Raw genomic sequence first — 57,671 nt, 5'->3', positions numbered from 1 at the left:
GGGCTGCTGCTGTGGTCCCTGCTGTGGAACGGCTACCTCGGCGGCTTCTGGCTCTGGCCGCTGTACGCCTTCACCCCCGATGCCTGGAACCACGACTCCTTCTCCGTCGTGGCGGCCTACGTCTGGTACGGCCTGGTCATCCTCGCCCTCACCATCGGCTTCGGCCGCCTGGGCCGCTGGCCCGAGCTGCTGCGCCGGATCGTGCGCAGCCCCGCCGCGCGCGCCGTGCACCCCGTCGCCCCGGCCCGGATCGAACCGGGCAGCGCCGAGGACCCCGTCGGCTGGCAGCAGCTGCGCGCCGCCGGGCTCGGCGAGAGCGCCGAACGGCTCGCCGCCGACATCGACGCCGGCCGGATGAACGACGTCGACTACGCCCGGATCCGGCGGGCCTGGGAATCGGTACGGGCCGACCCCTCCCGGCTGCGCGCCTTCACCGAAGCCGTCCAGGCCAAGGGCGCCGGGGCCTGCGTCCACCCCTCCGGCGCCCGCGACCTGCCCGCCCGGGCCGCCCGGCACGACCTGCTGGCCCGCCAGGTCCTGCTCGGCACCGTCGAGGACGGTGCCCGCAACCCCTACCCCCGGCGCGGCACCTCCCTCGCGCTCGACCCCGCCGTCCTCGGCACCTCGCTGCTCGCGGTCGGCCCCTCCGGCACCGGCAAGACCCGCCGCCTGGTGCGACCCGTGGTCGAATCCCTCGCCCTGCAGGCCCTGGCCGGGCAGGCCGCCGTGATCGTGGTGGCCGCCGTCGGAGCGCAGCTCGGCCCCGACGCCGCCTACGACGTGGTCGTGCGCATCGGCGACCCCACCTCCGCCTACGACCTCGACCTCTACGGCGGCACCACCGACCCCGACGAGGCCGCCACCCTGCTGGCCGACGCCTTCGTCGGTGACGTCGCGGGGCTCGACGTGCGCCGCGCCGCCACCGCCCTCGCCCAGCTGCTTGGCCCCTTCCGGGCCGCCCACGGCCGCTTCCCCGCCGTGCCCGAACTGCGCGAACTCCTCGACCGGATGCCCGCCCCCCTCGCGGCGCTGCGGGCCCGGCTGGAGAGCGCCGGGCAGCACGCGATGCTCCGCGAACTCGACGCGCGCGAGCGCCAGCACGGGGTGCACGCCGACCCCGGCCCGGCGCTCGCCGACCGGGTGGCCCTCCTCGACCGGCCCGCCTTCGCCCCCTTCTTCGACGTCGGCGCCGGCGACGCCCCCGGACGGCCCTTCTCGCTGCGCTCCCTGGAACACCCCGTCCGGGTCCGGATCGACCTGCCCGAACGCGGGCACGCCGACGCCTCCCGGATGCTGGCCCGACTGCTGCTCGCCCAGTTCACCGCCGCCGCGACGCTGCGTTCCGACCGCTCCCTCTTCGCCTTCCTCGCCTTCGACGACGCCTCCCACACGCTCACCCAGGAGACCGTGCGCGGGGTCCAGCGACTGCGCTCGGCCAACGCCGGGGTGCTGCTCACCCTGCGCACCCTGGACGACGTACCGGAACCGCTGCGCACCCCGCTGCTCGGGGCCGTCGGCTGCCGGATGGCCTTCTCCGGGGTCACCACCTGGGACGGCAAGCGCTTCGCCGAGGCCTGGGGCACCGAATGGGTGGAGACCCGGGACGTCACCAGCCGGACCGTCTTCGCCGACCAGCCGCTCACCCGCGCCATCCACGCCTTCCGCAAGCTGGTCACCGGCAAGGCGGTGACCACGGACGCGGTCACCGTCCGCCAGGTGGAACGGGAACGCTGGTCCGCCTCGGACCTGGCACACTCCGTGCCCCCCGGCCACGCCGTGCTCTCGCTGACCTCGGTGGACGGTGAGAGGGCGGCTCCGCTGTTGGTCTCGCTCCTCGGCTGAGCGGGGTTCGGCGACCCGTACGAGGTGGCAGAATCGAGGGGAGCCGTTCATACGACACGGCGAAATCCCCCCTCCGCCCTAAGGCCGCTGGTACCCGATGCCGCTCACCCTCGCCTCGCTCGTCCAGCACTCGGCGCTCAAGCTCAGCGTCCGGGCGGGGGAGAGCCGCCTGGACACCCCCGTCCGCTGGGCCCACGTCAGCGAGCTGGCCGATCCCGTCCCCTACATGGAGGGCGGCGAGCTCCTGCTGATCACCGCGATGAAGCTGGACGCGGAGGATCCCGAGGAGATGCTCCGCTACGTCCGCAGGCTCGCCGCCGCCGGCGTCGTCGGCCTCGGCTTCGCGGTCGGCGTCAACTACGAGGCGGTCCCCGAGGCGCTCGTCGAGGCGGCCCGCGCCGAGGACCTCCCCCTGCTGGAGGTGCCGCGGCGCACCCCCTTCCTCGCCATCAGCAAAGCCGTCTCCGCGGCCCTGGCCGCCGACCAGTACCGGGCCGTCACCGCCGGCTTCGAGGCCCAGCGCGAACTGACCCGGGCCGCCCTCTCCGCCGACGGCCCCGCCGAACTCCTGGCCAAGCTCGCCGCGCACGTGCACGGCTGGGCGGCCCTCTACGACACCTCCGGCGCGGTGGTCGCCGCCGCCCCCGACTGGGCCGCCCGGCGGGCCGCCCGGCTCACCCCCGACGTCGAACGGCTGCGCGAGCGGCCCGCCCCGGCCAGCGCCGTCGTCGGCGGCTCCGAGGACCGGGTCGAGCTCCAGTCCCTGGGCACGGGCCGGCGCGCCCGCGGCGCCCTCGCCGTCGGGACGGGAGCCCCGCTGGGCACCGCCGAGCGGTACGCCGTGCACTCCGCGGTCGCCCTCCTCACCCTCACCACCGAACGCTCCCGCTCCCTGCACGACGCCGAATCCCGGCTCGGCTCGGCCGTGCTGCGGCTGCTGCTGGACGGGGAGACCGCGCACGCCCGGGCCGTCGCCGGCGACCTGTACGGCGTACTCCTCGACGCGCCCTTCCGCCTCGTCATCGCCGAACCCGCCCTGGCGGGCACGGCGCAGCCCGAGGGGCTCGCGCTGCTCGCCGACGCCGTGGAGTCCGCGGCGGCCCGCAGCGGCGAGGCCCTGCTGGTGGTCAACGAGCCCGGCCGGCTGGTCGTGCTCGCCGCGGACGGGGGAGCGGCCGCCGCGGCCGTGGCGGACCACGCCGAAGCCCTCGAATCAAGGCGCGGGCGCGAGACGACGGGACCGGAGCCCGACGAACTCGTCGTCGGCCTGTCCGCGCCCGCGGGCTCCGCGAGCGCCGCGGCCGCCTACAAACAGGCCGACCAGGCCCTCGTCGTCGCCCGGCGGCGCGGCCGCCCGCTGGTCGAGCACGACGACCTGGCGGCGGGGTCCGTGCTGCCGCTGCTCGCCGACGACGCGGTACGGGCCTTCGCGGACGGGACGCTGCGCGCCCTGATCGACCACGACGCCATCGGCCGCGGAGACCTGGTCGCCTCCCTGCGGGCCTGGCTCTCCCGGCACGGCCAGTGGGACGCGGCCGCCGCCGACCTCGGGGTGCACCGGCACACGCTGCGCTACCGGATGCGCCGGGTCGAGGAGATCCTGGGCCGCTCCCTGGACGATCCGGACGTCCGGATGGAGCTGTGGCTCGCCCTGAAGGTCGCGGGCGCCGACGCCCCGTCCTGACCCCGCGCCCGGACGTCCGCCGGCCGGCGGGTGCGGGCGCGGGCCGGTTCGTCCCCTGACAAATGGGCGCACCGCGCGCGGGCGCCACTCCACGCCGGACAAGCGCCGAATCCCCGGCGGAGTCCTACGGTGGGAGGGACAAGGACTCCGCACACACTCCGAAGGGCCGGGATTCGCCATGACTTCCACCCACGCCTTCTGGCTCGCCGGTCGCCAGGCCACCGGCGAGGACAGCTTCGACGTCACGTCCCCCTGGGACGGCCGCGTCGTGGGCACCGTCAGCGTGCCCACCGACGCGCAGGTCGAGGAGGCCGTGGCGGCCGCCCACGCCGTGACCGCGGAGTTCTCGGCGACCCCCGCCCACGTACGGGCCGCCGCCCTGGACCACGTGTCCAAGCGGCTCACCGAGCGCACCGAGGAGATCGCCCAGCTGATCTCCGCCGAGAACGGCAAGCCCATCAAGTGGGCCCGCGGCGAGGTCGGCCGCGCCGTCTCCGTGTTCCGCTTCGCCGCCGAGGAGGCCCGCCGCTTCAACGGCGGTGACGCCCAGCGCCTGGACACCGACGCCGGTGGCGTCGGCCGCCTCGCCCTGACCCGCCGCTTCGTCAAGGGCCCGGTCCTCGGCATCGCGCCCTTCAACTTCCCGCTGAACCTGTGCGCCCACAAGGTGGCCCCGGCCATCGCCGTCGGCGCGCCGATCATCCTGAAGCCCGCCCCGGCCACCCCGCTCTCCGGCCTGATCCTGGGCGAGCTGCTCGCCGAGACCGACCTTCCGGCCGGTTCCTGGTCCGTGCTCCCCGTGGCCAACGACAAGATGCCGGCCCTGGTCAAGGACGAGCGGCTGCCCGTCATCTCCTTCACCGGTTCCGACACCGTCGGCTACGCCATCCAGCAGTCGGTGCCCCACAAGCACTGCACCCTGGAGCTGGGCGGCAACGCCGCGGCCGTCGTCCTGGACGACTGGTCCTCCGAGGCGGACCTCGACTGGGCCGCGACCCGCATCGCGACCTTCTCGAACTACCAGGCCGGCCAGTCCTGCATCTCGGTGCAGCGCGTGATCGCCGACGCCACCGTCTACGACCGCCTGGTCGAGAAGGTCGTCGCCAAGGTCCAGGCCCAGGTCACCGGCGACCCGTCCGACGCGGGCACCGACGTCGGCCCGCTGGTCTCCGAGGACGCCGCCAAGCGCGTCGAGTCCTGGGTGGACGAGGCCGTCGCCGCGGGCGCCAAGCTGCTGACCGGTGGCAAGCGCGAGGGTGCCTCGTACGAGCCCACCGTGATCGCCGAGCTGCCCGCGGGCGTCAAGCTGGCCTGCGAGGAGGTCTTCGGACCGGTCCTGACCCTGCAGAAGGTCGAGGGCACCGACGAGGCTTTCGCCGCCGTCAACGACTCGAAGTTCGGCCTGCAGACCGGCGTCTTCACGCGGAACATCCAGACCGCCTTCCGCGCCCACCGCGAGCTGGAGGTCGGCGGCGTGATCGTGGGCGACGCCCCCTCCTACCGCGCCGACCAGATGCCGTACGGCGGGGTCAAGCAGTCCGGCGTGGGCCGCGAGGGCGTCCGCTACGCGATGGACGACTACACCTACGAGCGCGTCCTGGTCCTCACCGGCCTCGATATCTGAGCCGACCCACAGGGCGATGAGCCGACGGTCCGAACCCACTGTGCGGGGGTTCGGACCGTCCCCCTTTTTCGGACTGCCCCATTTGGCCGTCCCCCTTTTCCCCGGCGCCCGGAGCGGGTACGACTCACTGGTAGCACCGACCGGTAATCACCTGATCATCCGATTCGGCGGCGAGGTGAGCTGCGCATGTCCGCAACACAGCCCAAGGTGACCGAGCGCGAGGCACGACAGGTCGCGGAGGCGGCCCGGGAACAGGACTGGCGCAAGCCCAGCTTCGCCAAGGAACTCTTCCTGGGACGGTTCCGGCTCGACCTGATCCACCCCCACCCGCTCCCCGCCGACGAGGACGTCCGGCGCGGCGAGGCCTTCCTGGAACGGCTGCGCGCCTTCTGCGAGACCGAACTCGCCGAGGGGCTCGCGGCCCGCATCGAGCGCGAGGCGAAGATCCCCGACGAGACCGTGCGCGGGCTCAAGGAGCTCGGCGCCCTCGGGATGAAGATCGACACCAAGTACGGGGGCCTCGGCCTCACCCAGGTGTACTACAACAAGGCGCTGGCCCTCGTCGGCTCCGTCAGCCCGGCCATCGGCGCCCTGCTCTCCGCACACCAGTCGATCGGCGTGCCCCAGCCGCTCAAGCTCTTCGGCACCCAGGAACAGCGCGACCTCTTCCTGCCGCGCTGCGCCCGCACCGACATCAGCGCCTTCCTGCTCACCGAACCGGACGTCGGATCCGACCCGGCCCGGCTCGCCACCACGGCCGTGCCCGACGGCGACGACGCCTACGTCCTGGACGGCGTGAAGCTCTGGACCACCAACGGCGTGGTCGCCGACCTGCTCGTCGTCATGGCCCGGGTGCCGAAGTCCGACGGGCACAAGGGCGGCATCACCGCCTTCGTCGTCGAAGCGGACTCGCCGGGCGTCACCGTCGAGCACCGCAACGCCTTCATGGGCCTGCGCGGGCTGGAGAACGGCGTCACCCGGCTGCACCGGGTGCGGGTCCCGGCCGCCCACCGGATCGGCCCCGAGGGCGCCGGTCTCAAGATCGCCCTGACCACCCTCAACACCGGCCGGCTGTCGCTGCCCGCGATGTGCGTCGGCGCGGGCAAGTGGTGCCTGAAGATCGCCCGCGAATGGTCCGGGGTGCGCGAGCAGTGGGGCCGCCCGGTCGCCCGGCACGAAGCCGTCGGCGCCAAGATCTCCTTCATCGCCGCCACCACCTTCGCGCTGGAGGCGATGGTCGACCTCGCCTCCCAGATGGCCGACGAGGACCGCAACGACATCCGCATCGAAGCCGCGCTGGCCAAGCTGTACGGCAGCGAGATGGCCTGTCTGATGGCCGACGAGCTGGTCCAGATCCGCGGCGGCCGCGGCTTCGAGACCGCGCAGTCCCTCGCCGCCCGCGGCGAACGCGCCGTCCCCGCCGAACAGATGCTCCGCGACCTGCGCATCAACCGGATCTTCGAGGGATCCACCGAGATCATGCACCTCCTGATCGCCCGCGAGGCCGTCGACGCCCACCTCTCCGTCGCGGGCGACCTGATCGACCCCGACAAGGCGCTCGGCGACAAGGCCAGGGCGGGCGCCCGGGCCGCCGGCTTCTACGCCCGCTGGCTGCCCAAACTGGCGACCGGCGCCGGCCAGGTCCCCGGCACCTACCGCGCCTTCCACCCGAGCGGCCACCCCGACCTCGCCACCCACCTGCGGTACGTCGAGCGCGGCGCCCGCAAACTCGCCCGCTCGACCTTCTACGCGATGTCCCGCTGGCAGGGCCGGATGGAGACCAAACAGGGCTTCCTCGGCCGGATCGTGGACATCGGGGCCGAGCTCTTCGCGATGAGCGCGGCCTGCGTGCGCGCCGAGCACCTGCGCGCCACCGGCGACCACGGCCGCGAGGCCTACCAACTGGCCGACGCCTTCTGCCGGCAGTCCCGGCTGCGGGTCGAGGAGCTCTTCGGCCGGCTCTGGGACAACACCGACGACCTCGACCGCACCGTGGTCGAAGGCGTCCTCGGCGGCGTCTACACCTGGTTGGAGGAGGGCGTCCTGGACCCCTCCGGCGACGGCCCGTGGATCGCCGACGCGACCCCGGGGCCCTCCGCGCACAAGAACGTGCACCGACCCATCCGCTGACCTGTCGGACAATCGTCTCCGCGACATGATCCGAAGGGGACGGGGACACGATGTACAGGGTGCGGAACACGACGGTCCGGCGCGGGGCGGGGGCCGCCTTCGGGGCGCTGCTGCTGGTCGGAGCCACCGCCTGCGGCGGCTCCGACCGGGCGGACAAGGAGACGGGCGTGCCCGCGCCCCGCACGGCGGCCCCGAGCGCGCCGACCCCGGTGCCTCCCGCGACCCCGGGCCCCGGCGCGGACCGGCTGAAGGCCCTCGCCCTCGCCCCGGGCGAGAGCGCCGGCCCCTACCAGGCGGGCGAACCGGTCCTGGACGAGCCGATCAACGAGTCGTACGAGGTCACCCCCGCGGTGTGCGCGCCGCTGACCAGCCTCGGCAAGGCGGGCCACACCGCCCAGGCGTACGCGCACACGAGCGTGCCCGGTGAGCTGACGGGCGTCGGCACCGACATCCTGCTGCGCTCGTACCAGGACGGGACCGCCGCCGACGCCGCCCTGAAGTCCCTGGCCGCCGCGGGCAAGAGCTGCGCGGGCGGCTACACCGAGGACCGGATGCTGGCCGAGGGCAAGGTCCTCAAGGTGGAGCCGGTCCAGGCGCCGAAGCTCGGGGACGCGGCGCAGGCGTACCGGATCGTGGTCCAGGACGTGAAGGAGAAGAACCTCTCGCTGTACAAGTACCTCACGGTGATCCGCTCCGGCGCGGTCACGCTCTCGTTCCGCTCCGACATTCTCGACATCAAGGACTTCGGCGCCGTGCCGCCGGAGATCGTCACGGCGCAGTGGGAGAAGTTCGCCAAGGGATCGGGCGCCTCCTCCTAGGGAGACGGTGTCCGAGCGGGCCGGCGATGGGGCAACAATAGGGGGATGAGCGACAGCCCATCCCCCCTCGCCGACCCGCACCTCCTCTTCGACGCCGCGGCCGGCCGCCGGGACATCGTCGTCCTCGGGTCGACCGGATCCATCGGCACCCAGGCCATCGACCTCGTCCTGCGCAACCCGGACCGGTTCCGGGTGACCGCGCTGTCCGCCGCGGGCGGCCGCGTCGGGCTGCTCGCGGAGCAGGCGCGGTTGCTGCGGGTGAAGACGGTGGCGGTCTCCCGCGAGGACGTCGTGCCGGCCCTGAAGGAGGCGCTGGGCGCCCAGTACGGCGCCGAGCCGATGCCCGAGATCCTGGCCGGGCCGGACGCCGCGGCCGAACTCGCCGCGTCCGACTGCCACACCGTCCTCAACGGCATCACCGGTTCCATCGGCCTCGCGCCCACCCTCGCCGCGCTCCGCGCCGGCCGCACCCTCGCGCTCGCCAACAAGGAGTCGCTGATCGTCGGCGGCCCGCTGGTCAAGGAGCTGGCGAAGCCCGGCCAGATCATCCCGGTGGACTCCGAGCACGCGGCGCTCTTCCAGGCCCTCGCGGCCGGCACCCGCGCCGACGTGCGCAAGCTGGTCGTCACCGCCTCCGGCGGCCCCTTCCGCGGCCGCACCCGCGCCGAGCTGGCCGAGGTACGGGTCGAGGACGCCCTCGCGCACCCCACCTGGGCCATGGGCCCCGTCATCACGGTGAACTCCGCGACCCTGGTCAACAAGGGGCTGGAGGTCATCGAGGCGCACCTGCTCTACGACATCCCCTTCGACCGCATCGAGGTCGTGGTCCACCCGCAGTCCTACGTGCACTCGATGGTCGAGTTCACCGACGGCTCCACCCTCGCCCAGGCCACCCCGCCCGACATGCGCGGACCCATCGCCATCGGCCTCGGCTGGCCCCAGCGGGTCCCCGACGCGGCCCCCGCCTTCGACTGGACCAAGGCGTCCACCTGGGAGTTCTTCCCGCTCGACACCGAGGCCTTCCCGTCCGTGGGCCTGGCCCGGCACGTCGGCACCCTCGGCGGCACCGCCCCCGCCGTCTTCAATGCGGCGAACGAGGAATGCGTGGAGGCCTTCCTGGCCGGGCGGCTGCCGTTCACAGCAATCATGGATACCGTCGCAGCGGTGGTCGACGAGCACGGAACCCCGAGCTCGGGAACCTCGCTGACCGTCCAGGACGTCCTGGAAGCGGAAGCCTGGGCACGGGCCCGGGCCCGGGAGACCGCGGCACAGGCCGCAGTGGAGGCGCGCGCATGACGATTGTGATGACCGTGATCGGCATGCTCATCTTCGTGATCGGGCTGCTGATCTCGATCGCCTGGCACGAGCTGGGCCACCTGTCGACGGCCAAGATGTTCGGCATCCGCGTGCCCCAGTACATGGTCGGCTTCGGCCGGACCATCTGGTCGCGGAAGAAGGGCGACACGGAGTACGGCCTCAAGGCCATCCCGATGGGCGGCTACATCCGCATGATCGGGATGTTCCCGCCCGGCGAGGACGGCAAGGTCACCGCCCGCTCGACCTCGCCCTTCCGGTCGATGATCGAGGACGCGCGCTCGGCGGCGTACGAGGAACTCGAACCCGGCGACGAGAAGCGGCTCTTCTACACGCGCAAGCCCTGGAAGCGCGTCATCGTGATGTTCGCGGGCCCCTTCATGAACCTGGTGCTCGCCCTCGCGGTCTTCTTCGGCGTCTGGATGACCTTCGGCGTCACCCAGCAGACGACCAAGGTCGCCTCCGTCTCGGACTGCGTCCTGAAGCAGAGCGACAAGCGCACCACCTGCCAGCCGGGTGACCCGGTGGCACCGGCCAAGGCCGCCGGGCTCCGGGCCGGCGACCGGATCGTCGGCTTCGACGGGCGGAAGGTCAGCGACTGGTCCGTGCTCCAGGACCGGATCCGCGCCACCGTCGGGCCGGCCACCATCACCGTGCTGCGCGACGGCAAGGAACTGACCCTCAACGCCAAGCTGATCGAGAACACCGTCGGCAAGACCGACGGCCAGGGCGGCTACGTCAAGGGACAGTTCGTCACGGCCGGCTTCCTCGGCTTCGGCCCCGCGCGCGAGACCGAGGCGCTCAGCTTCGGCCAGTCGGTGACCCACATGGGCGACGTCGTGGACCAGAGCGTCACCGGCCTGCTCAAGCTCCCGTCCAAGATCCCCCCGCTGTGGAACGCGGCCTTCGGCGACGGCGAGCGCGAGCCGGACTCCCCGATCGGCATCGTCGGCGCGGCCCGCATCGGCGGCGAGATCGCCAACCTCGACATCCCGGTCACCGATCAGCTCGTGATGTACCTGAACCTCGTCGGGATGTTCAACCTGGCGCTGTTCCTCTTCAACATGCTGCCGCTGCTCCCGCTCGACGGCGGGCACATCGCCGGCGCCCTGTGGGAGTCGCTGCGGCGGGGCGTGGCCCGGGTCTTCCGGCGCCCCGACCCGGGTCCCTTCGACGTCGCCAAGCTGATGCCCGCCGCCTACCTGGTGGCCGGGGTCTTCGTCTGCTTCACGCTGCTGGTGATGGTGGCGGACGTGGTGAACCCGATCAAGATCAGCTGATCCCGGTTCGGGATCGGCCGATTGTCGTACCGCACTCCAGGGGGAGTCGGCCACAAATCGTGTCCGACTCCCTACGTTCGGGTGGTACGGCCCCTCGGATGCGCGGGGGGCGCGCTGATTGGCGTAATCTCGAACGCTGGAGCCCGCCGATCTCGGGACCTCGATCCACCTCGATCCACACCTTGATCCACACCTTGGGGTTGCTCAGCAGATGACTGCCATCTCTCTCGGAATGCCGTCCGTGCCGACCAAGCTTGCCGACCGCCGGGTCAGCCGCAAGATCCAGGTCGGCTCGGTCGCCGTCGGCGGCGACGCACCCGTCTCGGTGCAGTCCATGACCACGACCCGGACCTCCGACATCGGCGCCACGCTGCAGCAGATCGCCGAGCTGACGGCGTCGGGCTGCCAGATCGTGCGGGTGGCCTGCCCGACCCAGGACGACGCCGACGCCCTCGCGACCATCGCGAAGAAGTCGCAGATCCCGGTGATCGCCGACATCCACTTCCAGCCCAAGTACGTCTTCGCGGCGATCGACGCGGGCTGCGCCGCGGTCCGCGTGAACCCGGGCAACATCAAGCAGTTCGACGACAAGGTCAAGGAGATCGCGCGCGCCGCCAGCGACGCCGGCACCCCGATCCGGATCGGCGTCAACGCGGGCTCCCTCGACGCGCGGCTGCTGAAGAAGTACGGCAAGGCCACCCCCGAGGCGCTGGTCGAGTCCGCGCTGTGGGAGGCCTCCCTCTTCGAGGAGCACGGCTTCGGCGACATCAAGATCTCGGTCAAGCACAACGACCCGGTCGTCATGGTCAACGCCTACCGCCAGCTCGCCGCCGCCTGCGACTACCCGCTGCACCTCGGCGTCACCGAGGCCGGCCCCGCCTTCCAGGGCACCATCAAGTCCGCGGTCGCCTTCGGCGCCCTGCTCTCCGAGGGCATCGGCGACACCATCCGCGTCTCCCTCTCGGCCCCGCCCGTCGAGGAGATCAAGGTCGGCCTCCAGATCCTGGAGTCGCTGAACCTCAAGCAGCGCCGCCTGGAGATCGTCTCCTGCCCCTCCTGCGGCCGCGCCCAGGTCGACGTCTACAAGCTCGCCGAAGAGGTCAGCGCGGGCCTGGACGGCATGGAGGTGCCGCTGCGCGTCGCCGTCATGGGCTGCGTCGTCAACGGCCCCGGCGAGGCCCGCGAGGCCGACCTCGGCGTCGCCTCCGGCAACGGCAAGGGTCAGATCTTCGTCAAGGGCGAGATCATCAAGACCGTGCCCGAATCGAAGATCGTCGAGACCCTCATCGAAGAGGCGCTGAAGATCGCCGAGCAGATGGAGAAGGACGGCGTCACCTCCGGCGAGCCGCAGATCTCCGTCGCGGGCTGAGACCGCTCCGGGCCGGCCGCCGCCGCGCCCCGCGCGGCCGCCCGCCGCACCCTCCGCTCGTCCCGGCCCAGGCCCCGTTCCCGCAGCTCGCGGGCGGGGCCCGGGCCTTTTCGCGCCGCTGCGGGCGGCATCCCACAAGTCCTGCGGGTACAGTGCGGAGATCAGCGGACGTGCACGGTGAGGCCCCCTACAGTGTTGACGCAGACCACCACCCGGGTCCTGGAACCCAGTGATCTCGACGCCGCGCTCGCGGTGCTCGGCCGCGAGCCCGTCGCGAACGCCTTCGTCACGTCCCGGGTCCAGGTCGCGGGTCTCGACCCCTGGCGCCTCGGCGGCGAGATGTGGGGCTGGTACACCGACGGCGAACTGCGCTCCCTGTGCTACGCGGGCGCGAACCTGGTCCCGGCCTGCGCCACCCCCGACGCCGTACGGGCCTTCGCCGACCGCGCCCGGCGCACCGGCCGCCGCTGCTCCTCCATCGTGGGCCCCGTCGAGGCCGCCGGACTGCTCTGGCGGCTGCTGGAGCCGCACTGGGGCCCCGCCCGGGACGTCCGCTCCCACCAGCCCCTCATGACCATCGAGCAGCCCTCCACCGAGATCGCCGCGGACCCGCTGGTCCGCCGGGTCCGCAAGGAGGAGATGGACGTGATCATGCCCGCCTGCGTGGCCATGTTCACCGAGGAGGTCGGCGTCTCCCCGCTCGCCGGCGACGGCGGCCTGCTCTACCAGGCCCGGGTGGCCGAGTTGGTCGCGGCGGGCCGCTCCTTCGCCCGGATCGAGAACGGCAAGGTCGTCTTCAAGGCGGAGATCGGCGCGGCCACCGCGCGCGCCTGCCAGATCCAGGGCGTCTGGGTCGACCCCGAGCACCGCGGCCTCGGCCACTCCGAGACGGGGATGGCCGCCGTGGTCGAGTACGCCCTGCGGGACGTGGCCCCCGTCGTCAGCCTCTACGTGAACGACTTCAACACCGCCGCCCGGGCCTCGTACCGGCGCGTGGGCTTCCGCGAGGTCGGCGCGTTCATGAGCGTCCTGTTCTGATCCGGGCCGGCGCCGGTCCGCTCCCGCGGGCGCGGCGTCGTATGCCGGCGGTCGCTGCCGCCGGCAGGTGTCGCCGGCCGGTGTCGCCGTTCCGTGCCGTCGACCTGTGCCGAAGGCGTATCCGGGCGCGGGCGGCGCGAAGTAAGGTCGGCCGCATGCTGCCTACCTCCGGGGGCGACCCCCGCCACCCCGCCGGCGTCACCCTCGGTCCGCTCGACCTCGCCGCCCGCGTGGACGAGGCCCTGCGGGTCCAGGCCGTCGCCTTCGGCCTGAGCGAGGAGGAGGTCGCCATCCGGCGCTACATCGTGCAGCGCCACATGACCTCCCCCGGAGCCCGCGCGCTCGGTGCCTTCGAGGACGGCGGCGCCCTGGTCGGCTTCGTCTACGGGATGCCCAACGACCGTGCGCACTGGTGGTCCACGGTCGTCGAGCCGCACCTGCGCGCGGGCGGCCACGACGGGTGGCTCGACGGCTCCTTCGTCATCACCGAACTCCACGTCCACCCCGCCTTCCAGGGCCGGGGCGCCGGCCGCGCCCTGATCACCCGGATCACCGACACCGCCGCCGAGCCGCGCTCGATCCTCTCCGCGATCGACGCCGACAGCCCGGCCCGCGCGCTCTACCGGAAGCTCGGCTACACCGACCTCGCCCGCCGGGTGCGCTTCCCGAGCGCCCGGCTGCCGTACGCGGTGATGGGCGCCCCCCTGCCCCTGCGCCGCCCCTGACCGGATCCGTAATGGATTCACGGGGGTGCCGCAGGCCCCGGTAGCCTCGCGGCATGTCAACGCAACACGTGCAGCGCATGTCCCGACTGATGGCCAAGACCCTCCGCGAGGACCCCGCCGACGCGGAGACCCTCAGCCACAAGCTCCTCGTCCGCGCGGGCTACGTGCGCCGCAGCTCGGCCGGAGTGTGGAGCTGGCTGCCCCTGGGCAAGCGGGTCCTGGAGAACGTCTCGCGCATCGTCCGCGAGGAGATGGACGCCATCGGCGCCCAGGAGGTGCTGCTGCCCGCGCTGTTGCCGCGCGAGCCGTACGAGGTCAGCGGGCGCTGGTCGGAGTACGGCGACCTGCTCTTCCGCCTCAAGGACCGCAAGGGCGCCGACTACCTGCTCGGCCCCACCCACGAGGAGATCTTCACCCTCCTGGTGAAGGACCAGTGCACGTCCTACAAGGACCTGCCGGTGATGCTTTATCAGATCCAGACCAAGTACCGCGACGAGGCCCGGCCCCGCTCGGGCGTGCTGCGCGGCCGCGAGTTCCAGATGAAGGACTCCTACTCCTTCGACGTCAGCGACGAGGGCCTCGCCGAGTCCTACGCGCTCCACCGCGCCGCCTACCAGCGGATCTTCACCCGGCTCGGGCTGGACCACCGCATCGTCTCGGCCGTCTCGGGCGCGATGGGCGGCTCCGCCTCCGAGGAGTTCCTGGCCCCCGCCGGCGCCGGCGAGGACACCTTCGTCGACTGCCCCTCCTGCGACTACGCGGCGAACACCGAGGCCGTCACCTTCGCCCTGAAGCCGGTCGCCGGGGAACACGGGCCGGTCGAGGACATCGCGACCCCCGACACCCCCACCATCGAATCGCTGGCCGCGCACCTGGGCGTACCGGCCTCGGCCACGCTGAAGAACCTGCTGGTCAAGGTGGACGGCGAGATCGTGGCCGTCGGCGTGCCGGGGGACCGCGAGGTGGACCTGGGCAAGCTCGGCGAGCATCTGGCCCCGGCCGTGGTCGAGTTGGTGACGGCCGAGGACTTCACCGGTCGCCCCGACCTGGTCCGCGGCTACGTCGGCCCGCAGGGCCTGGAGAAGGTCCGCTACCTGGCCGACCCCCGCGTGGCGCCCGGCACTTCGTGGGTCACCGGCGCCAACCGCGTCGACACCCACGCGCGCAACGTGGTCTGCGGGCGGGACTTCGAGGTCGACCAGTACCTCGACGTGGTCGTCGTCGAGCCCGGCGATCCCTGTCCCTCCTGCGGTGCGGGGCTCCGGCTGGACCGGGCCATCGAGATCGGGCACATCTTCCAGCTCGGCCGCAAGTACGCGGACGCCTTCGGGCTCGACGTCCTCGGCAAGGAGGGCAAGCCGGTCCGGGTCACCATGGGTTCCTACGGCATCGGGGTCTCGCGCGCGGTCGCGGCCCTGGCGGAACAGAGCGCCGACGACCGCGGGCTGTGCTGGCCCGCGGCGGTCGCCCCCGCCGATGTCCACGTGGTGGCGGCGGGCAAGGCGGTGCCGCTCGCGCTGGCCGAGCGGGCGGCCGAGGCGCTCGCCGGGGCCGGGCGGCGGGTCCTGCTGGACGACCGGCCGGGGCTCTCGCCCGGGGTGAAGCTGACGGATGCCGAGCTGATGGGCGTGCCGTGGATCCTGGTCGCCGGTCGCCGGTCCGCCGACGAGGTGGTCGAGCTCCAGAACCGAGCCACCGGCGCCCGCGAGGAACTCCCCCTGACCGAGGCCCTGTCCCGCCTCCTCTGACACCCCGGCCCGCCCCTGCCGGCGCCGCCCCGCCTCCGGCGGCGCCTCAATCGCCGGCGGGGCTGATTCGGCCCAGCCCCGCCGTCTGATGTGGGGCCGGCCCGGTCGGAGCCATTCCAGCCTCGCGGTCTGATCTGGGGCCGGCCTGGGCGGGGCCATTCCAGCCTCGCGGTCTGATGTGGGGCCGGCCTGGTCGGAGCCATTCCAGCCTCGCCGGCGTTTGAGGCGCCGCCGGAGGCTCCGCTGCCGGCGGGTGCCCGGCGTCCTGTGCCGCCCCTGGCGCCGTTTCGCCTCCGGCGGCGCCTCAAACGCCGGCGGGGCTGATGTGGGCCGGGCCCGGTCGGAGTCCGTTCAGCCCTGGGGGCTGATGTGGGCTCGGCCCCGTCGGAGCCCGTCCAGCCTCGCCGCCTGATGTGGGCCCGGCCCGGTCGGAGTGCGTTCAGCCCTGGGGGCTGGATTCGGGGGTCGGCCCGGTTAGAGGCCCTCCGGCCGTGCCGGCTGAGCGGGGGCCGGCTTGGGGGGAGCCGGTTCAGCCTCGCCGGCGGTTGAGGCGATGCCGGGGGCAGGGGGTGGGGGCGCAGTGGCGCGTTCCAGGAAGCGGAGGAGTTCCACCGGGAACGGGAGGACCAGGGTGGAGTTCTTCTCCGCGGCCACGGCCACCACCGTCTGCAGCAACCGCAACTGCAGCGCGGCCGGCTGCTCCGACATCACCTCGGCCGCCTCGGCCAGCTTCTTCGAAGCCTGCAGCTCCGCGTCCGCGTTGATCACCCGGGCCCGCCGCTCGCGGTCCGCCTCCGCCTGCCGGGCCATCGACCGCTTCATCGTCTCCGGCAGCGACACGTCCTTGATCTCGACCCGGTCGATCTGCACGCCCCACCCGATCGCCGGACTGTCGATCATCAGCTCCAGGCCCTGGTTCAGCTGCTCCCGGTTGGACAGCAGGTCGTCGAGGTCCGACTTGCCGATGATGGACCGCAGCGAGGTCTGCGCCATCTGCGAGACCGCGAAGCGGTAGTCCTCCACCTCGATGATCGCGCTCGCCGCGTCGACCACCTTGAAGTAGACGACCGCGTCCACCCGGACCGTGACGTTGTCCCGCGTGATGCCCTCCTGGGCCGGGATCGGCATGGTCACGATCTGCATGTTGACCTTCCGCAGCCGGTCCATCCCCGGGACGACCAGCGTGAACCCCGGCCCGCGGATCCCCTCCCGCAGCCGGCCGAAGCGGAAGACCACCCCGCGTTCGTACTGCTTGACCACCCGGGAGGCGGCGCCCAGGAGGACCGCGACACCGGTTCCCGCGGCGATTCCCGCCGTCAGCAGTTCTTCGACCATGACGGCCTCCTGCCGGACTGACACACCTACCTACGGTATGCCCGCGGCAGGGCCCGACAACCGGGTCCTAGAGCCAGCCCGCGAACTCCAACAGCAGCTCGCCGTCCCGGTGGCGCCCCGCCGCCAGCGCCCGGACCCCGGACTCCACCGCCCGGAAGAGGGTCCAGCCGCGCAGCCGGTCCCGGTCCACCTCCAGCGAGTCCGCCAGCCGGTTCACCCGGCGCCGCGCGCCGGCCGCCCCCGCCGAGGTGGCGACCTGGTCCTCCAACCGGTCCCGGCACAGCCGGGCGAGGTCGTACTCCCGGTCGCCGACCAGCGGCTCCGGGCCGACCGTCAGCCACGGCGCCCGCTCGCCCGCCAGCACCTTGCCCTGGCGGAAGTTGCCGTGCAGCAGCACCGGTTCGCCCGCCCCCGCGATCAGTTCCTCGCGCGCCGCGAGCGCCGCCGCGACCAGCGGGGCCGCCTGCGCGGGCGCCGTGGCGAAGGCCGCGCACTGGTGCCCCGTACGCTCCGCCACCGTCTCGAAGGGGTGGTCCGCCGCGGGCGGCACCCACAGCCGCCGGATCGTCCCGGCCGCCTCCAGCAGCGCCTTCGCCTCCGGCAGCGAGCGCAGCGAGACCTCCGGCTGGAGCCGCTCCAGGAGCAGCGCGCCGTCCTCGTCCGCCCCGTCCGGCGCGGCGAGGAGCCGTACGGCGCCGAAACCGGCCCAGTGCTCCAGCGCGGCCCGCTCCCGGTCGGGCCGGGCCCGCGGCGGCGCGATCTTCAGCGCGGCCGGGGTGCCGTCGGCGTACCGGACCAGGATGACCAGACTGCTGCGCCCGCCCGGTGCCTGCACCCGCTGGGCCTGCACACCACGCCGGTCCAGAGCCTTCCCGGCCAGCTCGGGCAACCGCCCCAGCCACTCCGTGGTCTGCGACGATCCCGGCGTCTCGCCGAGCGCCCGTACAAGCCGCTCCGGCGGTTCGAAAGCCATGCGTGCGGGGTCCCTTTCAGCTGTTGCGGGCGGGTTCCGCGCGTTCCGCGAGCCCAGGGAAGGCTACGCCGCCGCCGCGCCAGCGCGCCGCGCGGACCGCCGCCGCGCTCAGCGCGTCGGCCGCCTCGCGGCGCAGCGGGCCGTCGGCCGCGCGCACCAGATCGGAGTACGCGCCCGCCACCCGCTCCTCGATGTCGGCGGCGAGCCGCTCCGCGTCGCCCGGGGTGCGCACGGGGAACGGCAGCGTGTACGCCGCCTCCGCGGGCTGCGGGGCTCCGCCCAGGTCGCGCACGGTGCGGGCGAGCGCGTCCCGGCGGGCCACGTGGCCCCCGTACGCGTCCCGGGCCTCGTTCGCGCGCTCCGGAGCGACCCGGGCGCCGATCACCCCGTAGCCGTACGCCGCCGCGTGCTCGGCGGCCAGCGCGGCCTGCGCGGCGTTCAGGGAGCGGCCGCCGCCACGGGTGGGTTCGGGAGCGCCCGACGCTCGTCTCACGGGCCTCGTCACGCCTTGCCTCCGGGGTTCGAGCTGAGCAGGTAGGTGTGCACGGCGCCGCAGGCGGCCACCGACGCGAGCAGCCGGGCCAGCTCGCCGGACGCCCCGGCCAGGGCGATCGTGCGGGCCTCGGACAGGTCCCGCTCGGCGGTCGCGAGCGCGGTGAGCGCCTCCGCGGGCTGCCCGGGCACCGGTTCCGCGCTCTTGCCCGGGGCCTTCACGGGCGGGTTCCCGGCCGCTCCCGTCCCCGGACCCGGCGCGGTCGGGGCGGCCGCGGAGGGCGACCCGGAGCGCGACGGGGACGGCTTGCCCCGGCCGTCGTCGGGAGCCAGCGCCCCCACGTGCGCGGCCACCGCGGCGCGCAGCGGCGCCAGGCGCGCGGCCAGCGACGGATGCGCGGCGATGGTGGCGTCGTAACGTTCCAGCAGCGCCTCGCTGTCCCGCACGGCCCCCTCCCGCACCGGCCGTTCGGGTGGAGCCTCGGCGGCCCCCTCGGTGGCGCCGGCGCCACCCGAACAGCCGGTGAGCAGCGCGGTCGAGGCCGCGCCCGCGGCTCCGGCCAGCAGGCTCCTTCGCGAAGGCATGGTCCAGGGCACGGCGACGTCCTCGGTGGTCACGGCGGGCAGGGCGGGGGACAGGCAATGATCACGGTACCCGCGGCCCCGTCCACAGGGCGGACGGCAACACCCCCCGCGACCGGATACCCTGTGGACCTGACACGCGACACACGCGATGGAACCACAACAGCACACGCGGCCGAGGAGTCACCCGGATGAGCACCACCCAGAGCGACAGGCTGCGCGCATTGCTGGAGCCGCTCGTCGCCGCCCAGGACCTGGACCTCGAGGACATCGAGATCTCCAAGGCGGGCAAGCGCCGCATGCTGCGCATCATCGTGGATTCCGACGAGGGCGTGGAACTGGACACCTGTGCCGAGCTGAGCCGGGTGGTCTCCGAGGCGCTCGACGCGAGCGACGTCATGGGCGAGGACGAGTACGTCCTCGAAGTGAGTTCCCCCGGCGCCGACCGCCCGCTGACCGAGCACCGCCACTACGTGCGCGCCATCGGCCGCCTCGCCAAGTTCCAGCTCGCCGGCGAGGACGACAAGGGAGCCGGCGAACTCGTCGCCCGCATCCTCGACGTCGACGACGAGGGCATGGACCTCGAAGTGCCGGGCGTGAAGGGCCGCAAGGCGACCGCCCGCCGCATCGCGTTCGCCGACATCGTCAAGGCGCGTGTCGAAATCGAGTTCAACCGCAAGGACAAGAAGGAAGAGGAGGCGTAGTCGTGGACATCGACATGAGTGCCCTGCGGGGTCTGGTCCGGGAGAAGGAGATCTCCTTCGACCTGCTGGTCGAGGCGATCGAGTCCGCTCTCCTCATCGCCTACCACCGCACCGAGGGGAGCTTCCGCCGCGCACGCGTCGTGCTGGACCGCACCAACGGTCACGTGGTCGTGTGGGCGAAGGAGGACCCGCGGGATCTGGAGGAGGGCCAGGAGCCCAAGGAGTTCGACGACACGCCGTCGGACTTCGGCCGGATCGCCGCCACCACCGCCAAGCAGGTGATCCTGCAGCGTCTGCGCGACGCGCAGGACGACCAGACCTTCGGCGAGTTCCTCGGCCGTGAGGGCGACGTCATCACCGGCGTCGTCCAGCAGGGCAAGGACCCCAAGAACGTCCTGGTCGACATCGGCAAGCTGGAAGCCATCCTGCCGGTGCAGGAGCAGGTGCCGGGCGAGGAGTACACCCACGGCCTGCGTCTTCGCACGTACGTCGTCCGGGTGGCCAAGGGCGTCCGCGGCCCCTCCGTGACCCTCTCGCGCACCCACCCCAACCTGGTGAAGAAGCTCTTCGCCCTGGAGGTCCCGGAGATCGCCGACGGCAGCGTCGAGATCTGCGCGATCGCCCGTGAGGCCGGTCACCGCACCAAGATCGCCGTGCGGTCCACCCGTTCGGGCCTGAACCCGAAGGGCGCCTGCATCGGCCCGATGGGCAGCCGCGTGCGCAACGTGATGGCCGAGCTGCACGGCGAGAAGATCGACATCGTCGACTGGTCGGACGACCCGGCGGAGATGGTCGCCAACGCGCTGTCACCCGCCCGGGTGAGCGAGGTCGAGGTCGTGGACTGGGACACGCGTTCCGCCCGGGTGACCGTGCCCGACTACCAGCTGTCGCTGGCCATCGGCAAGGAGGGCCAGAACGCCCGCCTCGCCGCGCGGCTCACCGGCTGGCGCATCGACATCCGCCCCGACACGGAGCAGGGCTCCGAAGAGGGTGCCGGAAACGACCGCGATCAGCGGTCGGACCGTCCGGTCCGCTAGTCCACCAGGACAGCGACCGGGAATAAACCGCTACCGGCCGGAGGTTCTCGGCCGGTAGACAGGTGATTACACGACGACGTCCGTTCGATTTTTCGCCCGTAGGGGTGAGGTCGGTGCGGGGAGGTAGACTTAAGCGTGTCTGGCCGGACGCATGCCGGCGCATGCCCTGAACGCACCTGTGTGGGGTGCCGGGAGCGAGCGGCCAAGAACGACCTGCTGCGCATCGTGGTGGCAGGGGACGCATGCGTCCCCGATCCTCGCGGTACGCTGCCCGGCCGGGGTGCATATGTGCACCCCGCTGTGGTCTGCCTCGACCAGGCGGTACGCCGACGAGCGTTCTCCAGGGCCTTCAAGTCCTCGGGACCGTTCGACACGGCGGAGCTGCGCAAGGCCGTAGAAGGGCCCTAGAGGCACAGCGCAAGAACGAAGCAGTACGGCACGGATACCTCCGTGCGGTCAGGTACCTCGCGAGTTGGAAGTAGGTCGAGATTGCGATGAGCACTCGATGAGTACGCGATGAGTACGCCCATGAAGTAGCGACGGTCCGGCGTAACCCGGACCTAAAAGGAGCGAAGTGGCTAAGGTCCGGGTATACGAACTCGCCAAGGAGTTCGGAGTGGAGAGCAAGGTCGTCATGGCCAAGCTCCAAGAACTCGGTGAGTTTGTGCGTTCGGCGTCCTCGACCATCGAGGCGCCGGTCGTACGCAAGTTGACTGACGCACTGCAGGGCCCCGGCGGCAACGCCGGCAAGTCCGCTGCGAAGCCCGGCGCGCCCCGCAAGGCCGCGCCTGCCAAGCCCGGGGCTCCCACCCCGGGTCCCGTTGCACGTCCCGCGGCCCCCAAGCCCGGCGCCCCGGCCCCCAAGCCGGTCGTCGCCGAGGCTCCGGCCGCAGCCGCGCCCAGCGCCCCCGCCCCGGTGACTCCGGCCGCTTCCGGCCCGCGTCCCGGTCCGAAGGCACCGGCCGCCCCGAAGCCCGCCGCCCAGGCGCCGGCTCCGGTCGCGACCGAGTTCACCGCGCCGCCGTCGGCCCCCGCTGCCCCGCAGCGCGCCGAGCGTCCCGCCGGTGCGACCCCCGGCCCGCGTCCCGCGCAGCAGCGTCCGGCCGCCGCCCCGGGTCAGTCCGGTGCCCGTCCCGGCGCCCCGCGTCCGGCCGGTCAGGAGCGTCCGGCCCAGGGCCAGCGCCCCGCCGCCGGTGGTCAGGCCCCCCGTCCGGGTGGTGCCCGTCCCGCGGGTCCCCGCCCCGGCAACAACCCCTTCACCTCCGGTGGCTCCACCGGCATGGCGCGCCCGCAGGCTCCCCGCCCGCAGGGTGCTCCGCGTCCCGGTGCCCCCGGCGCCGGTGGTCAGGGTGCTCCGCGTCCGCAGGGTGGTCCCGGCGGTGCTCCGCGTCCGCAGGGTCCCGGCGGCGCTCGTCCGACCCCGGGCGGCATGCCCCGCCCGCAGGGCGGCGCTCCGCGTCCGGGTGGTGCCCCCAGTGGTAACCGTCCGAACCCCGGCATGATGCCGCAGCGTCCCGCTGCCGGTCCCCGTCCCGGTGGCGGCCCCGGCGGCGCCGGTCGCGGTCCCGGTGCGGGCGGTCGCGGTCCCGGCACCGGTGGTGCCGGTCGTCCCGCCGGTGGCGGCGGCTTCGCCGGCCGTCCGGCCGGTCCCGGCTCGCGTCCCGGTGGTGGCGGCGGCTTCGGCGGCCCCCGTCCCGGTGGTGGCGGCGGCTTCGGCGGCGGTCCCGGTGCGGGTGGCGGTGGCCGTCCCGGCTTCGCCGGTCGTCCCGGCGGCCCCGGTGGCCGTGGCGGCACGCAGGGTGCCTTCGGTCGTCCCGGCGGGCCCGCCCGTCGTGGTCGCAAGTCGAAGCGTCAGAGGCGCCAGGAGTACGAGGCCATGCAGGCCCCGTCGGTCGGCGGCGTCATGCTGCCGCGCGGTCACGGCGAGACCGTTCGCCTGTCGCGCGGTGCGTCCCTCACCGACTTCGCGGAGAAGATCAACGCCAACCCGGCGTCGCTCGTCGCCGTGATGATGAACCTCGGCGAGATGGTCACGGCGACGCAGTCCGTCTCCGACGAGACCCTCGAAATGCTGGCCGGCGAGATGAACTACGTCGTTCAGATCGTCAGCCCCGAGGAAGAAGACCGCGAGCTGCTCGAGGGCTTCGACATCGAGTTCGGCGAGGACGAGGGCGGCGAGGAATACCTCATGCCGCGTCCGCCGGTCGTGACCGTCATGGGTCACGTCGACCACGGTAAGACCCGACTGCTCGACGCCATCCGCAAGACGAACGTCGTCGCGGGCGAGGCCGGCGGCATCACGCAGGGCATCGGCGCCTACCAGGTGGGCACCGAGGTCAACGGTGAAGACCGCAAGATCACCTTCATCGACACCCCCGGTCACGAGGCGTTCACCGCCATGCGTGCCCGTGGTGCCAAGTCGACCGACATCGCGATCCTCGTGGTCGCGGCCAACGACGGCGTCATGCCGCAGACGATCGAGGCGCTCAACCACGCCAAGGCCGCCGGCGTCCCGATCGTCGTCGCGGTCAACAAGATCGACGTCGAGGGTGCCGACCCGGTCAAGGTGCGCGGTCAGCTCACCGAGTTCGGTCTGGTCGCCGAGGAGTACGGCGGCGACACGATGTTCGTCGACATCTCCGCCAAGCAGGGTCTGCACATCGACTCCCTGCTGGAGGCCGTCGTCCTCACCGCCGACGCCTCGCTCGACCTGCGCGCCAACCCGGAGCAGGACGCTCAGGGTATTGCGATCGAGTCCCACCTCGACCGTGGCCGCGGTGCCGTCGCCACCGTCCTCGTCCAGCGCGGTACCCTCCGCGTCGGCGACACGATGGTCGTGGGCGACGCCTACGGCCGCGTGCGCGCCATGCTCGACGACAAGGGCAACAACATCGAGGAAGCGGGTCCCGCGACCCCCGTCCTGGTCCTGGGTCTCACCAACGTCCCCGGCGCCGGCGACAACTTCCTCGTCGTCGACGAGGACCGCACCGCCCGTCAGATCGCCGAGAAGCGTGCTGCGCGTGAGCGCAACGCCAACTTCGCCAAGCGCGTCCGCCGGGTGTCCCTGGAAGACCTCGACTCGGTCCTCAAGGCCGGTCTCGTCCAGGAGCTCAACCTCATCATCAAGGGTGACTCCTCCGGTGCGGTCGAGGCCCTCGAGTCCTCGCTGCTCCAGCTGGACGTCGGCGAAGAGGTCGACATCCGCGTCCTGCACCGTGGTGTGGGTGCGGTCACCGAGTCGGACATCTCGCTGGCGATGGGCTCCGACGCCATCGTCATCGGTTACAACGTCCGTGCGGTCGGTCGCGCCGCGCAGATGGCGGACCGCGAGGGCGTCGACGTCCGCTACTACTCGGTGATCTACCAGGCCATCGAGGAGATCGAGGCGGCCCTGAAGGGTCTCCTCAAGCCGGAGTACGAAGAGGTCGAGCTCGGTACGGCGGAGGTCCGCGAGGTCTTCCGCTCGTCCAAGCTGGGCAACATCGCGGGTGTTCTCATCCGCTCCGGCGAGGTCAAGCGCAACACCAAGGCGCGGCTCCTGCGCGATGGCAAGGTCATCGCCGAGAGCCTCACCATCTCCGGTCTGCGCCGCTTCAAGGACGACGTCACCGAGATCCGTGAAGGCTTCGAGGGCGGTATCAACCTCGGTAGCTACAACGACATCAAGATCGACGACGTCATCGCGACGTACGAGATGCGCGAGAAGCCGCGCGCGTAAGCACGCGGCGGTTCGCACCCTCTCGGTTCGTACCGTGTCGTAACCCCGGGGCCGGTCGGCGGAATATCCGTCGATCGGCCCCGGCCGTTGCGTGTACGGTTCTGGTGTCCCTGTCGGGCGATGGCCCGGCAGGTCACCTAACCCGAACCGGCGGGACATCCGGAAGCCGCATGTACGTGGGGACTCTGTCCTTCGATTTGCTCCTCGGCGATGTTCATTCGTTGAAGGAGAAACGCTCCGTCGTCCGGCCCATCGTCGCCGAGCTCCAGCGCAAGTTCTCTGTGAGCGCGGCCGAGGTGGGCGATCAGGACCTGCACCGCAGGGCCGAGATAGGGGTCGCTCTGGTGACCGGGGACACGAGCTTTTTGTCGGACGTACTGGACCGCTGTGAGCGGCTGGTCGCGGCACGTCCGGAAGTGGAGCTGCTGTCGGTACGACGGCGGATCCACGGTGATGACGACTGACTGCAAGAAAAGAAGGAGACGGACCAGTGGCCGACAACGCGCGCGCGAAGAAGCTGGCAGACCTCATCCGGGAGGTGGTCGCCCAGAAGCTCCAGCGTGGGGTCAAGGACCCGCGTCTCGGTACGCACGTGACGATCACGGACACCCGGGTCACCGGTGACCTGCGGGAGGCCACGGTCTTCTACACGGTGTACGGCGACGACGAGGACCGTGCCAGCGCGGCAGCCGGGCTGGAGAGCGCCAAGGGCGTCCTGCGCTCGGCGGTCGGCCAGGCGGCCGGCACCAAGTTCACCCCCACGCTGACCTTCGTGGCGGACGCCCTCCCGGAGAACGCCAAGACCATCGAGGACCTCCTCGACAAGGTCCGCGCCTCCGACGCCCAGGTGCGCGAGGCGTCCTCGGGCGCCACGTTCGCGGGCGAGGCCGACCCGTACAAGAAGCCGGGCGAGGACGAGGACGCAGCCGCGGAATGAGCACTGACCGCACGCCCCCGCCGGACGGCCTTGTCATCGTGGACAAGCCGTCCGGCTTCACTTCGCACGACGTGGTCGCCAAGATGCGCGGGATCGCCAGGACCCGCCGCGTCGGCCACGCCGGCACGCTCGACCCGATGGCCACGGGCGTCCTCGTCCTCGGCGTGGAGAAGGCCACCAAGCTGCTCGGCCACCTCGCCCTGACCGAGAAGGAGTACCTCGGTACGATCCGCCTCGGGCAGAACACCCTGACCGACGACGCCGAAGGCGACCTCACCTCCTCCGCGGACGCCTCCGGGGTGACCCGCGAGGCCGTGGACGAGGGCATCGCCAAGCTGTCCGGCGAGATCATGCAGGTCCCGTCGAAGGTCAGCGCCATCAAGATCAACGGCGTACGGTCCTACAAGCGCGCCCGTGACGGCGAGGACTTCGAGATCCCGGCCCGCCCGGTCACCATCTCCTCGTTCCAGGTCTACGACATGCGCGAGGCCGAGGCCGAGGACGGCACCAAGGTCGTCGACCTCGTCGTCTCCGTCGTCTGCTCCAGCGGTACGTACATCCGCGCCCTCGCGCGCGACCTGGGCGCCGACCTCGGCGTCGGCGGCCACCTCACGGCGCTCCGGCGCACCCGGGTGGGCCCGTACAAGCTGGACATGGCGCGCACCCTGGACCAGCACCAGGAGGAGCTCACCGTCATGCCGATCGCCGAGGCGGCGGCAGCGGCGTTCCCGCGCTGGGACCTCGACGCCCGGCGCGCCGCACTGCTCGGCAACGGCGTGCGGCTGGAGATGCCGGAGGAGTACCCGGTGGGCCGGACCGTCGCGGTCTACGGGCCGCAGGGCACGCTCCTCGGGCTGGTCGAGAACAAGGGCGGCAAGGCGAAGTCCCTGGCGGTCTTCGTCTGACGCGCCGGCCGCCGGGTCGTGCCCGGCGGCCGCACGACGTCGTTCGACGTGGAGCGGTGAGCGCTCGAAGACCGCCGCTCACCGCTCCACGACCCCCCTCGGGTAGGTCTCTATCCACCCGGACCCCCTTATTCACCCGTCCGAGCAGGCGCTCGGAGTGAATGGAGGGAGCGAAGGGGGGCGCTTTCGCGACGCGTGCTTTTCGCGCTGATCTTCACCGACCTACCGTCGTGAGCACGGGCGTGGCGGGGAGCGGGTGCGGCGATGGCGTTCACGGGCGGTACGAGCGGGACAGGCAGTACGGGCGGTACGGCCGGTTCGGCCGGTTCGGGCGGGGAAGGTGCCGCCGAGGGCGCCGAGGGTGTCGGATCCGGCGCGGCCGATCCGGCGCGCGAGGTGGGACTGGTCGGGATCTTCGACCCGGCCGGGCATCCGCGGGGGAGCGGCTTCGTCGCCGATGACCGCGGGACGGTCCTGACCGCCCACGAAGCGGTGGAGGGCCTCGACCGGGTCCTGCTGCGCGGGGCCGGGGAACGCGGCCGGCTCGCCGCTGCGGACCAGGTGACCCTGCTGCCGGGGACCGCGCTGGCGCTCGTACGGACCGACGGACTCGGGGTGCGGCCGCTGCCGGTGGCCGCGCGGGAGGCGGTGGAGCCGGGGGCGTACGTCCGGCTGGCCGCGCGGGGCTGGCGGCAGGCGCGGGTGCTCGGGGGCGCGCAGGTCACCTACCGGGCGGTCGCGGACCGGACGGGGGACGGCGGGCCGTGGCCCGTCGCCGCGGCGGTGGAACTGGCCATCGGCACCGACGGCCGGGACGCCCTCAGACTGGGCGGGGAGGTCTGCGGAGGTCCCGTGCTGGACGCCGAGACCGGCTCGGTGCTCGCGGTGGTGAGCACCGCACTCCAAGCGGACCAGCGCTCCGGAACCTTCGTGGTCCCCCTGCACGCGGCGGCCGCGGCCGACCCGCGGGGCCCCCTCGCCGAACTCCTGGCCCGCAACGCCGCGACCGTCCCCGGCTACGGGAACGACCTGAACCTCGCCGGGGCCCTCCAGCTGACCGGGATGACGGTGGGACCCGCGGCCCCTGCGCCCGCCGTGGAGGCGGTGGAACGGGCGGGCACCGTCCGGGAGTTCGAGGACTTCCTCGCCTCCGGGCGGTCGGTGCTGGGCCTGGTCGGCGAGCCGGGCGCGGGCCGCACCACGGAGCTGGCCGCCCTGGCCGCCCGCCGGGCCCGCGGCTGTGAACCCGCCCCGACGGTGTGGCTGCGCGGCGCGGACCTGCTGGCCACCGACGGCTCCGTGGGCGAAGCGGTGGGGCGCGCGCTGTCCGAAGCGGCCCGCATCGTGGCCGCGCCCCGGATCCCGACCGTCGATCCGGAGCTCGCGCAGCGGGTGGCGGCCCTGTCCGTGCGCGCCCGGCGGCCGCTGCTGGTCCTGCTGGACGCGCCGGAGGAGATGCCGCCGCACCTGGCCCACCGGCTGGCGGAGTGGACCGCGGGCACGGCGGCCTGGCTGAGTCGGACCGGCGCGCGGCTGATCGTGGCGGGGCGGCCGGAACACTGGGAGCGGGCCGGCGCGCTCTATCCGCCCGAGGCCCTGCACACCCCCGGCCGCCCGGCCCGCCGCCTCCCGCCGGCGCTGCGGCTCGGCGACCTGACCCCGGACGAGGCGGCGCTGGCCCGGTCCCGCTACGGGGTCCCGGACGACGGCGTCCACCCGCTGGCCGCCCGCCACCCGCTGGCGCTGCGGCTGCTGTCGGACGTCCGCGCGGCCGGCGTCACCTCGGGCCGACCCTCCCGGAACGAGATCTTCGCGGCCCACCTGGACCTGATGTGCCTGCGCGTCGCGGTCCGCGTATCGGCCTCCCCGCTGACCGCGGGCCCCGCGCCGGAGCCCGCACCGGAGCCCGCCGGGTCGTCCGGCCCCGGAGCCGATGGCGCCGCGCTCCCGACGGACCCGGGGGGCGCGGCGCACGACGCCCCCGGGTGGTGGCTGCCGCCCGCCCCGGAGGCGCCCCGCGAAGGCGCGGCCACGGATCCCGGACCGGATCCGGAGCCGGACCCCGGGGCCGCGCGCAGGCCCGGGGGAGGGGCCGGGGCCGGGGTGCACGGGCCCGGGATCCGGCGGCTGGCGGCCCGCGTCGGCGGACGCGTGCACGAGGCGGCGCGGCGGTGCCTGGGGCCCGGGCAGGGGCAGTTGGACCGGGCCTCCTTCGAGGAGCTCTTCCCCTGGCGCACGGGCTGGGCCTCGGCGGTGCTCGCCGAGGGGCTGCTCGTGCCCGCCGGCCCCGGCGGCTACCGGCTCGCCCACGAGGAGCTGTCCGATTGGCTCCAGGCCGCCCACCTCGACGTGCCGACCGCCCTCGACACCCTGGTCCACCACCCCGACGCCGCTCTGGGCCTCCCCGTCCCGCGCCACCGGATCGGACCGGTGCTGGAGGCCCTCCTGCTCGTGCCCGACCCGGCCCTGACCGCCGTCCTCACCCGGCTCGTCGAGGCCTTGAACCTGCTGGCCGAGGGCGGGGACGAGGGGATCACCGGGAACGACGGGGACCGTGGTTGGTGGGCGGGGCGGCTCGTGCGCGGGGCCCTGCTGCGCCGCCATGACGTCCGGCCCCAACTCCCCGTCCTGCACGCCCTCGCGGAGCACGTCTCGCGCGCCGGCCCCGGCGAGTTCGGCGGCTGGTTCTGGAACCGGCTGCGCTTGCCCGAAGCCGACCGCCTCGACCTGCTGCGCCGCCTGCTCCCGGCGGACCCGCCGCCGGACCCCGCGACCCCCGACGGGGACCGCTACCTCGACGCCGCCGCCCGCCGCCTCGCCCGCGACGCCCGCTCCGTCCAGCCGCTGCTCTGTGCCTGGTTCGGCGACGAGCGCCGCCTGCACGGCCGTCCCGGGGCCACCGTCGCCACCGCCGCCCAGGCCCTGCTGCACACGCACCGCCGCTTCGCGGTGGACGACCTCACCGAGGCGCTCGTCACCGCCGCTCACCCCCGCGCCGACGAGCTGCTCTCCGTACTCGCCGAGGAGGAACCCTCCGCCGTCAGCCGCGCCGTGGACCGGTGGGCCCACGACGAGCGCCCGGAACGCCGGGTCGCGGCCGCCACGTACGGATTGGCGGCCGCCCCGCACGTGCGCACCCCCGCGGACCGGGAGCTGCTCCGCTTCGCCGCCCAGGCGCTCCTCGCCCGCCCGGCCGACGCCTCGCTGCACGGCGCCGCCCTCGCGATCCTGCTGCGCGACCCGCAGGAGCGGGCCCGCCACCTGCCGGACGCGCTCGCCTGCTTCCGCGCGCGCGGCTCCCGGCTGCCCGCCGCCGAGCTGGTGGCCGCGCTGCCCGTCCTTCCCGACCAGGACGCCGTCTTCGACGCGCTCGCCGACCGGGCCGACGGCGAGGTGCTGCGGGCGCTGGCCGTGCTGACCACGCCCGCGCTGGCCCGGCGGGCCGCCGAGCTGGTCCGTTCCCACCTCGCCCGGCACCCCGAGGACGCCCCGCACGCGGCCGCCTTCGTGCACCACCGCCTGGGGCAGGGCCCCTGCGCCGCCCCGGTGCTGCGCCCCCTGGTGCTGCACCTGCTGGACGGGCCCGTCGGCGTGCGGGCCGCGCTCGCCGAGGTGCTCGCGGCGCCGGGCGGGGACGACGCGTACGCGCTGCGGGACGAGCTGGTCGACGTGCTCCTCGACACGGAGGCCGACGTGCGGGTCCTGGACGCCCTGCTCGGCGCCGTGGCGCTCGGCGCGGCCGCGCGGCCCGCCGAGCGGAGCCGGGAGCTGCTGCGGCGCACCGGGCGCGGGCTGCTGCGCGCACCGGGCGGTGCGGCCGTCTTCGACCGGCGCACGGTCGAGCTGGCGCGCGCCGTCCCCGCCTTCGGGGCGCTGGCGGCCCGCTGGTTGGCGCGGGACGCGGCGGAGGCGGCCGCGCTGCTCGGGCCCAGCGCGCGGCGGATGATCGAGACGCTGCGCCCGGACTCGAGGGCGCCTTGACGTGCCCCTGACCTGAGGCAGATGCCGATGCGGGCCCCGGAGCACCGGCATGGCAGTCTTAGACCTGCAATCTCAACAGGTACGACACGGGTTCGGGCGAGGAGCGGTCACAGTGCAGCGCTGGCGTGGCTTGGAGGACATCCCCCAGGACTGGGGACGCAGCGTCGTCACCATCGGCTCGTACGACGGTGTGCACCGGGGTCATCAGCTGATCATCGGACGGACGGTGGAGCGGGCGCGCGAACTGGGCGTCCCGTCCGTCGTCGTCACCTTCGACCCGCACCCCAGCGAGGTCGTGCGCCCCGGCAGCCACCCGCCGCTGCTGGCCCCGCACCACCGGCGCGGCGAACTGATGGCCGAGCTTGGCGTCGACGCGCTGCTGATCCTGCCGTTCACGGCGGAGTTCTCGCAGCTCTCCCCGGCCGACTTCATCGTGAAGGTCCTGGTCGACAAGCTGCACGCGCGCACCGTCATCGAGGGCCCGAACTTCCGCTTCGGCCACCGGGCCGCCGGGAACGTCGCCTTCCTCGCGGAGCTGGGCGCCACCTACGACTACGAGGTCGAGGTCATCGACCTGGTCGTGCGCGGCACGGCGGGCGGCGGCGAGGCCTTCTCGTCCACGCTCGTGCGCCGACTGGTCGCCGAGGGAGACATGGAGGGCGCGGCCGAGATCCTCGGACGGCCGCACCGGGTCGAGGGCGTCGTGGTGCGCGGTGCGCAGCGCGGCCGCGAGCTGGGCTACCCGACGGCGAACGTCGAGACCCTGCCGCACACGGCGATCCCGGCGGACGGCGTCTACGCGGGCTGGCTGACGGCCGACGGCGAGCGGATGCCCGCGGCGATCTCGGTCGGCACCAACCTGCAGTTCGACGCGACCGAGCGGACGGTCGAGGCCTACGCGATCGACCGCGTGGGGCTGGACCTCTACGGGATGCACGTGACGGTCGACTTCCTCGCCTACGTGCGCGGGATGGCGAAGTTCGAGTCGCTGGACGGCCTGCTGGAGGCCATCGCGGACGACGTGAAGCGGGCGCGGGTGCTGACCGACGTCTACGACGCGGAGCGCTGACCGGCTTCCTCGACGCGGAGCGCCGGCCGGCCGGTCGGCGCCGCGGGAACGGGCGAGGGCCCGTACCGTCCCCTGGACGGTACGGGCCCTCGCTGTTCGCCGGTGGCGCTACTGGCGCGGGTCCTGCGGCGGGGCCGGGGGCTGCTGCGGCCAGCCCTGGCCGGGCTGGGGCTGCTGCGGCGGGTACGGCTGGCCGTAGGGCTGCGGGGGCTGCTGCTGGGGGTGGGGCTGCGCGGGCGGCTGTTGCGGTTGCTGGGGCTGCTGGGGCTGCTGGGGGGCGTAGGGCTGCTGCGGCTGCGGCTGGCCGTACGGGGAGTGCGGGGGGTAGGGGTACGGCTGCGCGGGCGCCTGCGCGGGCTGGGGCTGGGGCTGGGGCGATTGGGGCTGCTGCGGTGCCTGTGCGGCGTGGGGCGGGCCCTGCTGCCAGTGCGGCTGCGGCTGGGACTGCTGCGCGCGGACGAAGTCCTCGGCGACGAGGGCGGAGAGGTTGAAGTACGCCTCGCGCGTCTTCGGCCGCATCATGTCGAGGTCCACCTCGGCGCCGGCGGACAGGTGCTCGTCGAACGGCACCACGACCACCCCGCGGCAGCGGGTCTCGAAGTGCTGGACGATGTCCTCGACCTTGATCATCTTGCCGGTCTCGCGGACCCCCGAGATCACGGTGATCGAGCGCGAGACGAGGTCGGCGTACCCGTGGGCGGAGAGCCAGTCGAGCGTGGTGCTGGCGCTGCTCGCACCGTCCACGGACGGGGTCGAGATGATGATCAGCTGATCGGCCAGGTCCAGGACCCCGCGCATCGCGGAGTAGAGGAGCCCGGTGCCCGAGTCCGTGAGGATGATCGGGTACTGGCGGCCCAGCGTGTCGATCGCGCGCCGGTAGTCCTCGTCGTTGAAGGTCGTCGAGACGGCCGGGTCCACGTCGTTGGCGATGATCTCCAGCCCGGAGGGGGCCTGGGAGGTGAACCGCCGGATGTCCATGTACGAGTTCAGGTACGGGATGGCCTGGACGAGGTCGCGGATCGTCGCCCCCGTCTCGCGGCGCACGCGGCGCCCGAGGGTGCCGGCGTCCGGGTTCGCGTCGATGGCCAGGATCTTGTCCTGGCGCTCGGTGGCCAGCGTCGCGCCGAGGGCGGTGGTGGTCGTGGTCTTGCCGACGCCGCCCTTCAGGCTGATGACGGCGATGCGGTAGCAGGACATGACCGGGGTGCGGATCAGGTCCAGCTTGCGCTGGCGCTCCGCCTCGGCGGCCTTGCCGCCGAACCGGAAGAGGCCCGCGGCGCCGCCGGAGCCGCCCGCGCGGTTGCTCTTCGGCTTCTGCTTGTTGCGCAGGAGGCGGTCGGAGGACAGCTCCACGGCGGCCGTGTAGCCGAGCGGGGCGCCGCCGCCGGTGGGGGAGGCCGAGGGGTAGCGGGGGTCCTGCGGGCCGGGCGCGCCGGGTCCGCCGGGCTGCGGCCACTGCTGGCCGAGCCGGGGGTCGCCCTGCGGCGGTGCCTGCGGGGTCTGCGGAGGCTGTTGTGCCTGGGGCGCGTACGGGGCCTGCGGGGGCTGCTGGGCCTGGGGCTGGCCCCAAGGGGCGCCGGTCTGGGGCGGGTTGGGCGCTGCCGGGTAGCCGTAGCCGGGGGGTGCGGTGGGCGCCGGGGCGGGTGCGGGTGCGGGCGCGGGTGCCGGTGCGGGGGCCGGGGGGTACCCGTACCCCTGCTGCGGGTCCGGAGCCGGCTCGTCCGCGGCGTGCGAGGGGAACGCGGCCGGCAGCGGCGGCAGTTCGGCCGGCGCCGCGGGAGCGGACCAGGGCGGCCCGGGCACGGCGTCCTGCGGCTCGTCGGCGGCCACGGCGGGCGCCGGCGCGGCCGGGTAAGGAGCCGGGAACGGCGAACTCCCCTCGCCCGCGGGCGCGTCGGCCGCGCCGCGGTACGGGTCCGGGGCCGTCGCACCGCTCTCCGGCGCGAGGGGGTCGTTCGGGTTCGGGCCCGTTCCGGTGTTTTCGGCGTCGGCCGGCGGCGCGGCCGCACCCTCCGCCGGGGTGGGCTCGACGGCGGAGTACGGCGGTACGGGCGAGCCGGCGGCCGGGGTCGCCCCCGGTCCGGTCGAGGGGGCGGAGCCTTGCGGGAACGCGGTCACCGAGTCACCCGCGGGGGTGAACCCGGAACCACCGCTCCCACCCGCCGCCGCACCCGCGTCGGCGGAGCCGGGCGCGCGGTCGGCCGCGACCGGGGCCGGGGCGGCCGCGCCGGGGTACGAGGCATCCGTAGGGCTACCCGCACCCGCACCCGGAAGCGCGGAGTGGGGGCCACTGCCAGGCGTTTCCGCGGCGGCGTCGGCCGCGCCGGGGTACGGCGCCGGCGGCACCGCGTCGGCGCCGGCGGCGGGCGTGCCCGGGTCCGTGCCGGACGCCCCCGGGTACGGCGGCACCGCACCGGCGCCGGCGGGAGCGGCGGGGTGGGGCGCGAGGCCGTCCCCGGCCGGGCCGGCGTCGGGAGAGCCCGCGGACGGCAGATCCGCACCCGGGTAGGGCGAGCCACCACCGGCGGCCGGTGCGCCCGGGGCCGGCGAGGCGCCCCCCGCGGCCGGGAACGGCGCCGGGGCCCCGGGTGCGGGCGTGTCGGCCGCGGCGGGGTGCGGCGCGCCCGCGGGGGCGGAGCCGGCCGGGGCCGCGTCCGCACCCGGAACGCGGGCCGCCGGGAACGGGGAGCCGTCGGGCGCCTCGGCCGGGCGGGGAGCCGCGGGCTGCGCCGGGACCGGCGCGATCCGCATCGTCGACGGGGAGGTGATGTCACCCGGTCGGTGCGGTTCGAAGCCGCTGCCCGCCGGGAGGTCCGGCGGGGTCGGGCCCGCCGGCGCGTCCTGCGTGTACCAGGCCGGCGGGGTGTAGTCGATGGTGAACTCGCCCGTCAGCTCGGGCTCCGCGTCGGACTGATCGTCCGTCGGGACGTTCCACGTCCCGCCGCGGCTCTCGTTCCGATCGCCGTTCACTGGTCCTCCTGGTCTGGTCGAACACCGGGCCGGCGCCCCCATCGGCACCGCGCCCACGGTCAGCCTAATCGCGCCCGGAGCCGGCCTCCGGACCCGACCCGTCACCGGCGCGGACGCCCCACGGGTCGGTCCGGTTCCCTCCGCGTGCCGTCGGCCCGCCGCGCGCCCGGTCCCGCCGCCGGGGCGGGCGCGCACCGGGCGCGTACGAAGACGCCTGCCCGCACGGCGCCCCGCGCAAGCCGGGCGGACCCGACGGGCCGCGGAAACCGCCCACGACGCCTCGACCGGTCCGCTCAGTCGATCCGTCGGGCCGCCCCCAGCAGCCCCGTCTCCGCGTCCGTGCCCTGCGTCATCACGAACTGCCGGTCCCGCGGCGTGCACCACAGCGTCACGCCGTCGCCGAGCGTCGGCAGCGACTCCACCGCGCCCCGCGGCAGGTTCATCAGACGGCCGAGCTGGTCCGCCTCGTCGGGGGACACCCGCTGCACCCCCACCAACGAGGACTGCTGGAGCAGCCTCGGCGCGGTCGGGCTCAGATAGGGCAGCAGGGTCAGCACGGACTGCCAGGGCCCGGCCACCACCCGGCCGCGCGGCGGGCGCATCCCGCAGTCGCGGATCACCAGCACCGGGCTACCGGCCGACGCGCCCTGCGGGGGCACCCGACCCACCTCGTGCAGGGTCACGCACTGCTGGCCGCCGCCCGCGGCCTGCGCCAGCCCCGACCAGACCTGCGCGCGCCCGGTCTCCACCGCCACGCGGGCCCCGGTCGCCGCCGCGCGCAGCGCGAGCACCTGGGCCGTCCACAGGCCGCCGATGAGGGTGACCTCGTACGGCGCGGGGCGGTTGATGCCGAGCACCGCGGGCCGTCCCTCGGCGTCCACGCCTATGACCACGCCGTCGTCCCCGATCGGCAGGGCCAGCCCGTCCAGGTCCGCGGCGGGCATCGCGTGCCGCTCCCGGCGCGGGCCGACCAGCCCGTATCCCACTCTCATCGTGATCCCCCCCGTCATCGTGCGCCGCCGAGGGGCAGCGAGGCCAGTACGCCCGGCAGCTGTTCGCGGTCCAGTCGGACCAGCGCGGTCTTCACCCCGCGCGCGGTGGTCTCCAACGCCCGCCGCGCGGCCACCAGTTCCTCGTCGCTGCGGCCGGTGATCCGGACGTGTCCCGTCACGGTGACCCCGTGCCGCTCGGCCGGGGCCAGGGTCAGGCTGAAGTTGGTGGCCAGCGCGGGCAGCGAGGTGAGCAGCGCGACGAACTGCGGCAGCGGCGCCGCGCCACCGCCCAGCTGCGGCCAGCGCGAGATCCAGTACGTCGTGTGCCGCCGGTCGTCGCAGCGCCAGGTCCGCGGGGTCTCCTCGGTGCGCCGCCCGGGCGTGCCCGCGCGGCCGGCCGCGCGACCCGCCTGGGTGATCGCCATCGGGTTCGCGCACGAGGAGGTCGCCAGCGCGGCCGTCAGCTCCTGCTCGGTGAGGACCGTGGCCCGGAAACCGGCTCCGGCGAGGCGGCTCGCCAGCTGGTCGGCGGCCCGCACCACGCAGCGCTGCGCGCCCGCCAGGCCGCCGCCGCGCGCGGCGACCGCCTCCGGGCACAGCTCGGGATCGAGCTTGAGCGCGATCCAGGTGAGGCGGACGGCCGGGGTGCCGGTCAGGGCCTGGAGGGGCGCGTAGTTGCGGGTCGCCATCGACTGGGCGGGCAGGTGCGGCGCGGGCGCGGGCTGGGTGTGCTGCACCAGCTGCGCCGACTCCAGCCGGATGCCGTCCACTTCGAGGACGTCCCGGACGATGCCGAGCGGCAGCGGCCGCGCGGAGCGGTCCGGGCGCAGCGCCGTCGCGTCCATGTCGACCTGGACGACCGCGGTCAGGAAGGTCCCGTCGCCGATCATGCCGACCGGGCGGCGGTCGCGGTCGCTGAAGGTGCAGGTCCGCAGCGCCGGATCGGCTTCGACGAGCGGGGCCAGCCCCGGTTCGGTGCCCGTGGGCACGGGGGAGGAGGCGGCCCGGCGGCGGCGCGCGCGCAGCGCGAGCGCGGTGCCGATCCACTCGGGCAGCGAGCGTTGGTGCCGGCGGACGACCGCCAGCAGGAGGAGTACGGCCGCCAGCACGCCGGCGGGCACCAGCAGCAGCGGGTCCACCACCCAGGCGACGAGCAGCACCGCGGCCGCGACCTGGACCAGGACGAGCTGTTGCAATCGGAACGGCCCGAACCGCCCCGGGCTCGACCGCGGGTGTGGTGTCACACCTGACGCGGTACTCGAATTCCCCGTGTGCTCCCGGGCGGGCGGTGCGCCGCGCTCCGGTGCGGCCTCGGCCGCACGCCGCTGCCTCGCGGTCGTCCTCACTCGCGGACCTCCCCTTCCCGGGGCCGGGCCCCGTGAGTTCCGACGGTGCGGCACCTGCCCGCGTGACCCCGGAATTCCCCTAACCACCCCAACAAGCCCTGATTACCCCGGTACGGGAGGCACGGAGCGGCGCCCTCACCCTACCCGGCCCCTGCGCACCCTCCGTCAACAGGCATAGTAGGTGCCCGGTCCGACAATCGAGGCTCGGGGACCGGACCCACCGACCGGGCCGTGCGGGGAGAAGCAGGCGGTCATGGCATCACGACGCGATGAGCTGAACGCGTACACCTTTGCGAAGCGGCGCACCGTCGCCGCGTTCCTCCAGCCGTCCGCCACCGGCACCGAGGAGGGCGCGCCGCGCCCCCTGCGCGCGGCCGTGCCGGGGCTGGTGGTCGGGGCGCTGATCCTCGCCGCGTTCGGCGCGTGGGGCATGTTCAAGTCCCAGGCCCCCAAGGGATGGGCCGACCCGGGCGCGAAGGTCATCGTCGGCAAGAACTCGACGACCCGGTACGTGGTCCTCACCACGAAGGACGGCGGCAAGACGCAGACCCGGCTGCACCCCGTCCTCAACCTGGCGTCCGCCCGGCTGCTCCTGGACCCGGACAAGTTCCAGGTCATCCAGGTCGACGACAAGCTCCTCGACGGGGGCAAGCCCCCGCGCGGCCCGATCATCGGCATCCCCTACGCCCCCGACCGGCTGCCCGCCCCCGCCGACGCGGGCAAGGCCAAGCGCTGGGCCGTCTGCCAGCAGCCGGGCGGCAACGGACACGGCGTGCAGAGCGCCACCTTCGTCCTCGCCGACCGCGAGGCCCCCCTGCTGGACGACTCCCGCAAGGTCGCCGACGGCCAGGTGCTGTACGTCCAGAGCTCCGGCCCGACCAAGGAACGCTTCCTGGTCGACGCCACGGGCACCAAGTACAAGTTCCCCGAGGGCGCTGCCGGCAGCGCGGCGGCCTCCGACGCCCAGAAGCTCACCAACGCCCTGGTCGGCAGCGGCACTCCGCAGCAGGTCACCGACCAGTGGCTGGCCACCCTGAAGCCCGGCGAGGACCTCGGCTTCCCGCAACTGCCCGGCACCGTCGGCGCGGACGCGGGCGTGTCCGGGCTGAGCACCGCCGACAACCGGGTCGGCATGGTGCTGCGCGCGGTCACCGGCTCCGGCCCGCAGCACTACGTGGTGCTGCCCGGCGGCAAGGTCTCCCCGGTCACCGAGTTCGTCGCCTGGCTGCTCATCAACGCGCCGGCGACCGACAAGCTCAACATGACGGGCAAGCCGCGCGAGGTGGACCTGCAGTCCCTCACCCCGGACCCCGTCCCCTTCCGGGGCGACGCCCGCTGGCCCGCGAAGAAGTCCGCGCAGATCAACCGGACCCCCGCAGCCGGCACCCCCGCCCCCGCCGCGGGCTCCGGCCAGAGCCCCGACCGCGACACCGTCTGCAACGTCCTGCGCGGCGTCGACGGCCAGGGCAACCAGACGATGAGCACCTGGGCGGGCACCGGCTTCCCCGTCGACATCACCGCGAGCGGCACCAGCGCGTACGTCACCCCCGGCTCGGGCCTCCTCTACACCCAGACCCAGGGCAACCAGGGCACCGCCGGCGGCACCCTCTTCCTCGTGACCGACACCGGCCTGCGGTACGCCGTCCAGGCCAACGGGGACAGCGACGCCGAGCACTCGAAGATCGGCGCGGCCGACCCCAAGGCGAAGGGTTCCGACGGCCGTCCCGAAGCCAGCCAGGCGCAGATCCGGCTGGGCTACGGGAACGTCGTACCGACCCTGGTCCCGATCGCGTGGTCCGAGTTCCTGTCGAAGGGCCCCCGGCTGGACACCAACGCCGCGCGCCAGCCCCAGGGTTCGTGAGGACGCCGATGTCGATGCCCACCCTTGAGCCGACCCCGAAGCCGAAGGCGAAGGCGACGCGCCACCGGGTCGCCCTGTGCGCCACGGCCCTCGCCCTGACCTCCGCGGCGACCCTGACGTCCGCCGCCGCGGCGGCCCCGACCGCCGACCCGCGCCCCGCCGGGGCCGTCCCCGCGATCCGGCTCGCCGGCGCCGGCGAGTGCACCTTCCCCATGAAGAAGCAGATCGCGGACCGCCCCTGGGCCCTCCAGCGCCTGCTGCTGGACGCCCTGTGGGCGAAGACGAAGGGCAAGGGCGTCAGGGTCGCCGTCATCGACACCGGCGTGGACCGGGCCAACCCGCAGCTGGCCTCCGCCGTGGACATCGGGGCCGGCAAGGACTACATCGACCCCAAGGGCGGCGACGGCACGACCGACACCGTCGGCCACGGCACCAAGGTGGCCGGCCTGATCGCGGCCCGCCCGCAGGAGGGCACCGGATTCGTCGGGCTGGCCCCCGAGGCCACGATCATCCCGATCCGGCAGAACGACGACAAGGAAACCGGCAAGGCCGACACCCTGGCCGCCGCCATCCGACACGCGATCGCCCAGAAGGCCCAGGTCATCAACATCTCGCAGGACACCACCCTGCCGATGGCCGAGGAATCCGACCTCGGCAGGGCCGTCAAGGAGGCCGTGGCCGCCGACATCGTCGTCGTCGCCTCCGCGGGCAACGACGGCATGGACGGCCAGAAGCGCAAGACCTACCCGGCCGCCTTCCCCGGCGTGCTCGCCGTCGCCTCCGTGGACCGCAACAACGAGCGCGCCGCCTTCTCCCAGCCGGGACCCTTCGTCGGCGTCGCGGCGCCCGGCGTGGACATGGTCTCGACCGTTCCCGGCTTCGGCCAGTGCGTGGACAACGGCACCAGCTTCTCCGCGCCGTACGTCGCCGGCCTCGCGGCCCTGCTGCGCGCCCAGAACCCCAAGTGGACCGCCCCGCAGATCATCTGGCAGATCGAGCAGTCCGCCGAGCGCGCCGTCAACGGCCGTGACGACTACGTCGGTTGGGGCGTCGTCGACCCGGTCCGCGCCGTCGCCACGGACAGCGCCGCACCGCCGGCCGGGCCGCCCAGCGCGGACCCGGGACCGCCGCCCGCGGTCGCGCCGGAAGCCGCGCCGCTCGTCCTCGACGAGACCGCGCAGGAGCGCCAGGCGCGCCTGGGGACGTACGCTCTGGGGATCGGATCCGTCCTGATCGCCGTCATCGCGGGAGCGGCGGCGGTGGCCCGGGAGACGCGGCGCAGAAGGCGCCGAACCGGACCAAGCACCCCTGCGTAGGCAGGAAGGCGGGTTTGCACTCCGGGAACCGAGCACCTGCCCGGGCATACTTGTTGGGCCTGTCCTATGAAGTGGCTACAGTGTCAGTGGACTTCACAAGTGTGATGACGGGAGAGAACCGACATGGCGATGAACCTTCAAGTCGATGACGAAAAGAAGGTCAAGCTCGCGGATGAGATCAACACGTACCACTCTGATCTCTCGGGCCGCATCAACCGCCTGAACGACGTCGTCGACCGCATCCAGGCCGGCTGGCAGGGTGCCGCCAGCAAGGAGTACGACGTACTCCAGCGCGGCGTCAACGACAACATGAACAAGATCAAGCAGCGGCTGATCGAGCTGGAAGACGCCATGCGCATGAGCGTCAAGGGCTTCACCGCCCAGGAGCAGGAGCGCATCGCCGAGATCCGCAAGGTCGGCGGCAACACCAGCTCCATCCTCGGCGTCTGACGCACGCCCGCACGGCTGTAACGAACCACAACGGGAGGGAAGACAGCGATGTCACTCGCAGTCAATTACGACACCGTCGCGACCGCCGCGTCCGACGTGCGCACCACCAGCTCGCAGCTCAGCCAGGGGCTCGAGAACCTGATGAACAAGGTGAAGACCGTCGCCGAGAGCTGGGAGGGTGAGGCCAAGACCGCCTACCTCGAGATCCAGCGCGACGTCACCACCAACATGGACCAGATGAACGCGAAGCTGGGCAACATCGCGAACCTGCTCGACAGCTCGCTCGTCGGCTACCAGGACACCGACCGCGGCAACGCGACGCGTTTCCGGATGGTCTGACCGGCAGCACCCCGAACGTACGAGAGGGGCCCGCGCACTCGGTGCGCGGGCCCCTCTCGTACGTAGCCGGCACGCCCTAGCGGAGGTCGAACTCCCCGTCGCGCGCGCCGAGCACGAAGGCGGTCCACTCCGCTTCGGTGTAGCGCAGCACCGTCTCCGGATCCAGCGAGGACCGCATCGCCACCGCCCCCTCGGGCAGGTGCGCGATCTCGACCCGCTCCTCGTGCTCCTCGGTGCCCGGAGCGCTGATCCACTCCACACCCGAAATGTCCAGGGCGTAGAGCGCGTCCTTCTCGTGTGCGTCAGCCATCGGCGCGAATTCCTCTCGGCGGTGCGGGTGGTCACTGCGCGGCCACTCCCCGCATCGTACGTGCGCCCGCCCCGCCCGTCAGCGGTACTGGACCACCCGCACCGCCCTGTGCTAACGGTCCGCCAGCCAGCCCGCCTGGATCAGCGGGGTGCCGCGCTTGCGGGAGACGAAGGTGCCGCGCCCCGGGGGCATCGGGCGGGCCCGGACGTTGCCCAGGATGTCGCCCTCGTTGCGGTCGCCGGACAGGATCAGACCCTGCGCGCCCAGCTCCTTGACCCGCTGCATGAACGGTTCGTACGCACCCCGCGACGCACCCGCCGAGGAGCGGGCCACGATGAAGCGGATGCCCACGTCCCGCGCGAACGGCAGGTTCTCCACCAGCTGCGACAGCGGATTCGAGGCGTTCGTCGACACCAGCTCGTAGTCGTCGATGATCACGAACAGCTCCGGGCCGGTCCACCAGCTCCGGTCGCGCAGCTGCTGCGGAGTGATGTCCGGGCCCGGGGCGCGCTTGCCCATGACCGTCGCGATCGCCTCCATGTGCATCTGCATGGCCGAGGCCATCGGCGCGTACTCCAACAGGTGCGAGGACGGCACCGCCTCCAGCAGGGTGCGCCGGTAGTCACCGACCACGATCCGCGCCTGCTCCGGCGTGTAGCGCTCGCTGATCTGCTTCGCGATCAGCCGCAGCAGCGCCGTCTTGCCCGACTCGCTCTCACCGAAGATCAGGAAGAACGGGTCGGTCTCGAAGTCGATGAAGACCGGTTCCAGGTTGGTCTCGTCGATGCCGATCGCGATGCCGTGCTCCGGGTGCTCGAAGCCCTTCGGCAGCCGGTCCGCGGGCAGCTTGCGCGGCAGCAGCCGTACCGCCGGCGCCCCCGGCCCCGACCAGCCCGTCCGCACGGACTCCACGAACGCGGCGGTCGCGTCCGACATCCCGTCCGGACCCGCCTGCCCGTCCACCCGCGGCAGCGCCGACATGAAGTGCAGCTTCTCCGGCACCTGACCCCGGCCCGGCGCGCCCTGCGGCACGTTCGCCGCGACCTTGCGGTCGAACTCGGAGTCCATGACGTCACCGAGGCGCAGCTCCAGGCGTCCCAGGATCTGGTCCTTGAGCGCCGCGCGCACCTCCATGTACCGGGAGGCGGTCAGCACCACGTGGATGCCGTAGCCCAGCCCGCGCGCCGCGATGTCCGCGACCACCGGCTCCAGGTGCTCGTAGTCGTTCTTGAACTGGCCCCAGCCGTCGATCAACAGGAAGACGTCGCCGAACGCCTCCTCCGCCAGGTCGCCCGAGGCCCGCCGCCGCCGGTAGGTGCCGATCGAATCGATCGCGTGCGCGCGGAAGAACTCCTCGCGCCGGTTCAGCACGCCCGCCACCTCCGCGACCGTGCGCCGCACCCGCTCCGGGTCCAGCCGCGAGGCGATCCCGCCCACGTGCGGCAGGTCCTGCACCGCGGAGAAACCGCCGCCGCCGAAGTCCAGACCGTAGATCTGCACCTCGCGGGGGGTGTGCGTGAGCGCGAACGAGGACACCAGCGTCCGCATCAACGTCGACTTGCCCGACTGCGGACCACCGACGATCAGCAGGTGACCGGCGGCGCCCGAGAAGTCCCGGTAGAGCACCTCGCGCCGCTGCTCGAAGGGCTTGTCGATCAGGCCGAGCGGCACGACGAGCCCGCCGGGCCGCGTGTACCCCTCCGCGTGCAGTCCGCGCTCCGCCGTGGCGGCCAGCGCGGGCAGCAGCTGGTCCAGCGGCGGCGCCTGGTCGAGCGGCGGCAACCACACCTGGTGCGCCGGCACGCCCTGGCCCTCCAGCCGCGCCACGATCACGTCGAGCACCGTGTCCGCGAGCGCGTCGTCCGCCCGCGCGGCCTGCGCCGCCAGGTACGCCGGGTCCGGCGCCGCGTACACCACCGGCACCGGCGTCGCCGTGAAGAGCGCGGGCCGCCGCTCCAGCGGGAACCGGCCCACCGACAGGTCCGGCCCGCCCGAGCGGTAGGTGCCCGAGACGTACGCCGCCTTGAAGCGGGTCATCTCGTCCGTGCCGAACTTCAAATAGCCCGAACCGGGCACCGACGGCAGATGGTAGGCGTCCGGCACGCCGATCGCCGTCCGCGACTCCGCCGCCGAGAAGGTCCGCAGACCGATCCGGTAGGACAGGTAGGTGTCCAGGCCGCGGAGCTTGCCCTCCTCCAACCGCTGCGAGGCCAGCAGCAGGTGCACGCCCAGCGACCGGCCGATCCGGCCGATCTGGATGAACATGTCGATGAAGTCGGGCTTCGCCGTCAGGAGTTCGCTGAACTCGTCGATGACGAGCACCAGCGCGGCCAGCGGCTCCAGCGGCGCGCCCGCCGCCCGCGCCTTCTCGTAGTCGTGCATGTTGGCGTAGTTGCCCGCCGACCGCAGCAGCTCCTGGCGCCGCTGGAGCTCGCCGCGGATCGAGTCGCCCATGCGGTCCACGAGGGTCAGGTCGTCGGCCAGGTTGGTGATGACCGCCGCCACGTGCGGCATCTGCGACATGCCCGTGAAGGTCGCACCGCCCTTGAAGTCCGCGAGCACGAAGTTCAGCGTCTCCGAGGTGTGCGTGACCGCCAGGCCCAGCACCAGCGTGCGCAGCAGCTCCGACTTGCCGGAACCGGTGGCGCCCACGCACAGGCCGTGCGGCCCCATGCCCTCCTGCGCCGCCTCCTTGAGGTCCAGCATCACCGGGGCGCCGCCCTCGCCGACCCCGATCGGCACGCGCAGCCGCTCACCGGCGGAGCGCGGCCGCCAGGTCCGCGCCACGTCGATCGAGCCCGCGTCGCCCAGGTTCAACAGGTCGGTGAAGTCCAGATTGGCGAGCAGCGGCTCGTCGTCGTCCCCGCCGCCCGTGCGCAGCGGCGCCAGCTGGCGCGCCAACGCCTCGGCCGCCGGCAGCGACAGGACGTCGGGCACGCCCTCGTACGCGACGCCCGCACCCGACTCCAGCCGCAGCCGGCCCGGCCGCACCACGACCGACAGCCCGCCGCGCGGCTCGTCCAGCTCGCCCGGGACCACCTCGACGATGGTGATCCCCTGCAACCCCTCGGCCGCCGCGAACACCGAATCCGGCGGCACCATCCCGCCGTCGAGCACCACCACGATGTGCGGCTGGTCCAGCACCGGCTGCACGTCCCGGCTGAACCGCGGCCGCCCCTCCAACCGCGCCGCGAGGAGGTCCTCGATCTCACCCAGGTCGTCGCCGAACAACCGCTTCGTGCCGGCCCCGTCCACCTGACCGGGCACCTGCGTGTGCGGCAGCCACTTCGTCCAGTCCCACACCGGCACCGCGCCCGGCGCGGCCACCACGGCCACCATCAGGTCCTCGGGGGAGTGCAGCGTCGCCAGCTGGGCCACCAGCGCCCGCGCCGTGCCCCGCGCCGCCTCCGGCTCCCCGGACACCGTCACGTGGTAGAACGCCCGCATCGACACCGCCACCGGCAGCCCGTCCAGCGAGGAGTGCACCTTCAGGAAGCGCTGCATCGCGCCCGCCGTCAGCGGCTCCAGCTCGTCCACCGGCGCCGTGTCCGGCGCCACCAGCGGCGTCGCCAGCCGCTGCGCGCCCAGACCCAGCCGGGCCTGACCGAAGTCCTCGTCGCCGACCCGCCGCTCCCACAGCCGCGAGCCCTCGGCCACCACCGACCACAGCTGCTCGGGGGCCGGGTGCAGGTACAGCTGCGCGTCGCGCTGCGAGCGCGCGGTCCGCCGCACCTGGCGCCGCGTCTGCGCGAGGTACTTGAGGTAGTCGCGGCGCACGTCGGCCATTTGCCCCTGCGTACCGCGCCGGTACCGCATGATCTGCGCGATCACCATGCCCACCGTCGACACCAGCATCAGCACACCCATGATGCGCATGAACGACGGCACGTTCGGCATGAAGAAGAACACGACGGAAGAGCCCATGCCGAGCATCGGCAGGAGCTGCATCGCCATGCCTTCCTGCTGCCCGCGCGGCAGCTCCGGCGGAGGCTCCAGGTGCAGTTCGTCCGAAGGTACTTCGGGCGGCAGCGACCGTGGCGGGCGTTTGACGACGATCTGGCTCACCGGAGCATCAATCCCTCGAAAACGGACGGGACGTCGATACCGGCGCCCCCAAGTCCCGGGTGCGGAGCGGGTGTCCTCCGCGCGGAGGTGATCCTACTTGCCGACAGTCCGCCTTATGCCCGGTAGGGTGGCCGCGCGCAGCATGCGCATCCGCGAATCCGCAGTGCGGCAGGTGTCGGCGCCGCGTCGGACGAGTCCGCCAACCAGGGGGTCACACAGGTGAGTACGGCCGCAACGACGGGTTTCTGCAGGGTCACCGTCGTGGCCCCGGACAGCCGCATCGACGTCGCCCTCCCCGAGGACATCGCCGTCGCCGACGTCTATCCCGAGCTGCTCCGCCTCACCGGCCAGACCCAGCCCGTCGGCGCCCCCACCGGCTACCACCTGGTGCGCCGCGACGGCACCGTCCTCGACGGCGCCCGCACCCTGGCCGGCCAGCAGGTGCTCGACGGCGAGGTGCTGAGCCTGCGCCCCTTCGCCGAATCGCTGCCGCCCGCCGTCTTCGACGACGTCTCCGACGCCGTCGCCTCGGCCGTGGTCCGCGACCGGCACCGCTGGAGCGACGACATGCTGCGCGGCGCGGGCCTGGCCGGTGCCGTCCTGCTGCTCGTCCTGATCGGCTTCGTCCTCTGGTACGCCGACCCCGTCCGCCACGACATGCACGGCCTGCCCGGCATCATCGCCGGCACCCTCGGCCTGCTGCTCACCGCGGCCGCCGGCCTGCGCGCCCGGGTCTACCGCGACCGCGGCTCGGCCGTCGCCCTCGGCCTCGGCGCCCTCCCGCTCCTGCTGATCGCGGGCTCCGGGATCATCGGGCCCGACCCGGGCCAGGGACCCGGCCGGCTCCAGTTCCTGCTGGGCTGCGTCGTCGTCCTCGTCGCCTCGGTCGCCCTGGCCGCCCTCACCCCCAGCGGCGACGCCCCCTTCGTCGCGGCCACCTTCCTCGGCGCCACCGGCACGATCGCCACCTTCGTCGCGATCCTCACCGAGGCCTCCGCGACCGCGACCGCCTCCGTCTGCGCCCCCACCGCCATCGCCCTGGTCGCCTTCCTCCCCGGACTCTCCGCGCGCTTCGCCCGGCTGCCCATCGGCTACGCCGCCCCGCAGAGCTCCGTCGACGAGTACGTCGAGTACGCGGCGACCCCGGACCGCTACGAGGGCGAGCCCTACGGCGACCCCTCCGCGGACCCCTCCGAGCAGGGCGCCCCCCTGGACGCCGAGCTGATCGCCGCCCAGGCCCGCCGCGGCCACGAGATGCTGCTCGGCCTGGTCGGCGGCTGCGCCGCGGTCGTCGTCGGCTCCGCCGCCGTGCTCGGCTTCTCCCACGACCTGTGGGGCCAGCTGCTCGCCCTGGGCGCCGGCCTGGCCATGCTGCTGCGCGCCCGCCTCTTCCGTTACACCTCGCAGGTGGTGTGCGCCCTGACCGCCGGGCTCGCCGCCATCGCCCTGCTCGTCCTCGGGCTGGCCCTGAACCCGCCGACCCCCCTGCTGGAGGACCTGTACAAGTACGGGGAGCACGGCGGCATGGACATCCGCACGATCTGGCTCTCGGCCGCCGTCGCCGCGGGTGCCGCGCTGCTCGCCATGATCGCGCTGGTCATCCCGAGCAAGGGCCTGTCACCCTTCTGGGGTCGACTCCTCGACCTCACCGAGGCCGCCGTGCTGCTCAGCCTGGTCCCGCTCTGCCTGGCCGTCCTCGACGTCTACACCGCGGCCCGCTCGCTCACCAGCTGAGACGGGCCGCTCCGGCGGCCTGGTACTGTGGGTGACGGCCGTTTGTGTACGCGTTCCCGGAGCCTTCTCACGAAGCCTCCGAGACCTGCGCCCAACGGACCCCGCCTCCCGAGTTACGGAAGCTCCCCAGAGAATTCGACCTGGGGCACTCGGTGGCTACGAAGACCTATCACGAGGAGTACGCGTGCCGCTCGACGCCGCTACGAAGAAGCAGATCATGACCGAGTTCGGCACCAAGGAGGGCGACACCGGCTCCCCCGAGGTGCAGGTCGCGATGCTCTCCCGCCGCATCTCGGACCTGACCGAGCACCTGAAGGCCCACAAGCACGACCACCACTCGCGTCGTGGCCTGCTGATCCTGGTCGGCCAGCGCCGCCGCCTGCTGCAGTACCTGGCCAAGAAGGACATCGCGCGCTTCCGCATCCTGGTCGAGCGCCTCGGCATCCGCCGCGGTGCCGCGGGCGCCAAGTAAGAACGCCGTGAAGGGAGCGGTTCCCACGATTAGGGGACCGCTCCCTTTGCTGTACGTGCGGGACGTACCGGACGCTTTGTAGTCTGGTTCGCAGCACAACAGAAGAGGAGGAGCGCCCTCCCTACGCCGCCGGTCCTCGGTAGTGGCACCCGGAAGGCCCGAATGCCGGGCCACGAACCGGATGCTTCGATCGAAGACCGGCCCGCACGCAAGGAGCGCTTCTCCGAAAACCGTCCCCCGCCACACGGGCGGAGGACGGGAGACGACGAAAATGGAGAAAACGCTAGTGGAGAACGAGACCCACTACGCCGAGGCCGTCATTGACAACGGTTCCTTCGGCACCCGCACCATCCGCTTCGAGACGGGCCGTCTGGCCCGCCAGGCCGCCGGCTCCGCCGTTGCCTACCTGGACGACGACACGATGGTGCTGTCCGCCACCACCGCGTCGAAGAAGCCCAAGGACCAGCTCGACTTCTTCCCCCTGACGGTGGACGTCGAGGAGCGGCAGTACGCGGCCGGCAAGATCCCCGGCTCCTTCTTCCGTCGTGAGGGTCGGCCCTCCGAGGACGCGATCCTCACCTGCCGCCTGATCGACCGCCCGCTGCGTCCTTCCTTCAAGAAGGGCCTGCGCAACGAGATCCAGGTCGTCGCCACGATCATGGCGCTCAACCCGGACCACCTGTACGACGTCATCGCGATCAACGCCGCGTCCGCGTCCACCCAGCTGGCCGGCCTGCCCTTCTCCGGCCCGATCGGCGGCGTCCGCGTCGCGCTGATCCGTGGCCAGTGGGTCGCCTTCCCGACGCACACCGAGCTCGAGGACGCCGTCTTCGACATGGTCGTCGCCGGTCGCGTGCTCGACGACGGTGACGTCGCGATCATGATGGTCGAGGCCGAGGCCACCGAGAAGACCATCGCCCTGGTCAAGGGCGGCGCCGAGGCCCCCACCGAAGAGGTCGTCGCCGCCGGTCTGGACGCCGCGAAGCCCTTCATCAAGGTCCTCTGCAAGGCGCAGGCCGACCTCGCGTCGAAGGCCGCCAAGCCCACCGGCGAGTTCCCGGTCTTCCTGGACTACCAGGACGACGTCTACGAGGCCCTCGCGGCCGCGGTCAAGGGCGACCTCACCAAGGCGCTGACCATCGCGGGCAAGCAGGACCGCGAGGCCGAGCTGGACCGCATCAAGGAGATCGCCGCCGCGAAGCTCCTCCCGGCCTTCGAAGGCCGTGAGAAGGAGATCTCGGGCGCGTACCGCAGCCTGACCAAGGCCCTGGTCCGCGAGCGCGTCATCAAGGACAAGGTCCGCATCGACGGCCGCGGGCTCACGGACATCCGTACCCTCGCCGCCGAGGTCGAGGCCATCCCGCGCGTGCACGGCTCGGCGCTGTTCGAGCGTGGCGAGACCCAGATCCTGGGCGTCACCACCCTCAACATGCTCCGCATGGAGCAGCAGCTGGACACCCTCTCCCCGGTGACCCGCAAGCGCTACATGCACAACTACAACTTCCCGCCGTACTCGGTCGGCGAGACGGGTCGCGTGGGTTCGCCCAAGCGCCGCGAGATCGGCCACGGCGCGCTCGCCGAGCGCGCGATCGTGCCGGTCCTGCCGACCCGCGAGGAGTTCCCCTACGCGATCCGTCAGGTGTCCGAGGCCCTCGGCTCCAACGGCTCGACCTCCATGGGCTCCGTCTGCGCCTCCACCATGTCGCTGCTGAACGCCGGTGTGCCGCTCAAGGCCCCCGTCGCCGGTATCGCCATGGGTCTGATCTCCCAGGAGATCGACGGCAAGACGCACTACGTCGCCCTCACCGACATCCTCGGTGCGGAGGACGCCTTCGGCGACATGGACTTCAAGGTCGCCGGCACCAAGGAGTTCGTGACCGCCCTCCAGCTGGACACCAAGCTGGACGGCATCCCGGCCTCCGTCCTGGCCGCGGCCCTCACCCAGGCCCGCGACGCGCGCCTCCACATCCTCGACGTGATGATGGAAGCGATCGACACGCCGGACGAGATGTCCCCCAACGCCCCGCGGATCATCACGGTCAAGATCCCCGTGGACAAGATCGGTGAGGTCATCGGCCCCAAGGGCAAGATGATCAACCAGATCCAGGAGGACACCGGCGCCGAGATCACGATCGAGGACGACGGCACCATCTACATCGGTGCCTCCGACGGTCCGGCCGCCGAGGCCGCCCGCGCCACGATCAACCAGATCGCCAACCCGACCATGCCGGAGGTCGGCGAGCGCTACCTGGGTACGGTCGTCAAGACCACCACCTTCGGTGCCTTCGTCTCCCTCATGCCCGGCAAGGACGGCCTCCTGCACATCTCGCAGATCCGCAAGCTCGCCGGTGGCAAGCGCGTGGAGAACGTCGAGGACGTGCTCGCGGTCGGTACCAAGGTCCAGGTCGAGATCGCCGAGATCGACTCCCGTGGCAAGCTGTCGCTGATCCCCGTGATCGACGGCGAAGCGGCCGACGCCGACGCTGACAAGGACGACTCCGACAAGTGATGTCGCGTAGTTCCCGAGTGACGGCCCGCACCTCTTCCGAGGTGCGGGCCGTCGCCCGTACCCAAACCCTGCTCCCGGGCGAGAACGGGATCGGCACGGTCCGCCGCACGACCCTGCCCAACGGACTGCGCATCGTCACCGAGACGCTGCCGTCCGTGCGCTCGGCGACCTTCGGCATCTGGGCCCACGTCGGATCCCGCGACGAGACCCCCACGCTGAACGGCGCCACCCACTACTTGGAGCACCTCCTCTTCAAGGGCACCAAGAAGCGCAGTGCCCTCGACATCTCCTCCTCGATCGACGCGGTCGGCGGAGAGATGAACGCCTTCACGGCGAAGGAGTACACCTGCTATTACGCACGGGTGCTCGACACGGACCTGCCGCTCGCCATCGACGTCGTGTGCGACATGCTCACCGGCTCGCTGATCCGCGAGGAGGACGTCGACGCCGAGCGCGGCGTCATCCTCGAAGAGATCGCGATGACCGAGGACGACCCGGGCGACTGCGTGCACGACCTGTTCGCGCACACCATGCTGGGCGACACCCCGCTGGGCCGTCCCGTCCTCGGCACCGTCGACACGATCAACGCGCTGAGCGCCGACCGGATCCGCCGCTTCTACAAGAAGCACTACGACCCGACGCACCTGGTCGTGGCCGCCGCGGGCAACGTCGACCACGCCAAGGTCGTCCGCCAGGTCCGTGCCGCCTTCGAGCGCGCCGGCTTCGACGGCACCGGCCAGGAGCCCATCGGCCCGCGCACCGGCACCCGCCGGATCCGTGTCGCCGGGCAGGTCGAGCTGGTCAACCGCAAGACCGAGCAGGCCCACGTGGTCCTCGGGATGCCGGGACTCGCCCGCACCGACGAGCGCCGCTGGGCGCTCGGCGTGCTGAACACGGCCCTCGGCGGCGGAATGTCCTCCCGTCTCTTCCAGGAGGTCCGCGAGAAGCGCGGCCTGGCCTACAGCGTGTACTCGTACACCTCCGGCTTCGCCGACACCGGCCTCTTCGGGGTCTACGCGGGCTGCCGCCCCAGCCAGGTCCACGACGTGCTGCGGATCTGCCGGGACGAGCTGGACAAGGTCGCCACCGAAGGGCTCACCGACGAGGAGATCCGCCGCGCCATCGGGCAGCTCTCCGGCTCCACGGTCCTCGGCCTGGAGGACACCGGCGCCCTGATGAACCGCATCGGCAAGAGCGAGCTGTGCTGGGGCACCCAGATGTCGGTCTCCGACATGCTGGCCCGGATCGCCGAGGTGACCCCGGACGACGTCCGCGCGGTCGCGCACGATGTACTGGCCCAGCGGCCGTCGCTGTCGGTGATCGGCCCGCTGAAGGAGAAGCAGGCCGCGCGCCTCGACGAAGCGGTCGCGTAGCAACGTACGACGTCACGGACGTAAGGAAGCGAAAGAACATGAGCAAGCTGCGCGTGGCCGTCCTCGGTGCCAAGGGCCGGATCGGCTCCGAGGCCGTCCGGGCCGTCGAGGCCGCCGAGGACATGGAACTGGTCGCCGCCCTCTCCCGCGGGGACAAGCTGGAGACGCTGGCCGAGGTCGGTGCCGAGGTCGTGGTCGAGCTGACCACCCCCGCGTCCGTCATGGGCAACCTCGACTTCTGCGTGCGCCACGGCATGCACGCGGTCGTCGGCACGACGGGCTGGACCGAGGACCGCCTCGCGCAGCTGAACACCTGGCTCTCCGGTTCGCCGCGGACCGGTGTGCTCATCGCCCCGAACTTCTCCATCGGCGCGGTGCTCACGATGAAGTTCGCGGCCCAGGCCGCGCGCTACTTCGACTCCGTCGAGGTCATCGAGCTGCACCACCCGAACAAGGTCGACGCGCCCTCCGGCACGGCGACCCGCACGGCGCAGCTGATCGCGGCGGCCCGCGCCGAAGCCGGCTGCGCCCCGCAGCCCGACGCGACGGTCACCGCCCTCGACGGTGCCCGCGGCGCCGACGTGGACGGGGTCCGGGTGCACGCGATCCGCCTGGCGGGCCTGCTGGCCCACCAGGAGGTGCTGCTCGGCGGTCAGGGCGAGACCCTGACCCTGCGTCACGACTCCCTGCACCACAGCAGCTTCATGCCGGGCATCCTGCTCGGTGCGCGCCGCGTGACGCAGACCCCGGGCCTCACCTTCGGCCTGGAACACTTCCTCGACCTCGGCTGAGCAGGCAGTAGCACTCCTATGCGCGCGAAGATCATCTACTTCATCACGGCCGCCGTCCTGGTCTTCTACTTCGTCCTGGCCGGCCGCCAGGGCGTGACCCTGCTGTCCATGGGCACCTGGATCACCGTCCCCCTCGGGCTCTCGGTGCTGGTCCTGCCCGTGGTCGGCGTGTGGTTCCTCTGGAAGAACACGCGGTTCGTCACCCGGGCCAACCAGCTCTCCACCGAGCTGGAGGCCGAGGGCGGGCTGCCCGTGGACGAGTTGGAGCGGGACGAGTACGGCCGGATCCTGCGGGACTCGGCCGACGAGGTCTTCGCGCGCCGCAAGGCCGAGACCGAGCGGGCTCCGGGGGACTGGCGCAACTGGTTCCGCCTCGCCGTGGCCTACCACGACGCCCGCGACACCCCGCGGGCCCGCAAGGCCATGCAGCGGGCGATCGCCCTGCACGACGGAAAGGCCGTACAGGTCTGATACCTGTACGGCCCTCCGTGGGCGTGTGCGTCCGGTGACGCCCGCTCAGCCCACCGGGACGGCCCGGTACTCCTCGGCCCACGCTTCGACGATGCCCGCGGCACGGTCGAAGGCCTCGGCACGCGCCAGGAAGTCCGCGCTGTGGTCGGTGAGCAGCACCGGGGCCGGGGCCCCGTCGCGCGCGGCCACGGTCAGCGCCTGTCCCTGCACGGTGCGGGGCAGGCCGAGCCAGCGCACCGGCTGCTGGACCGTGCGGACCTCGCCGACCTCGGACCAGGGGATGGAGCGGGTCGAGAAGAAGGACACCCGGCGCAGGCCCGTACGGCTCACCCAGACGCCCGCGCGCAGCATCCGCAGCGCGGTCGCGATGACCGCGAGGGCGGCGGCGGCACAGACGGCGGCGCCGGACCATGCGCCCGCGAACGCGATGATCATCGTCGCGAGCAGCATGAACGAGGCCAGCAGGAGCAGGAGGGCCGCGATGGCCACCCGCCAGGGGCCGGGCCGGTAGGGCCGTCGCCAGCGGTCGGGGTCGTCGTGGGGGAGCGCCGCGTCGGCATCGTCCTCGCCGTCGAGGTGCTCGGCCGTCAGGAAGGGCAGGGGCACGGCTGATCCTCACTCACATGCACATTCGGTAGGGCAGTGCCGGTGAGGCTACCCAGTCCGATCACGGCCGACCACCTCAGGGGGGCCGGACGGGTCGGTACGGCTCAACGCCCTTCGGAGGCCTCGGACTGCTGGGCCTTTTCGGGCGCCTTGTGCGGCTGCAGTGCGGGCATGCCGAAGAGCAACGAGCCGACGAGCCCCGCCACCACGGTCAGTCCGACCAGACTACGGGCGGCGATCTGCCCGATACCGAGACTCTCGCGTGGCGGCGGGGTGACGTTGCTGCGGAAACGGTCGGCCTCGGCGACGAAGGCAAACGGGACGGGTTCGCGCCGGCGGAACATGGGAGCGACTCTCCTCACGATCGGGCCCTTGGGGCCGGGTGGCGACCCGGGTGGCCACCACTACTCGTAAGGACGTACAACGGGGCCGAACGGTGCCGGATTTCGGCAATTTAGCGGAACTTTATGGCTGGGAGTCAGATCTGGAACGGTCTGCGCCCCGGTCCGGGGACGGGTGCCCGGCGCCGTAGAGTGGTCGCGCCCCAAGCGATGCCCTTTGGAAGGACCCCCGGTGAGCGAGACCGCCGCTTCAGACCTCAAACCCAGCTTCCGCAGTGACGTCACGGTGGAGTTGGTGAAGCACTCCGCCGCCGACTCCGACGTGCTGTGGGCGGCCCGGGTCTCCACGGCCGGGGAGCAGTCCCTCGAAGAGCTCCAGAAGGACCCCGAGCGGTCCAAGGGCCTGATCAACTACCTGATGCGGGACCGCCACGGCAGCCCCTTCGAGCACAACTCGATGACCTTCTTCATCAGCGCCCCGATCTTCGTCTTCCGCGAGTTCATGCGGCACCGCGTGGGCTGGTCCTACAACGAGGAGTCGGGCCGCTACAGGGAGCTCCAGCCCGTCTTCTACGTGCCCGACGCCGAGCGCAAGCTGGTCCAGGAGGGCCGCCCGGGCAAGTACGTCTTCGTCGACGGCACGGCGGACCAGCAGGAGCTGACCGGCCGCGTCATGGAGGACTCGTACCGCCAGGCCTACGAGGCGTACCAGGAGATGCTCGCCGCGGGCGTGGCCCGCGAGGTGGCCCGCGCGGTGCTGCCGGTCGGCCTCTTCTCGTCGATGTACGCCACCTGCAACGCGCGCTCGCTCATGCACTTCCTCGGCCTGCGCACCCAGCACGAGCTGGCGGCGGTCCCGTCCTTCCCGCAGCGGGAGATCGAGATGGTCGGCGAGAAGATGGAAGAGCACTGGGCGTCCCTGATGCCCCTGACCTACGCGGCCTTCAACACCAACGGCCGTGTCGCTCCGTAACCCCGAAATCCCGTGCGGCGCCCGGCACGTACGCATGTACGGAGACTTGACCGAAGTGTCCGTATTGCGACGTTTCGCAAAGTTCATCTAGGCTGATCAAACGGACCCGGCACTGCTTGAACCCCCGAGCAGGCAGTGCCGGGATCCAACACCACCCGACCTCCAGGGGTCGGAACCCCCCTGTTGACGTCCCCCGAGGGGACACCGCGAGCGTGGCAGCGAGTAGCGTGTTACCCATGGCTCCGATCTCGACTCCGCAGACCCCCTTCGGGCGGGTCCTCACCGCCATGATCACGCCGTTCACGGCGGATGGCGCACTCGACCTCGACGGCGCGCAGCAGCTCGCCGTCCACCTGGTGGACGCAGGCAACGACGGCCTGATCATCAACGGGACCACCGGTGAGTCCCCGACCACCACCGACGCGGAGAAAAACGACCTCGTACGAGCCGTGCTCGAAGCGGTCGGAGACCGCGCCCACGTGGTCGCCGGCATCGGCACCAACGACACCGCCCACACCCTCGAGCTGGCCCGCGAGGCCGAGCGCACCGGCGCGCACGGCCTGCTCGCGGTCACGCCGTACTACAGCAAGCCGCCGCAGGAGGGCCTCTACCGGCACTTCACGGCGATCGCCGACGCCACCGGCCTGCCGGTCATGCTCTACGACATCCCCGGTCGCAGTGGTGTCCCGATCAACACCGAAACCATCGTGCGCCTCGCCGAGCACCCGCGTATCGTCGCCAACAAGGACGCCAAGGGTGACCTGGGCCGTGCCAGCTGGGCCATCGCGCAGAGCGGCCTGGCCTGGTACTCCGGCGACGACATGCTGAACCTGCCCCTGCTGTCCGTGGGCGCGGCCGGTTTCGTCTCCGTCGTCGGCCACGTGGTCACCCCCGAGCTGCGCTCCATGCTGGAGGCGTACCTCGGCGGCGACGTGCAGAAGGCGGCCGAGATCCACCAGAAGCTGCTCCCGGTCTTCACCGGCATGTTCCGCACGCAGGGCGTCATCACCACCAAGGGCGCGCTGCACCTCCAGGGCCTGCCCGCGGGCCCGCTGCGACTGCCGCTGATCGAGCTGACGGCCGAAGAGACGGCCCAGCTCAAGATCGATCTTGCTGCCGGCGGGGTACAGCTCTGACACCGGGCCCGACGCCGGGCACCACAGACTTCACAACTGAATAGGCAGTACCAGAAACACCCACAAGACACACAGCAAGTGCACCTGTGCACGAATGACATGCCCGCCACGTGCCTTCGTAGGTACGTGGCGTGTGTGGTTGAGGAGATACTTTTGAGCCATCCGCACCCTGAACTCGGCGCGCCGCCGAAGCTCGCCAAGGGCGGCCTCCGGGTCACCCCCCTGGGCGGTCTCGGCGAGATCGGCCGCAACATGACCGTCTTCGAGTTCGACGGTCGTCTGCTGATCGTCGACTGCGGCGTCCTCTTCCCCGAAGAGGAACAGCCGGGCATCGACCTGATCCTTCCGGACTTCTCGTCCATCCGGGACCGGCTCGACGACATCGAGGGCATCGTCCTCACGCACGGCCACGAGGACCACATCGGCGCCGTTCCGTTCCTCCTCCGGGAGAAGCCGGACATCCCGCTGATCGGCTCCAAGCTGACGCTGGCCCTCATCGAGGCGAAGCTCCAGGAGCACCGCATCCGCCCCTACACCCTCGAGGTGAAGGAAGGCGAGCGCGAGAACCTCGGCCCCTTCGACTGCGAATTCATCGCGGTCAACCACTCCATCCCGGATGCCCTGGCCGTGGCCATCCGCACCGGCGCCGGCATGGTCGTGTGCACCGGTGACTTCAAGATGGACCAGCTCCCGCTGGACAACCGCCTCACCGACCTGCACGCCTTCGCGCGACTGAGCGAAGAGGGCATCGACCTCCTCCTCTCGGACTCGACGAACGCCGAGGTCCCCGGCTTCGTGCCGCCGGAGCGGGAGATCTCCAACGTCCTGCGGTCGGTCTTCGCGAGCGCCAACAACCGGATCATCGTGGCGAGCTTCGCCAGCCACGTGCACCGCATCCAGCAGATCCTCGACGCCGCCCACGAGTACGGCCGCCGCGTCGCCTTCGTCGGCCGCTCGATGGTCCGCAACATGGGCATCGCCCGTGACCTGGGTTACCTGCGGGTCCCGGCCGGTCTCGTCGTGGACGTCAAGACGCTCGACGACCTGCCGGCCCACGAGGTCGTCCTGGTCTGCACCGGTTCGCAGGGCGAGCCGATGGCCGCACTGTCCCGCATGGCCAACCGCGACCACCAGATCAGGATCGTCCCCGGCGACACCGTGATCCTGGCGTCGTCCCTGATCCCGGGCAACGAGAACGCGGTCTACCGCGTGATCAACGGCCTGACCCGCTGGGGCGCCAACGTCGTCCACAAGGGCAACGCCAAGGTGCACGTCTCGGGCCACGCCTCGGCCGGCGAGCTGCTGTACTTCTACAACATCTGCAAGCCGCGGAACCTCATGCCGGTCCACGGCGAATGGCGCCACCTGCGCGCCAACGCCGAGCTGGGCGCCCTGACGGGCGTCCCGAAGGACCGCATCGTCATCGCCGAGGACGGCGTGGTCGTCGACCTCATCGACGGCAAGGCCAAGATCACCGGCAAGGTCCAGGCCGGCTACGTGTACGTCGACGGCCTTTCGGTCGGCGATGTCACCGAGGCCTCGCTCAAGGACCGCCGCATCCTCGGCGACGAGGGCATCATCTCGGTCTACGTCGTGGTGGACAGCACCACGGGCAAGATCGTGAGCGGCCCGAACATCCAGGCCAGGGGCTCGGGCATCGAGGACTCGGCCTTCGCCGCGGTCCTGCCGAAGATCGAGGAGTCCATCGCCCGCGCGGCGGCGGACGGCGTCGCGGAGCCGCACCAGATCCAGCAGCTCATCCGCCGCACCATGGGCAAGTGGGTCTCGGACGGCTACCGTCGCCGCCCGATGATCCTCCCCGTCGTGGTCGAGGTCTGACGCTCTCCGTAGCGACCTCGTAGCGTCATCACTGGAGCGGGGCAACCGGATTTGCATCCGGGGGCCCCGCTCCAGTACGTTTACGTCTCCCGCCTCGAAGGAACCTGCGAGCACTCACGTGCCCGGGCACACCCACGAGCGCGGGTAAATCAGCCCAGGGAAACCTGATAAGGTCTGAACCTCCCGAAAGGGAAAGACCCCCAACGGTCACCGAATTCGAATTCAACTCCGGTAAACGGAGCGGGAAAAGAATCTGGTAGAGTTGGAATCGCCGGAAAGGGAGACGCGAAAGCGAGAACCTGGAAAGCGAAAAGCAGGATCCCGCTTCGACCGGGAATCGGACACGAAAGAGTCTGATAGAGTCGGAAACGAAGAATGAAGCCCGGAGGAAAGCCCGAGAGGGTGAGTACAAAGGAAGCGTCCGTTCCTTGAGAACTCAACAGCGTGCCAAAAATCAACGCCAGAAGTTGAT

45 protein-coding genes (1 of these 45 running past the window's edge) are annotated in these 57,671 nt (G+C 72.6%); 33 read left to right on the top strand and 12 right to left on the bottom strand.

The features are described from left to right. The 11 genes from ACZ4UB_RS32175 to ACZ4UB_RS32125 form a co-directional block, all read left to right on the top strand. On the top strand, window positions 1–1,842 hold the 3' portion of the coding sequence (locus ACZ4UB_RS32175) for an ATP-binding protein (protein WP_468075645.1). It extends 345 nt beyond the left edge of the window; 1,842 of the gene's 2,187 nt are visible here — the last part of the coding sequence; its start codon lies beyond the left edge, outside the window; it ends in the stop codon at window positions 1,840–1,842. Window positions 1,843–1,939: 97 nt separating this feature from the next. Next, window positions 1,940–3,526: a PucR family transcriptional regulator gene (locus ACZ4UB_RS32170; protein ID WP_468075643.1), complete on the top strand. Its 1,587-nt coding sequence runs from the start codon at window positions 1,940–1,942 to the stop codon at window positions 3,524–3,526. Window positions 3,527–3,704: 178 nt separating this feature from the next. Further along, the gene (locus tag ACZ4UB_RS32165) at window positions 3,705–5,150 is read left to right on the top strand and encodes an aldehyde dehydrogenase family protein (RefSeq protein ID WP_468075639.1); all 1,446 of its coding nucleotides are present in this window, start codon (window positions 3,705–3,707) and stop codon (window positions 5,148–5,150) included. Between the two features lie 186 nt (window positions 5,151–5,336). Continuing rightward, entirely contained in the window at window positions 5,337–7,280 is a 1,944-nt protein-coding gene (locus tag ACZ4UB_RS32160; protein WP_468075637.1) for an acyl-CoA dehydrogenase family protein, read from the top strand. A gap of 59 nt (window positions 7,281–7,339) precedes the next feature. Next, complete coding sequence (locus tag ACZ4UB_RS32155) at window positions 7,340–8,098, top strand: hypothetical protein (RefSeq protein ID WP_468075635.1); 759 nt, start codon at window positions 7,340–7,342, stop codon at window positions 8,096–8,098. Window positions 8,099–8,143: 45 nt separating this feature from the next. Next, window positions 8,144–9,394, top strand: coding sequence for a 1-deoxy-D-xylulose-5-phosphate reductoisomerase (gene dxr / locus ACZ4UB_RS32150; RefSeq protein ID WP_467963566.1), 1,251 nt, complete (start codon window positions 8,144–8,146; stop codon window positions 9,392–9,394). Further along, complete coding sequence (locus ACZ4UB_RS32145) at window positions 9,391–10,692, top strand: M50 family metallopeptidase (protein ID WP_468075633.1); 1,302 nt, start codon at window positions 9,391–9,393, stop codon at window positions 10,690–10,692. The genes dxr and ACZ4UB_RS32145 overlap by 4 nt, the downstream gene beginning before the upstream one ends. A 211-nt stretch (window positions 10,693–10,903) precedes the next feature. Continuing rightward, the gene (gene ispG, locus ACZ4UB_RS32140) at window positions 10,904–12,061 is read left to right on the top strand and encodes a flavodoxin-dependent (E)-4-hydroxy-3-methylbut-2-enyl-diphosphate synthase (RefSeq protein WP_354383772.1); all 1,158 of its coding nucleotides are present in this window, start codon (window positions 10,904–10,906) and stop codon (window positions 12,059–12,061) included. 192 nt (window positions 12,062–12,253) lie between these two features. Continuing rightward, on the top strand, window positions 12,254–13,099 hold the full coding sequence (locus tag ACZ4UB_RS32135; RefSeq protein WP_468075631.1) for a GNAT family N-acetyltransferase: 846 nt from the start codon (window positions 12,254–12,256) through the stop codon (window positions 13,097–13,099). A 155-nt stretch (window positions 13,100–13,254) separates the two neighbouring features. Then, window positions 13,255–13,824, top strand: a complete 570-nt coding sequence (locus ACZ4UB_RS32130) for a GNAT family N-acetyltransferase (protein WP_468075629.1) — start codon at window positions 13,255–13,257, stop codon at window positions 13,822–13,824. 53 nt (window positions 13,825–13,877) lie between these two features. Next, the gene (locus ACZ4UB_RS32125; RefSeq protein ID WP_468075627.1) at window positions 13,878–15,572 is read left to right on the top strand and encodes a proline--tRNA ligase; all 1,695 of its coding nucleotides are present in this window, start codon (window positions 13,878–13,880) and stop codon (window positions 15,570–15,572) included. Window positions 15,573–16,046: 474 nt separating this feature from the next. Here ACZ4UB_RS32125 and ACZ4UB_RS32120 read toward each other — a convergent pair whose 3' ends face one another. The 4 genes from ACZ4UB_RS32120 to ACZ4UB_RS32105 form a co-directional block, all read right to left on the bottom strand. Then, complete coding sequence (locus ACZ4UB_RS32120) at window positions 16,047–16,907, bottom strand: slipin family protein (RefSeq protein ID WP_468075696.1); 861 nt, start codon at window positions 16,905–16,907, stop codon at window positions 16,047–16,049. A 67-nt stretch (window positions 16,908–16,974) separates the two neighbouring features. After that, complete coding sequence (locus tag ACZ4UB_RS32115; protein ID WP_468075625.1) at window positions 16,975–17,880, bottom strand: aminoglycoside phosphotransferase family protein; 906 nt, start codon at window positions 17,878–17,880, stop codon at window positions 16,975–16,977. 16 nt (window positions 17,881–17,896) lie between these two features. Beyond that, complete coding sequence (locus ACZ4UB_RS32110) at window positions 17,897–18,373, bottom strand: ferritin-like domain-containing protein (protein ID WP_354383777.1); 477 nt, start codon at window positions 18,371–18,373, stop codon at window positions 17,897–17,899. A gap of 8 nt (window positions 18,374–18,381) precedes the next feature. Further along, a complete protein-coding gene (locus ACZ4UB_RS32105) occupies window positions 18,382–18,990 on the bottom strand; it encodes a hypothetical protein (RefSeq protein ID WP_468075623.1) in 609 nt (202 codons plus the stop codon). 155 nt (window positions 18,991–19,145) lie between these two features. Here ACZ4UB_RS32105 and rimP point away from each other — a divergent pair, with 155 nt between their 5' ends. The 9 genes from rimP to ACZ4UB_RS32060 all read left to right on the top strand — a co-directional run bounded on the left by rimP (window position 19,146) and on the right by ACZ4UB_RS32060 (window position 31,305). Next, window positions 19,146–19,658 carry a ribosome maturation factor RimP gene (rimP, locus tag ACZ4UB_RS32100; RefSeq protein ID WP_354383779.1) on the top strand — a complete coding sequence of 171 codons (513 nt, stop codon included), beginning with the start codon at window positions 19,146–19,148 and terminating at the stop codon, window positions 19,656–19,658. Between the two features lie 2 nt (window positions 19,659–19,660). Next, a complete protein-coding gene (nusA, locus tag ACZ4UB_RS32095) occupies window positions 19,661–20,695 on the top strand; it encodes a transcription termination factor NusA (protein ID WP_468075621.1) in 1,035 nt (344 codons plus the stop codon). A gap of 135 nt (window positions 20,696–20,830) precedes the next feature. Continuing rightward, window positions 20,831–21,103 carry a YlxR family protein gene (locus ACZ4UB_RS32090; RefSeq protein ID WP_354383781.1) on the top strand — a complete coding sequence of 91 codons (273 nt, stop codon included), beginning with the start codon at window positions 20,831–20,833 and terminating at the stop codon, window positions 21,101–21,103. Between the two features lie 166 nt (window positions 21,104–21,269). After that, complete coding sequence (gene infB, locus ACZ4UB_RS32085) at window positions 21,270–24,413, top strand: translation initiation factor IF-2 (RefSeq protein ID WP_468075619.1); 3,144 nt, start codon at window positions 21,270–21,272, stop codon at window positions 24,411–24,413. 170 nt (window positions 24,414–24,583) lie between these two features. Next, on the top strand, window positions 24,584–24,877 hold the full coding sequence (locus tag ACZ4UB_RS32080; RefSeq protein WP_354383783.1) for a DUF503 domain-containing protein: 294 nt from the start codon (window positions 24,584–24,586) through the stop codon (window positions 24,875–24,877). Between the two features lie 26 nt (window positions 24,878–24,903). Continuing rightward, window positions 24,904–25,350, top strand: a complete 447-nt coding sequence (rbfA, locus tag ACZ4UB_RS32075) for a 30S ribosome-binding factor RbfA (RefSeq protein ID WP_330332934.1) — start codon at window positions 24,904–24,906, stop codon at window positions 25,348–25,350. Beyond that, entirely contained in the window at window positions 25,347–26,255 is a 909-nt protein-coding gene (gene truB / locus ACZ4UB_RS32070; RefSeq protein ID WP_468075617.1) for a tRNA pseudouridine(55) synthase TruB, read from the top strand. The genes rbfA and truB overlap by 4 nt, the downstream gene beginning before the upstream one ends. A 264-nt stretch (window positions 26,256–26,519) precedes the next feature. Beyond that, on the top strand, window positions 26,520–30,236 hold the full coding sequence (locus ACZ4UB_RS32065) for a trypsin-like peptidase domain-containing protein (protein WP_468075615.1): 3,717 nt from the start codon (window positions 26,520–26,522) through the stop codon (window positions 30,234–30,236). A 112-nt stretch (window positions 30,237–30,348) separates the two neighbouring features. After that, a complete protein-coding gene (locus tag ACZ4UB_RS32060; protein WP_468075613.1) occupies window positions 30,349–31,305 on the top strand; it encodes a bifunctional riboflavin kinase/FAD synthetase in 957 nt (318 codons plus the stop codon). A 108-nt stretch (window positions 31,306–31,413) separates the two neighbouring features. Here the strand turns inward: ACZ4UB_RS32060 and ACZ4UB_RS32055 are convergent, their stop codons facing one another. The 3 genes from ACZ4UB_RS32055 to eccE all read right to left on the bottom strand — a co-directional run bounded on the left by ACZ4UB_RS32055 (window position 31,414) and on the right by eccE (window position 36,613). After that, entirely contained in the window at window positions 31,414–34,275 is a 2,862-nt protein-coding gene (locus tag ACZ4UB_RS32055) for an SCO5717 family growth-regulating ATPase (RefSeq protein WP_468075611.1), read from the bottom strand. Between the two features lie 293 nt (window positions 34,276–34,568). Continuing rightward, a complete protein-coding gene (locus tag ACZ4UB_RS32050; protein ID WP_354383788.1) occupies window positions 34,569–35,267 on the bottom strand; it encodes a hypothetical protein in 699 nt (232 codons plus the stop codon). A gap of 14 nt (window positions 35,268–35,281) precedes the next feature. Then, window positions 35,282–36,613 carry a type VII secretion protein EccE gene (eccE, locus tag ACZ4UB_RS32045; protein WP_468075609.1) on the bottom strand — a complete coding sequence of 444 codons (1,332 nt, stop codon included), beginning with the start codon at window positions 36,611–36,613 and terminating at the stop codon, window positions 35,282–35,284. A gap of 253 nt (window positions 36,614–36,866) precedes the next feature. Here eccE and eccB point away from each other — a divergent pair, with 253 nt between their 5' ends. The 4 genes from eccB (at window position 36,867) to ACZ4UB_RS32025 (ending at window position 40,579) form a co-directional block, all read left to right on the top strand. Then, window positions 36,867–38,474: a type VII secretion protein EccB gene (gene eccB / locus ACZ4UB_RS32040; RefSeq protein ID WP_468075607.1), complete on the top strand. Its 1,608-nt coding sequence runs from the start codon at window positions 36,867–36,869 to the stop codon at window positions 38,472–38,474. Between the two features lie 14 nt (window positions 38,475–38,488). Beyond that, window positions 38,489–39,790: a type VII secretion-associated serine protease mycosin gene (gene mycP / locus ACZ4UB_RS32035; RefSeq protein WP_468075605.1), complete on the top strand. Its 1,302-nt coding sequence runs from the start codon at window positions 38,489–38,491 to the stop codon at window positions 39,788–39,790. 123 nt (window positions 39,791–39,913) lie between these two features. Continuing rightward, on the top strand, window positions 39,914–40,240 hold the full coding sequence (locus ACZ4UB_RS32030) for a WXG100 family type VII secretion target (protein ID WP_385779790.1): 327 nt from the start codon (window positions 39,914–39,916) through the stop codon (window positions 40,238–40,240). Window positions 40,241–40,288: 48 nt separating this feature from the next. Then, window positions 40,289–40,579 carry a WXG100 family type VII secretion target gene (locus ACZ4UB_RS32025; protein ID WP_354383793.1) on the top strand — a complete coding sequence of 97 codons (291 nt, stop codon included), beginning with the start codon at window positions 40,289–40,291 and terminating at the stop codon, window positions 40,577–40,579. Between the two features lie 76 nt (window positions 40,580–40,655). Here the strand turns inward: ACZ4UB_RS32025 and ACZ4UB_RS32020 are convergent, their stop codons facing one another. Both ACZ4UB_RS32020 and eccCa read right to left on the bottom strand, forming a co-directional pair. Next, window positions 40,656–40,889, bottom strand: coding sequence for a DUF397 domain-containing protein (locus tag ACZ4UB_RS32020; protein WP_354383794.1), 234 nt, complete (start codon window positions 40,887–40,889; stop codon window positions 40,656–40,658). Between the two features lie 111 nt (window positions 40,890–41,000). After that, on the bottom strand, window positions 41,001–44,954 hold the full coding sequence (gene eccCa, locus ACZ4UB_RS32015) for a type VII secretion protein EccCa (RefSeq protein WP_468075602.1): 3,954 nt from the start codon (window positions 44,952–44,954) through the stop codon (window positions 41,001–41,003). 219 nt (window positions 44,955–45,173) lie between these two features. On the opposite strand from eccCa, the gene eccD reads away from it, so the two are divergent. The 6 genes from eccD (at window position 45,174) to ACZ4UB_RS31985 (ending at window position 52,304) form a co-directional block, all read left to right on the top strand. Further along, on the top strand, window positions 45,174–46,688 hold the full coding sequence (gene eccD, locus ACZ4UB_RS32010) for a type VII secretion integral membrane protein EccD (RefSeq protein WP_468075600.1): 1,515 nt from the start codon (window positions 45,174–45,176) through the stop codon (window positions 46,686–46,688). Window positions 46,689–46,872: 184 nt separating this feature from the next. Then, a complete protein-coding gene (gene rpsO / locus ACZ4UB_RS32005) occupies window positions 46,873–47,160 on the top strand; it encodes a 30S ribosomal protein S15 (RefSeq protein WP_330332947.1) in 288 nt (95 codons plus the stop codon). A gap of 286 nt (window positions 47,161–47,446) precedes the next feature. After that, the gene (locus ACZ4UB_RS32000) at window positions 47,447–49,669 is read left to right on the top strand and encodes a polyribonucleotide nucleotidyltransferase (RefSeq protein ID WP_354383808.1); all 2,223 of its coding nucleotides are present in this window, start codon (window positions 47,447–47,449) and stop codon (window positions 49,667–49,669) included. After that, the gene (locus ACZ4UB_RS31995) at window positions 49,666–51,042 is read left to right on the top strand and encodes a M16 family metallopeptidase (RefSeq protein WP_354383797.1); all 1,377 of its coding nucleotides are present in this window, start codon (window positions 49,666–49,668) and stop codon (window positions 51,040–51,042) included. The genes ACZ4UB_RS32000 and ACZ4UB_RS31995 overlap by 4 nt, the downstream gene beginning before the upstream one ends. 38 nt (window positions 51,043–51,080) lie before the next feature. Beyond that, entirely contained in the window at window positions 51,081–51,833 is a 753-nt protein-coding gene (gene dapB / locus ACZ4UB_RS31990) for a 4-hydroxy-tetrahydrodipicolinate reductase (protein ID WP_354383798.1), read from the top strand. A gap of 18 nt (window positions 51,834–51,851) precedes the next feature. Next, window positions 51,852–52,304: a tetratricopeptide repeat protein gene (locus tag ACZ4UB_RS31985; protein ID WP_354383799.1), complete on the top strand. Its 453-nt coding sequence runs from the start codon at window positions 51,852–51,854 to the stop codon at window positions 52,302–52,304. Window positions 52,305–52,349: 45 nt separating this feature from the next. Here the strand turns inward: ACZ4UB_RS31985 and ACZ4UB_RS31980 are convergent, their stop codons facing one another. Both ACZ4UB_RS31980 and ACZ4UB_RS31975 read right to left on the bottom strand, forming a co-directional pair. Next, window positions 52,350–52,910, bottom strand: a complete 561-nt coding sequence (locus ACZ4UB_RS31980) for a PH domain-containing protein (protein WP_468075597.1) — start codon at window positions 52,908–52,910, stop codon at window positions 52,350–52,352. Between the two features lie 104 nt (window positions 52,911–53,014). Next, a complete protein-coding gene (locus tag ACZ4UB_RS31975; RefSeq protein ID WP_354383801.1) occupies window positions 53,015–53,254 on the bottom strand; it encodes a hypothetical protein in 240 nt (79 codons plus the stop codon). A gap of 229 nt (window positions 53,255–53,483) precedes the next feature. Here ACZ4UB_RS31975 and thyX point away from each other — a divergent pair, with 229 nt between their 5' ends. From thyX to ACZ4UB_RS31960, 3 genes are all read left to right on the top strand, one after another. Beyond that, a complete protein-coding gene (thyX, locus tag ACZ4UB_RS31970) occupies window positions 53,484–54,224 on the top strand; it encodes an FAD-dependent thymidylate synthase (RefSeq protein WP_354383802.1) in 741 nt (246 codons plus the stop codon). Window positions 54,225–54,460: 236 nt separating this feature from the next. Further along, window positions 54,461–55,360 carry a 4-hydroxy-tetrahydrodipicolinate synthase gene (gene dapA, locus ACZ4UB_RS31965; protein WP_354383803.1) on the top strand — a complete coding sequence of 300 codons (900 nt, stop codon included), beginning with the start codon at window positions 54,461–54,463 and terminating at the stop codon, window positions 55,358–55,360. Window positions 55,361–55,513: 153 nt separating this feature from the next. Then, on the top strand, window positions 55,514–57,199 hold the full coding sequence (locus ACZ4UB_RS31960; protein ID WP_354383804.1) for a ribonuclease J: 1,686 nt from the start codon (window positions 55,514–55,516) through the stop codon (window positions 57,197–57,199). A gap of 149 nt (window positions 57,200–57,348) precedes the next feature. Here the strand turns inward: ACZ4UB_RS31960 and ACZ4UB_RS31955 are convergent. Further along, on the bottom strand, window positions 57,349–57,671 hold a 323-nt coding region (locus ACZ4UB_RS31955; protein WP_468075594.1), incomplete at its 5' end, for a hypothetical protein.

The organism is Streptomyces sp. NPDC028419 (genome assembly GCF_055565515.1).
The sequence above is the reverse complement of the archived record's forward strand: the minus strand, read 5'-3'. Positions and strand labels throughout refer to the sequence as shown.

Bases quoted from the DNA above. Each gene is read 5' to 3' on its own strand.
- ACZ4UB_RS32170 (WP_468075643.1), top strand. From the start codon at position 1,940: ATGCCGCTCACCCTCGCCTCGCTCGTCCAGCACTCGGCGCTCAAGCTC.
- ACZ4UB_RS32165 (WP_468075639.1), top strand. From the start codon at position 3,705: ATGACTTCCACCCACGCCTTCTGGCTCGCCGGTCGCCAGGCCACCGGC.
- ACZ4UB_RS32160 (WP_468075637.1), top strand. From the start codon at position 5,337: ATGTCCGCAACACAGCCCAAGGTGACCGAGCGCGAGGCACGACAGGTC.
- dxr (WP_467963566.1), top strand. From the start codon at position 8,144: ATGAGCGACAGCCCATCCCCCCTCGCCGACCCGCACCTCCTCTTCGAC.
- ACZ4UB_RS32145 (WP_468075633.1), top strand. From the start codon at position 9,391: ATGACGATTGTGATGACCGTGATCGGCATGCTCATCTTCGTGATCGGG.
- ispG (WP_354383772.1), top strand. From the start codon at position 10,904: ATGACTGCCATCTCTCTCGGAATGCCGTCCGTGCCGACCAAGCTTGCC.
- ACZ4UB_RS32130 (WP_468075629.1), top strand. From the start codon at position 13,255: ATGCTGCCTACCTCCGGGGGCGACCCCCGCCACCCCGCCGGCGTCACC.
- ACZ4UB_RS32125 (WP_468075627.1), top strand. From the start codon at position 13,878: ATGTCAACGCAACACGTGCAGCGCATGTCCCGACTGATGGCCAAGACC.
- ACZ4UB_RS32120 (WP_468075696.1), bottom strand. From the start codon at position 16,907: ATGGTCGAAGAACTGCTGACGGCGGGAATCGCCGCGGGAACCGGTGTC.
- ACZ4UB_RS32115 (WP_468075625.1), bottom strand. From the start codon at position 17,880: ATGGCTTTCGAACCGCCGGAGCGGCTTGTACGGGCGCTCGGCGAGACG.
- rimP (WP_354383779.1), top strand. From the start codon at position 19,146: ATGAGCACCACCCAGAGCGACAGGCTGCGCGCATTGCTGGAGCCGCTC.
- ACZ4UB_RS32080 (WP_354383783.1), top strand. From the start codon at position 24,584: ATGTACGTGGGGACTCTGTCCTTCGATTTGCTCCTCGGCGATGTTCAT.
- truB (WP_468075617.1), top strand. From the start codon at position 25,347: ATGAGCACTGACCGCACGCCCCCGCCGGACGGCCTTGTCATCGTGGAC.
- ACZ4UB_RS32065 (WP_468075615.1), top strand. From the start codon at position 26,520: ATGGCGTTCACGGGCGGTACGAGCGGGACAGGCAGTACGGGCGGTACG.
- ACZ4UB_RS32050 (WP_354383788.1), bottom strand. From the start codon at position 35,267: ATGAGAGTGGGATACGGGCTGGTCGGCCCGCGCCGGGAGCGGCACGCG.
- eccB (WP_468075607.1), top strand. From the start codon at position 36,867: ATGGCATCACGACGCGATGAGCTGAACGCGTACACCTTTGCGAAGCGG.
- mycP (WP_468075605.1), top strand. From the start codon at position 38,489: ATGCCCACCCTTGAGCCGACCCCGAAGCCGAAGGCGAAGGCGACGCGC.
- ACZ4UB_RS32030 (WP_385779790.1), top strand. From the start codon at position 39,914: ATGGCGATGAACCTTCAAGTCGATGACGAAAAGAAGGTCAAGCTCGCG.
- ACZ4UB_RS32025 (WP_354383793.1), top strand. From the start codon at position 40,289: ATGTCACTCGCAGTCAATTACGACACCGTCGCGACCGCCGCGTCCGAC.
- ACZ4UB_RS32020 (WP_354383794.1), bottom strand. From the start codon at position 40,889: ATGGCTGACGCACACGAGAAGGACGCGCTCTACGCCCTGGACATTTCG.
- dapB (WP_354383798.1), top strand. From the start codon at position 51,081: ATGAGCAAGCTGCGCGTGGCCGTCCTCGGTGCCAAGGGCCGGATCGGC.
- ACZ4UB_RS31985 (WP_354383799.1), top strand. From the start codon at position 51,852: ATGCGCGCGAAGATCATCTACTTCATCACGGCCGCCGTCCTGGTCTTC.
- ACZ4UB_RS31975 (WP_354383801.1), bottom strand. From the start codon at position 53,254: ATGTTCCGCCGGCGCGAACCCGTCCCGTTTGCCTTCGTCGCCGAGGCC.
- dapA (WP_354383803.1), top strand. From the start codon at position 54,461: ATGGCTCCGATCTCGACTCCGCAGACCCCCTTCGGGCGGGTCCTCACC.